At 40.8% G+C, this 57,671-nt stretch carries 49 protein-coding genes, 3 tRNA genes and 1 pseudogene (1 of these 53 running past the window's edge); 13 read left to right on the top strand and 40 right to left on the bottom strand.

Features of this window, described 5'->3' with window-relative positions:
- The 6 genes from Q0779_RS02965 to fabV all read left to right on the top strand — a co-directional run.
- Nucleotides 1-1,293, top strand: the 3' portion of a protein-coding gene (locus Q0779_RS02965) for an ABC transporter substrate-binding protein (protein ID WP_298769364.1). 345 nt of this gene lie to the left of the window's left edge; 1,293 of the gene's 1,638 nt are visible here — the last part of the coding sequence; the start codon falls outside the window, past its left edge; the stop codon is at nt 1,291-1,293.
- The gene (locus tag Q0779_RS02960) at nt 1,293-2,324 is read left to right on the top strand and encodes an ABC transporter permease subunit (protein ID WP_298769363.1); all 1,032 of its coding nucleotides are present in this window, start codon (nt 1,293-1,295) and stop codon (nt 2,322-2,324) included. The genes Q0779_RS02965 and Q0779_RS02960 overlap by 1 nt, the downstream gene beginning before the upstream one ends.
- Nucleotides 2,311-3,201, top strand: a complete 891-nt coding sequence (locus tag Q0779_RS02955; RefSeq protein ID WP_298769362.1) for an ABC transporter permease subunit — start codon at nt 2,311-2,313, stop codon at nt 3,199-3,201. The genes Q0779_RS02960 and Q0779_RS02955 overlap by 14 nt, the downstream gene beginning before the upstream one ends.
- Before the next feature lie 3 nt (nt 3,202-3,204).
- The gene (locus tag Q0779_RS02950) at nt 3,205-4,230 is read left to right on the top strand and encodes an oligopeptide/dipeptide ABC transporter ATP-binding protein (RefSeq protein WP_298769360.1); all 1,026 of its coding nucleotides are present in this window, start codon (nt 3,205-3,207) and stop codon (nt 4,228-4,230) included.
- The gene (locus Q0779_RS02945; protein WP_298769358.1) at nt 4,227-5,009 is read left to right on the top strand and encodes an ATP-binding cassette domain-containing protein; all 783 of its coding nucleotides are present in this window, start codon (nt 4,227-4,229) and stop codon (nt 5,007-5,009) included. The genes Q0779_RS02950 and Q0779_RS02945 overlap by 4 nt, the downstream gene beginning before the upstream one ends.
- 103 nt (nt 5,010-5,112) lie before the next feature.
- On the top strand, nt 5,113-6,315 hold the full coding sequence (fabV, locus tag Q0779_RS02940; RefSeq protein ID WP_298769356.1) for an enoyl-ACP reductase FabV: 1,203 nt from the start codon (nt 5,113-5,115) through the stop codon (nt 6,313-6,315).
- Nucleotides 6,316-6,397: 82 nt separating this feature from the next.
- On the opposite strand, the gene Q0779_RS02935 is transcribed toward fabV, so the two are convergent.
- From Q0779_RS02935 to Q0779_RS02900, 8 genes are all read right to left on the bottom strand, one after another.
- A complete protein-coding gene (locus Q0779_RS02935; protein ID WP_298769354.1) occupies nt 6,398-6,835 on the bottom strand; it encodes a hypothetical protein in 438 nt (145 codons plus the stop codon).
- Nucleotides 6,836-6,928: 93 nt separating this feature from the next.
- Nucleotides 6,929-7,849: a hypothetical protein gene (locus Q0779_RS02930; protein ID WP_298769352.1), complete on the bottom strand. Its 921-nt coding sequence runs from the start codon at nt 7,847-7,849 to the stop codon at nt 6,929-6,931.
- Between the two features lie 78 nt (nt 7,850-7,927).
- Nucleotides 7,928-8,758 carry a hypothetical protein gene (locus Q0779_RS02925; protein ID WP_298769350.1) on the bottom strand — a complete coding sequence of 277 codons (831 nt, stop codon included), beginning with the start codon at nt 8,756-8,758 and terminating at the stop codon, nt 7,928-7,930.
- A 19-nt stretch (nt 8,759-8,777) separates the two neighbouring features.
- Nucleotides 8,778-9,755, bottom strand: a complete 978-nt coding sequence (locus Q0779_RS02920; protein ID WP_298769348.1) for a hypothetical protein — start codon at nt 9,753-9,755, stop codon at nt 8,778-8,780.
- Nucleotides 9,756-9,910: 155 nt separating this feature from the next.
- Complete coding sequence (locus tag Q0779_RS02915) at nt 9,911-10,183, bottom strand: RebB family R body protein (protein ID WP_298769347.1); 273 nt, start codon at nt 10,181-10,183, stop codon at nt 9,911-9,913.
- Between the two features lie 223 nt (nt 10,184-10,406).
- Nucleotides 10,407-11,048, bottom strand: coding sequence for a glycoside hydrolase domain-containing protein (locus tag Q0779_RS02910; RefSeq protein WP_298769345.1), 642 nt, complete (start codon nt 11,046-11,048; stop codon nt 10,407-10,409).
- A 357-nt stretch (nt 11,049-11,405) separates the two neighbouring features.
- On the bottom strand, nt 11,406-12,155 hold the full coding sequence (locus Q0779_RS02905; RefSeq protein WP_298769343.1) for a hypothetical protein: 750 nt from the start codon (nt 12,153-12,155) through the stop codon (nt 11,406-11,408).
- Between the two features lie 390 nt (nt 12,156-12,545).
- Nucleotides 12,546-14,303 carry an ATP-binding protein gene (locus Q0779_RS02900; protein ID WP_298769341.1) on the bottom strand — a complete coding sequence of 586 codons (1,758 nt, stop codon included), beginning with the start codon at nt 14,301-14,303 and terminating at the stop codon, nt 12,546-12,548.
- Nucleotides 14,304-14,564: 261 nt separating this feature from the next.
- Between Q0779_RS02900 and Q0779_RS02895 the strand changes: the two genes are divergently transcribed.
- Entirely contained in the window at nt 14,565-15,422 is an 858-nt protein-coding gene (locus Q0779_RS02895) for a glycosyl hydrolase family 18 protein (protein WP_298769339.1), read from the top strand.
- A gap of 37 nt (nt 15,423-15,459) precedes the next feature.
- On the opposite strand, the pseudogene Q0779_RS02890 reads toward Q0779_RS02895, so the two are convergent.
- From Q0779_RS02890 to Q0779_RS02770, 25 genes and pseudogenes are all read right to left on the bottom strand, one after another.
- Nucleotides 15,460-15,655: pseudogene (locus tag Q0779_RS02890) on the bottom strand (hypothetical protein); the annotation flags it as partial.
- A gap of 178 nt (nt 15,656-15,833) precedes the next feature.
- Entirely contained in the window at nt 15,834-16,901 is a 1,068-nt protein-coding gene (locus Q0779_RS02885) for a transposase (RefSeq protein ID WP_298769337.1), read from the bottom strand.
- A 154-nt stretch (nt 16,902-17,055) separates the two neighbouring features.
- Entirely contained in the window at nt 17,056-17,922 is an 867-nt protein-coding gene (locus tag Q0779_RS02880) for a hypothetical protein (protein WP_298769334.1), read from the bottom strand.
- Nucleotides 17,923-18,405: 483 nt separating this feature from the next.
- Nucleotides 18,406-18,942 (bottom strand): DUF4157 domain-containing protein, encoded by a 537-nt coding sequence (locus Q0779_RS02875; RefSeq protein WP_298769332.1) that lies wholly within the window; start codon nt 18,940-18,942, stop codon nt 18,406-18,408.
- A gap of 314 nt (nt 18,943-19,256) precedes the next feature.
- Nucleotides 19,257-19,565: a hypothetical protein gene (locus Q0779_RS02870; protein ID WP_298769330.1), complete on the bottom strand. Its 309-nt coding sequence runs from the start codon at nt 19,563-19,565 to the stop codon at nt 19,257-19,259.
- 111 nt (nt 19,566-19,676) lie between these two features.
- Complete coding sequence (locus Q0779_RS02865; RefSeq protein WP_298769328.1) at nt 19,677-21,293, bottom strand: hypothetical protein; 1,617 nt, start codon at nt 21,291-21,293, stop codon at nt 19,677-19,679.
- Nucleotides 21,294-21,301: 8 nt separating this feature from the next.
- The gene (locus Q0779_RS02860; RefSeq protein ID WP_298769326.1) at nt 21,302-21,898 is read right to left on the bottom strand and encodes a hypothetical protein; all 597 of its coding nucleotides are present in this window, start codon (nt 21,896-21,898) and stop codon (nt 21,302-21,304) included.
- Nucleotides 21,895-22,998 (bottom strand): hypothetical protein, encoded by a 1,104-nt coding sequence (locus tag Q0779_RS02855; RefSeq protein WP_298769324.1) that lies wholly within the window; start codon nt 22,996-22,998, stop codon nt 21,895-21,897. The genes Q0779_RS02860 and Q0779_RS02855 overlap by 4 nt, the downstream gene beginning before the upstream one ends.
- A gap of 69 nt (nt 22,999-23,067) precedes the next feature.
- Nucleotides 23,068-23,436 carry a hypothetical protein gene (locus Q0779_RS02850; protein ID WP_298769322.1) on the bottom strand — a complete coding sequence of 123 codons (369 nt, stop codon included), beginning with the start codon at nt 23,434-23,436 and terminating at the stop codon, nt 23,068-23,070.
- A 30-nt stretch (nt 23,437-23,466) separates the two neighbouring features.
- The gene (locus Q0779_RS02845; protein ID WP_298769321.1) at nt 23,467-23,973 is read right to left on the bottom strand and encodes a RebB family R body protein; all 507 of its coding nucleotides are present in this window, start codon (nt 23,971-23,973) and stop codon (nt 23,467-23,469) included.
- A gap of 52 nt (nt 23,974-24,025) precedes the next feature.
- Nucleotides 24,026-24,250 carry a RebB family R body protein gene (locus Q0779_RS02840; RefSeq protein ID WP_298769320.1) on the bottom strand — a complete coding sequence of 75 codons (225 nt, stop codon included), beginning with the start codon at nt 24,248-24,250 and terminating at the stop codon, nt 24,026-24,028.
- A gap of 83 nt (nt 24,251-24,333) precedes the next feature.
- Complete coding sequence (locus tag Q0779_RS02835) at nt 24,334-24,600, bottom strand: RebB family R body protein (protein WP_298769318.1); 267 nt, start codon at nt 24,598-24,600, stop codon at nt 24,334-24,336.
- 94 nt (nt 24,601-24,694) lie between these two features.
- Complete coding sequence (locus Q0779_RS02830) at nt 24,695-24,961, bottom strand: RebB family R body protein (RefSeq protein WP_298769316.1); 267 nt, start codon at nt 24,959-24,961, stop codon at nt 24,695-24,697.
- 62 nt (nt 24,962-25,023) lie between these two features.
- A complete protein-coding gene (locus Q0779_RS02825; protein ID WP_298769315.1) occupies nt 25,024-25,317 on the bottom strand; it encodes a RebB family R body protein in 294 nt (97 codons plus the stop codon).
- A 197-nt stretch (nt 25,318-25,514) separates the two neighbouring features.
- Complete coding sequence (locus Q0779_RS02820; protein ID WP_298769313.1) at nt 25,515-26,753, bottom strand: helix-turn-helix domain-containing protein; 1,239 nt, start codon at nt 26,751-26,753, stop codon at nt 25,515-25,517.
- A gap of 156 nt (nt 26,754-26,909) precedes the next feature.
- Nucleotides 26,910-28,220 carry a helix-turn-helix domain-containing protein gene (locus tag Q0779_RS02815; RefSeq protein WP_298769311.1) on the bottom strand — a complete coding sequence of 437 codons (1,311 nt, stop codon included), beginning with the start codon at nt 28,218-28,220 and terminating at the stop codon, nt 26,910-26,912.
- Nucleotides 28,221-28,834: 614 nt separating this feature from the next.
- The gene (locus tag Q0779_RS02810; RefSeq protein WP_298769309.1) at nt 28,835-30,703 is read right to left on the bottom strand and encodes a SurA N-terminal domain-containing protein; all 1,869 of its coding nucleotides are present in this window, start codon (nt 30,701-30,703) and stop codon (nt 28,835-28,837) included.
- 233 nt (nt 30,704-30,936) lie between these two features.
- Nucleotides 30,937-31,209 carry a nucleoid-associated protein HU-beta gene (gene hupB / locus Q0779_RS02805; RefSeq protein WP_298769307.1) on the bottom strand — a complete coding sequence of 91 codons (273 nt, stop codon included), beginning with the start codon at nt 31,207-31,209 and terminating at the stop codon, nt 30,937-30,939.
- A gap of 257 nt (nt 31,210-31,466) precedes the next feature.
- The gene (gene lon, locus Q0779_RS02800) at nt 31,467-33,824 is read right to left on the bottom strand and encodes an endopeptidase La (RefSeq protein WP_298769305.1); all 2,358 of its coding nucleotides are present in this window, start codon (nt 33,822-33,824) and stop codon (nt 31,467-31,469) included.
- A 147-nt stretch (nt 33,825-33,971) separates the two neighbouring features.
- Nucleotides 33,972-35,249 (bottom strand): ATP-dependent protease ATP-binding subunit ClpX, encoded by a 1,278-nt coding sequence (gene clpX / locus Q0779_RS02795; RefSeq protein ID WP_298769303.1) that lies wholly within the window; start codon nt 35,247-35,249, stop codon nt 33,972-33,974.
- Between the two features lie 83 nt (nt 35,250-35,332).
- Nucleotides 35,333-35,944, bottom strand: coding sequence for an ATP-dependent Clp endopeptidase proteolytic subunit ClpP (gene clpP, locus Q0779_RS02790; RefSeq protein ID WP_298769301.1), 612 nt, complete (start codon nt 35,942-35,944; stop codon nt 35,333-35,335).
- Between the two features lie 91 nt (nt 35,945-36,035).
- A complete protein-coding gene (tig, locus tag Q0779_RS02785) occupies nt 36,036-37,340 on the bottom strand; it encodes a trigger factor (protein ID WP_298769300.1) in 1,305 nt (434 codons plus the stop codon).
- A gap of 387 nt (nt 37,341-37,727) precedes the next feature.
- Nucleotides 37,728-37,803, bottom strand: a tRNA-His gene (locus Q0779_RS02780).
- An 8-nt stretch (nt 37,804-37,811) separates the two neighbouring features.
- Nucleotides 37,812-37,888: transfer RNA gene (locus tag Q0779_RS02775), tRNA-Arg, on the bottom strand.
- Between the two features lie 71 nt (nt 37,889-37,959).
- Nucleotides 37,960-38,036: transfer RNA gene (locus Q0779_RS02770), tRNA-Pro, on the bottom strand.
- Between the two features lie 387 nt (nt 38,037-38,423).
- Here Q0779_RS02770 and folD point away from each other — a divergent pair.
- Complete coding sequence (folD, locus tag Q0779_RS02765) at nt 38,424-39,278, top strand: bifunctional methylenetetrahydrofolate dehydrogenase/methenyltetrahydrofolate cyclohydrolase FolD (RefSeq protein ID WP_298769299.1); 855 nt, start codon at nt 38,424-38,426, stop codon at nt 39,276-39,278.
- A 107-nt stretch (nt 39,279-39,385) separates the two neighbouring features.
- On the opposite strand, the gene cysS is transcribed toward folD, so the two are convergent.
- Nucleotides 39,386-40,765, bottom strand: a complete 1,380-nt coding sequence (cysS, locus tag Q0779_RS02760) for a cysteine--tRNA ligase (protein WP_298769297.1) — start codon at nt 40,763-40,765, stop codon at nt 39,386-39,388.
- A gap of 239 nt (nt 40,766-41,004) precedes the next feature.
- Here cysS and Q0779_RS02755 point away from each other — a divergent pair, with 239 nt between their 5' ends.
- From Q0779_RS02755 to acpA, 3 genes are all read left to right on the top strand, one after another.
- Nucleotides 41,005-41,496 carry a peptidylprolyl isomerase gene (locus Q0779_RS02755; protein ID WP_298769295.1) on the top strand — a complete coding sequence of 164 codons (492 nt, stop codon included), beginning with the start codon at nt 41,005-41,007 and terminating at the stop codon, nt 41,494-41,496.
- Nucleotides 41,497-41,509: 13 nt separating this feature from the next.
- Nucleotides 41,510-42,226: a UDP-2,3-diacylglucosamine diphosphatase gene (locus Q0779_RS02750; RefSeq protein WP_298769293.1), complete on the top strand. Its 717-nt coding sequence runs from the start codon at nt 41,510-41,512 to the stop codon at nt 42,224-42,226.
- Between the two features lie 488 nt (nt 42,227-42,714).
- On the top strand, nt 42,715-44,412 hold the full coding sequence (acpA, locus tag Q0779_RS02745) for an acid phosphatase (protein WP_298769291.1): 1,698 nt from the start codon (nt 42,715-42,717) through the stop codon (nt 44,410-44,412).
- A 116-nt stretch (nt 44,413-44,528) separates the two neighbouring features.
- On the opposite strand, the gene Q0779_RS02740 is transcribed toward acpA, so the two are convergent.
- Nucleotides 44,529-45,368, bottom strand: coding sequence for a tRNA isopentenyl-2-thiomethyl-A-37 hydroxylase MiaE (locus tag Q0779_RS02740; protein WP_298769289.1), 840 nt, complete (start codon nt 45,366-45,368; stop codon nt 44,529-44,531).
- Nucleotides 45,369-45,726: 358 nt separating this feature from the next.
- Between Q0779_RS02740 and Q0779_RS02735 the strand changes: the two genes are divergently transcribed.
- The gene (locus Q0779_RS02735) at nt 45,727-46,323 is read left to right on the top strand and encodes a Yip1 family protein (RefSeq protein ID WP_298769287.1); all 597 of its coding nucleotides are present in this window, start codon (nt 45,727-45,729) and stop codon (nt 46,321-46,323) included.
- A gap of 100 nt (nt 46,324-46,423) precedes the next feature.
- On the opposite strand, the gene glnS is transcribed toward Q0779_RS02735, so the two are convergent.
- From glnS to Q0779_RS02720, 3 genes are all read right to left on the bottom strand, one after another.
- Nucleotides 46,424-48,094, bottom strand: coding sequence for a glutamine--tRNA ligase (glnS, locus tag Q0779_RS02730; protein ID WP_298769285.1), 1,671 nt, complete (start codon nt 48,092-48,094; stop codon nt 46,424-46,426).
- Nucleotides 48,095-48,260: 166 nt separating this feature from the next.
- Nucleotides 48,261-50,567 (bottom strand): Fe(2+) transporter permease subunit FeoB, encoded by a 2,307-nt coding sequence (gene feoB, locus Q0779_RS02725; protein WP_298769283.1) that lies wholly within the window; start codon nt 50,565-50,567, stop codon nt 48,261-48,263.
- Entirely contained in the window at nt 50,560-50,799 is a 240-nt protein-coding gene (locus Q0779_RS02720; RefSeq protein WP_298769281.1) for a FeoA family protein, read from the bottom strand. The genes feoB and Q0779_RS02720 overlap by 8 nt, the downstream gene beginning before the upstream one ends.
- Before the next feature lie 395 nt (nt 50,800-51,194).
- Between Q0779_RS02720 and panP the strand changes: the two genes are divergently transcribed.
- On the top strand, nt 51,195-52,847 hold the full coding sequence (panP, locus tag Q0779_RS02715) for a pyridoxal-dependent aspartate 1-decarboxylase PanP (RefSeq protein ID WP_298769279.1): 1,653 nt from the start codon (nt 51,195-51,197) through the stop codon (nt 52,845-52,847).
- Nucleotides 52,848-53,132: 285 nt separating this feature from the next.
- Here panP and Q0779_RS02710 read toward each other — a convergent pair whose 3' ends face one another.
- Nucleotides 53,133-55,748: a TonB-dependent receptor gene (locus tag Q0779_RS02710; RefSeq protein WP_298769277.1), complete on the bottom strand. Its 2,616-nt coding sequence runs from the start codon at nt 55,746-55,748 to the stop codon at nt 53,133-53,135.
- Between the two features lie 1,200 nt (nt 55,749-56,948).
- Nucleotides 56,949-57,380, bottom strand: a complete 432-nt coding sequence (gene ndk / locus Q0779_RS02705) for a nucleoside-diphosphate kinase (protein ID WP_298769275.1) — start codon at nt 57,378-57,380, stop codon at nt 56,949-56,951.
- Nucleotides 57,381-57,671: the final 291 nt, after the last annotated feature.

The following is a 57,671-nucleotide window of genomic DNA, read 5'->3' as shown; positions in this document are numbered from 1 at the left end:
CGCCCATTCAATGCCGATGATGTACTCTTTTCTTTTAACCGTATTCTCAATAAACAACACCCCTTTCATTCAGTGTCCATCACTGGCTATCCTTTTTTTGAAAGTTTAGCCTTTTCTCAGCGTGTTAAAAAGATTGTCAAACTTAACAATAATGAAGTTGCATTTCACCTCTATCAAGCCGATGCCCCTTTTCTATCGACACTCTCTTCAGCCCACAGTATTATTTTATCAAAAGAATATGCTGAACACTTAATGTCAACGAATGTGCCTTTACGAAACATTGATTGGCGCCCAGTAGGTACAGGCGCCTTTGTTTTTGTTGAATATTTACCGAACGAATATATTCGTTATCGACGAAATGAAAATTACTGGGATACCCCCCCAGTATTTAACCAGTTAATCTTTAATATTTTTACCAATAATGTTCAGCGTTTGTCACATTTTATCACTCAAGATTGCGAAATTTCCGCACTGCCTAAAATCAGTGATATTAACTACCTTAAAAATAATGACAAAGTATATATAGACGTTCAAAATGGACATAATTTAGCCTATCTAGCGTTTAATATGGAAAAACCACCACTGGATAATATCCATGTCAGGCAAGCCATTTCTTTTGCGATTAACCGAAGAAACTTATTACACTCTGTGTATAGAAATACAGCCCAGCAAGCCAATACCATATTACCCCCTTCTTCATGGGCTTTTTCAAAACACAGTAACAATATCCACTATAACCCTAGTAAAGCAAAAACCTTATTAAAAAATGCAGGAATAGAAACCTTATCTCTCAATATGTGGGTGCAGTACTCCGCTCGAGTCTACAATACTGATGCTGAAAAAATGGCTGAACTTATACAATCTGATTTAAATCATATTGGTATCAAAATCAAAATTATCCCTTTTACTTGGGTGAACTTCGAACATAAAAATATTCGTAGCTATGACTTGATATTAACGGGCTGGAATTCTGCCAATACCGATCCTAATGATTTTTTCTATCCACTATTTAGCTGTGCCGGCATAGCACCAAGCAATAACCTATCTCGCTGGTGTTTCCCCAAACTGGATACCCTTCTTGATAAGGCCCGCACCATACAAAACAAAGCAAAAAGAAAAAATTTATATCAACAAATTGAAAACATTCTTGCCGAAAATTACCCTATTCTGCCCATTGCTCATGCAAAGGAAATCACATTACTCGATAAATCATTATCATCATTTCAAATTAATCCTTATAATGGCATCGCTTTCGAGAATATTCATATAAAAGCCTTTAAGGAAAAACAATAATGGGTCGATATTTACTTCGCCGCTTTAACCTTTTTATCGCTACCTCCATTATTTTAATCGCAGTCCTTTTTATCGCCACTGAACTTTTCCCTGCAAATAAACCTTATATTCTTAGCGGGATACCTCACCCTACTATTTCAGAATCACTGAAAATCAGCGATGAATTCAAGTTAGACGAAAGTCAACCTGAACAGTTTTTGGCCTATTTATGGCAAAAGATTAACGGTAATATGGGTGTGTCTGCGACCTCTCAACAACCGATTAATGAAGAATTAAAAAGAGTCTTACCCGCCTCCTACGAGTTAGCGATAACGGCTGGATTTTTAGCCTTCTTTTTTGGTTTTCCTATCGGAATGCTAGTGTCTTTAAGTAAAAGTAAAATGAGCCAACATACTATCATGGCCTTTATTCTAGCAGGGTATTCAAATCCCGTTATTTGGCTTGGCCCCCTCATCGCCCTTGGCTTTGGCATAAAGCTTGGCTGGTTGCCCACCTCAGGACAAATCAACTTACTTTATAATATCAAACCCGTCACAGGTTTCATGCTAATAGACACCTTACTCTCAGATTCACCTCATCGTCTGTCTGCTTTTTACAGTGCCGTCCGCCATATTATTTTACCTGCGGTAACCTTAGCTATCTTGCCGTTTACCGCGATCGTCCGCATCACTCGTGCCGCCATGATGAATATCATGAACCAATCTTTTATTCAGGCAGCAGAAGCCAGAGGTTTACACACACGTAGCATTGTATTACGCCATGCTCTGCCCAATGCCTTCATACCCGTATTAAAAAATTTAGGCTTGATGTTAGGCAGTTTCACTGGTTACGGCATTCTTGTGGAAATGGTCTTTGCTTGGCCTGGGGTCGGTTTTTGGTTAATCTCAGGAATAGAGCAACGTGATTACACTGTCATACAAGGAGGTATCTTGGCTGTATCTTTAAACATTATATTTTTAAGCATTATGATTGATATTATTCATACTGCTTATAATCCATTGAGCAAAAAGGAAATATATGCCTCAAATTAGAACCTACCAAGAGGATACCATCCCTTCTCCGAGGCAAAGGTTATGGCAAAATTTCTCAAGCAACCCTTTTTCACTTGTCGGTTTATGGCTTGTTATTGGTTTCATCATTATTGCTATTTGGGGCCCATGGCTAGCCCCATATCCTGCCCAACAACAAGATCCTTTAGCAATATTACTTCCTCCGTCTTGGGAAGTATCAGGTACTGTTGAACATTTTTTAGGGACAGATGACTTAGGGCGAGATATTTTTAGCCTTATTTTACATGGTGCTTCTCTCACTTTTGGAATGGCGCTGATGGTCGTTGCTGCATCATTAAGTATTGGTTTTTTAATAGGCTCTTTATCTGGCATGATGAAAGGATTAAAATCAAGTATTTTAAGTCACCTTCTTGATGTTTTGCTTTCTATCCCCTCGTTATTAATGGCCATTTTAGTAGTCGCAATTAAAGGGCCGGGCCTAGAAAATGTTTTCTGGGCTGTGGGAATAGCACTGACTCCTTTATTTGTCCGCTCCATTCATCAAGCTGTCCATGAAGAAAGACAAAAAGAATATGTCATCGCAGCTAAACTTGATGGGGCAAACACATTACAAGTTTTTTGGTATGTGATCATGCCAAATGTGTGGGAAAAACTCATCATTCAAACGACCTTAGCTATTTCAACTGCTATTTTAGAAATCGCAGCGATGGGCTTTTTAAATCTGGGGGCTCAGGCACCCAGTCCTGAATGGGGCTCTCTGCTTTCACAAGGCTATGATGATTTATTAACCGCCTCTTGGACAATGGCAACCCCAGGATTTGCTATTCTCATCAGTGTATTTGCCATCAACCTGGTTGGTGATGGCCTACGATCGGCCCTTGTGCCCATTAGACATTAAATTATGCCTTTACTCGATATTAGAAATCTCACCATTGAACTCGATACGCCCTACGGCCGCGTCAATGCCATTGATAGAGTCAGTTTAAGCATTAACTCTGGAGAGTTACATGGTCTTGTCGGTGAATCTGGCTCTGGCCGAAGCTTATTAGCTAGAGCGATATTAGGGATCCCTGGACAAAACTGGCATATACGAGCCGACCGTATGATGTGGGATGGACGAAATCTATTAGAAATGCCTTTAAAACAAAGGCGTAACCTGATGGGAAGTGATATCGCCATGATTTTCCAAGATCCTTCCAGCTGCCTTGATCCCATTCGAACGGTTGGCAGCCAGATGATTGAAGCTATGCCCACAGATAAAAAAACGCCAATATGGAAACAGCGCGCTCAGAAAAAAGATACCGCAGTAAAATGGTTACACCGAGTGGGCATTAAACATGCTGATAGTATTATCTCTCGCTATGCTTGGGAGCTTTCTGAAGGTGAATGCCAAAAGATTATGATCGCCATGGCCGTTGCCAATAAGCCTCGTTTACTCATCGCTGATGAGCCAACAGATTCAATGGAATTGAGTACACAAGCACAAATATTCAGATTACTGAGTAAACTTAATCAAAACCAAAATGTCTCTATTTTGCTCATTAGTCATGAGCTAGATACCATCGCTAATTGGTGTCATAAGCTCACTGTCCTGTATTGCGGACAAGTGATGGAATCAGGCATAACAACCCAAGTACTCGACAAACCTTACCATCATTATACCAAAGCCCTTTTGGACAATATTCCTAATTATTCAGGCACGATTGAACATAAATCGTTGATGAAAACGTTAGCAGGATCGTCACCTGCCCTGCAGCATTTACCCATAGGGTGTCGCTTAGGACCACGTTGCCCTGAAGCACAGAAAAAATGCGTTAACCCCCCTTCGATGACTCAGAAAAAAAATCGATCCTTTGCTTGTCATTTTCCCTATAATAGTGAACAAAATAAGATCATCGACAGCAAAGATCCGAGTAATAATCAATGACACCCATTTTACAGGTCAATCATTTAAGTAAAAGCTATTTTGCGGGCTATAAAGGCTTTAAACGCCAATACATTCAAGCATTATCGCCTATTTCTTTTTCCTTAAATAAAGGAGAAACATTGGCAATTGTGGGCAATACGGGCTCAGGAAAAAGCACGCTCGCTCGCTTGCTGGTCGGTGCAGAAACACCGACACAAGGAGATATTCTTTTTGAAGGGCAGCACTTAAAAGATCACGATCTAAAGCATCGATGCCGACTCATTCGAATGATATTTCAAGATCCGAATAAGTCATTAAACCCTAGGATCACCATAGGCGCACTCTTAGAAGAGCCCCTTCGATTTAATACACGTCTCAATAAAAAACAAAGACAATTTCAAGTGTCTGAAAAGTTAATGAAGGTAGGACTGTTACCTGAACACAGTAACTTTTATCCTCACATGATCTCAGAAGGACAAAAACAACGTGTCGCCATGGCAAGAGCTTTAATGCTAAACCCTAAACTCATCATTGCCGATGAAGCCTTAAGCGATCTCGATTTATCCGTTAGGGCCCAAATACTCAACCTACTCATTCAACTACAAAAAGACATTGGCCTTTCGTATATTTTCGTCTCACATAATTTAAACATTGTTCGTCATTTTAGTGACAAGGTCATGGTACTCCAAAAAGGTGAACTCATTGAAAAAGCAAAAACAGAACAACTCTTTACGTCACCTCAACATGAATACACTCAACGCCTTATTCAAGAGCAAGCTTTATATTCCCGTAAAAAGTAAACTGATCCAACCACTGACAAAATCACTGTTTTTTACTAAAAAAAAGTGTCATTTTCCGTCGGTTTATTTATCCTAGCGTTAATTTTTCAAGAGAAATATAAACATGATCATTAAACCTAAAATTCGCGGTTTTATTTGTACAACAACTCACCCAGTGGGTTGTGAAGCCAATGTATTAGAACAAATTAACTTCGTCAAATCCCAAGGCGTTAATACTAATGCACCTAAAAAGGTATTAGTCATTGGTTCTTCAAGTGGTTATGGCCTCGCTTCTCGCATTACTTCAGCCTTTAGCAACCAAGCAGCCACCTTAGGCGTCTTTTTCGAAAAGCCAGGAACAGAGAAAAAAACAGGGACAGCAGGTTGGTATAATTCTGCCGCCTTTGATAAATTTGCTAAAGCAGATGGCTTGTATTCAAAAAGCATCAACTGCGATGCATTTAGTCATGAAGCAAAAGCAAAAACCATTGAGCTTATCAAACAGGATTTAGGTCAAGTTGATATGGTGGTCTACTCATTGGCATCACCTGTGCGCAAAATGCCAGACAGCGGTGAGGTGATCCGCTCAGTCTTAAAGCCTATTGGTGATACTTATACCACAACAGCTGTCGATACCAATAAAGATGAGATCATCCAAACCAGTGTTGAAGCCGCTAATGAGCAAGAAATTGCTGATACCGTTAAAGTCATGGGTGGAGAAGACTGGGAGTTGTGGATAAAAGCCCTCAGTGAAGCCAATGTCTTAGCACCAACATGTAAAACAGTGGCCTACAGCTATATCGGCACAGAAATCACTTGGCCAATATACTGGCACGGTGCATTAGGTGAAGCGAAAAAAGATCTCGATAGAGCTGCCCACGCCCTCAATGATCAATTGTCTCAAACCGGTGGCAGTGCCAATGTCGCCGTATTAAAAAGTGTTGTGACCCAAGCCAGCTCTGCCATTCCAGTCATGCCATTATACATTGCTATGGTCTTTAAGAAGATGAGAGAAGAAGGCATTGATGAAGGCTGTATTGAGCAAATCAACCGTATGTTTACCGAGCGCTTATACCGCAAAGATGGTCAAGCACCAAAGGTTGATGATAACAACCGATTACGCCTTGATGATTGGGAAATGCGTGATGATATTCAAGCGCACTGTCAATCACTATGGTCACAAATAACCACTGAAAACTTAAGTGAACTCACTGATTACCGAGAGTACAAAGAAGAGTTCTTAAAGCTATTTGGTTTTGGTATTGACGGCATCGATTATGAACAAGACGTTAACCCTAACGTTGAATTTGATGTTATCCCGCTATAATTGTTTTTAATGGAACAATGATTTCATAATAAAAATAGCGACTTAAACGTCGCTATTTTTATGTAAAGCTAACTCTTTCCAACTAAACGCCATTCGATGACATCTGCGTTTCTATTACGTTAATCAAATTATCCGCATCATGAGTGCCGAGACTGATATGAGTACCATCTTTTAACATCAACTGAACGGCTGTTAAGCCTGAGACATTATATAAGCATCCCGTTGATTGTAATCGGATCCCAAACCCACAATACCACTTATTGCGGACTTTTTTGATAGAGGCTATATCCTTTAATAACAGCTTTTTTCGCCAAAAATAAGGACCAAAAAACCAACTAATGTGAGCATTGGACACTTTAATGGTTAATGTTGAAAACAATATACTGATTGCTATCATCACAGCATAGATCCACCCAGGTATGCCCTGCTCTTCAATGTGATCAGCCACCAATATAAAACCTAACGCCAGTCCCATGATAATGAGTATGGTAATACCTAATTGTGTTCGTTGATATGTCATTGCAATCCCTGCCGTTTTTTATTCCCAGCTATTCTCAGCTATTCTCAGCTATTCTCAAGTATCCATTATGTGTTAATCAGTTAAACGCCACAATTAAGTGTGAGACAGAAAGCGTTGCCACTTTACCAATAAAAAAGGATACTCTCCTGTGACATCAACCGCACTGTACCAACTTTGTTTTGCGCCAGTATTGATCCCTTGATAATCAAAAATCACCTTAGCAACCCAACGCTCACCACTCAAACTCGTCCTCACTCTCACATTGACTAATTGATAACCACTAGGGTTAGGGCCGCCAGGCGTCGATTTATAACAAAAATCATAGGATTTCAAATAAACCTCGGCATTATGATAAAGAACAAAATTTAATGCGCGATCATTATCAGTATTACCATCATTGGCATTCATGGATAGTATTTCATCCACCAGCTCAGTAAATTCTTTATTACCACTTTTCAGCAAACTGGCTACATCCGTTAATGCTTTTAAATTAGCAGGAATTAAATGACTCACCTCAATCACACCACTCTCTAATCGGCTACCCACTAAAATAACTTTTTCTTGTTTAGTGGTTAAGCTCAGTGCGGCGATGAGTTGTGTCAGCTTTTCATGGGAACTCGGCACTAAAGTATAAGTTTCATTCCCTTCAACATTATCAAGGATCCAGTGCATCTCTCTGGCAATATTTCGATTATTAGCCGAGCTCAATCCCTGTAACAATAAAGCAGGTAATTGCTTATTACGATTAAGGCGTTGCAGGCCAACCTCATCATTCACTTTTCCTAATTGACTTTCAGTCAGGCTCGAACTTTGTTCAAACGCCTTTTCAAGACTCAAGCTCGGAAATTGCGCCGTAATAAAACCAACAACATAAATATAAGCATGATTGGGGCTCAATTGAACCGGTTCATCACAAGATCCACAGGCTTTACCTTGCTTTGTTTTTGCTAATACTGCTAATTTCTGAGCTAAATTATTTTCATCCGTGACATCTCGAGTAAAAAGACTATTCATTATGATATATCCCTGATATAAAATACCTATTGGCCGTTATCTCATTAAGCTAATAACGATATCAATACACGACTCATGCTAACTCTTTGGTAAATAGTGCCTAAGCGGAAAAGCAATGAAAGGGTACTTATTGGTGACATCAATACCACAAACATAAAAGATCTCTAATCCATTAAGATAATAAGTCAAAATGATTTCAACAACGACTCGCCCGACCTCTTGATAATCCAGCTGATAATGTAATGCGCGCAGCTCATGCTCGCCAAGGCTTGCATCATCTTCCAAATTTTTATAATTAAACACGAGAAAATTAACCGCTCTACTCACATCAGAGACACCGTCATTGGTTTTAAGTGATAACTTATCGTGATTTTGAGGCAAAATAGGACTGATATGATCACAAATCACCATAGGTAAACTTAAATCATGACAATAATGAGGCGGCGATACAGGCCCTAACCCGCCAGTGATGGCCAATTGATCCTCTTTACATGTCGGCGATAATGCCTGAATAAACGCATCTAACTCTAATTGAAACCTCGGCACCACCAAATACGTATCCACATGATGAATACTCAGCACCCAACACACTTGCTCAGCAATATACAAATAAGGTCTAAAAGCTAATTCAGTTTTATTATCTGGTATCTCAACGTAATTAAAGACGCCATAATAATCATCCTCTTTTAATTTTAATTCAGTCGCCGCCGCATCAAAGGCTTTTTGCAAATCTAAGCGGGGAAAAAAAGGCCGCAACTGGCCTAATACATACACTAAGCGGCTAGTATCACAATTACACTCCCCATTACTGCAATCACACGCCCGCTGTAACACATTAACAACGCTTGTGGATGACGGCCTCACATTTAACTCTTGTGTCCCTTTCGTTGGCATCATGGCTAATTCCATTGGATCACTCCTCTTTTAATTAAACGGTCTCAGGCTCGACAGGCATAAACACATGCAAAGGAGAGTTAATAAAAGGATAAACCCCTGTGACATTGACACTGCAATAATAGAATTTAAACAACTCTGAAGCATCATTTTTAAATTTAAAAATAATATCAACAATCACTTGATTTGACATCACATCTGAATACTGCGGCTGAATATCCACTAGAAAATACGCTGCTCCATTGGTAACGGGATCTAACTTCTGCTGCAAACTATGGGCTAATAAATAAATAGCAGGGTAACGAAAAGCCATATAATTCACCGCACGCTGAAAATCCGTGTCGCCATGATTGGGAGCTAATGCTAATTGTTTTATCACCCCTTGAATAGCTTGTGTACTGACACTGGCTTCAGGAATAAGCCCTTGTTGTAATTCATCCATGGTCTGATGATACAGCTGCTCACATAATACACTGGGCAAACTGGTTTCGTTATTATCATACCGTTTTTTCGGCCCCAAATAGCCAATGACATTCGTGTATACCGTTTGTAAACTTGACTCTTGTGGTTTTATCGCATCAATCAATTGTAAAACTTCCGTTTGCGATACAGGCATGAGCACATAAGCATCCACGCCATGGATCCGTAACACCCACTGACACTGCTCTGCGATATACAAATATGGCCTCTGTTTTGTCGATGTATCTTGATAACTAAACACTCGATAATAATCATCACCACTCACTTTTAACGTCTGTGCGGCGAATAAATAGGTTTTCTCTAACCCTTTATTGGGAAAGACAGGCCGTAATTGACCGATAGCATAGATAAACGTTTCCTTCACGCTGATTGTCGGTTCCTGAGGTTTTTCATCCACAACTATCATTTCCTCTTGAGGTACCTGCTGGATGACATCACTATCGCTGGCGTTATCTATCCCTTCACTTTCTTCACTCGATACAGGTTTTTCTGTCGCAACAACATCCTTTGTCAGCTGATTGTTTGTCTCCACTGTGATCACCTTATTGACTTTTAATGACAATACGTAAAGTGCTCAACTAAGCACAACATGCAGTAATAGAAGGACCAGCACCGATGACGGTATTCTTGTTAACAACAAGTTGTTATCCATCTCTTAAACATAACCCAGTCCTTTGTCATTAACGCTTAGCTCGTGCCCAAAATCGTTTTCGTCGCAACGCCTGTGGTTGCCGTATCAATGGAATATAAGGTTGTCACTCCCATTGTCGTTGCCGCTTGTGCTGTTACACCCATCTGCTGCTGGGCTGAAGTCGCATTATGCGCCGCATTCGCTAACGCTTGTGAGGTCGCTTGAAACAAATTCCCCATCGCCATTGCGGGCGCATCCCCCAACACTTTGACATTCGCTTGGGTCACTGAGTCTGTAATTTGATTATTCACCGAAGTTGGAAAGGCCATAGTGGCTCCTTATCATATTGAAGGTTCATATTGATAACAGGTTAGCAATGTCATTCATTGCTAACACTGATAAGGAGTATAAGGGGTAAGCACTCAAAAATGATTGGTCAAACTTAGGAGACTAAATGGTAAAAGTAAGCAAATATCATTATTTAAAGCAACATGATAATAAGGCGATTCACGCGTAAAAAGAATACGTAAAACCGCCTAATCGTCACTCTCTTCATGATGAATAATAGGCCCAGCGAATTTTACATACCCCACTATTTTCACCAATACTGATACTGTGCAAAGGACTACTACCCCCAGACACACATGACACAGACTGAAGCACATTACCGCCTGAAATGGGCGCTTCAGGCTGACAAGAACACGGGGGAGTGTTGCCATAATAATAACCCACAGAATAACCCGCCTTTGTTATATTAGTACACCAAGTGGTTGTGTATGTTGATTGGTCCTCTTGTTTCTCAATATTGGTATTCACGGCATTAATATCCAACCAAACGGTGATCCCTAAAGGCAAACCAATATCGTTGAGCTGAGTGACAACGGTAGTTGCATCTGTTGTTGCATCAGTGGTTACTTTTTTTGGGTCAGAGATTGCTGTAACGCTGGAAAATAATGGCATCAGCGCCAAACCGCTCCCCCCACGCGATATTGGAGTCATAATACTGAACGCTTCTGAATTAGTAAGGTAGGTTACATCGGTAGACTCCTTACCAGTTTTCCCGACCTCCCGCAGACAAAACACATAATCATCATGTTGATATGTGTCTGCCATTAAAGGGTTAACCAAACTCTCCGACACAAAACCTTTCGCCTCTGCAGTTGCTTGTTCAGTGCTCGCCATTAAATTTGCCATTGTATTTAATCCTTTTTCACTTTCAATAAACCATCCCTATCGACTATCAGTAATTATTACCAATAACGTATAGTAACCCATTGATAAAATAGTATAAAAAACCATACAGATTAACTATAGATAAGGTCAAAAATGCCAACTTGGTATTTTTAACCAAAAAATAGGTAAAACTTATGCAATAAAAAAGACCCATATAAGATGGGCCAAAATAAAGATTAGCTAACATACATATTCCGAATAGACAGAAAAAATTAAATACAGATAAAATTAAATAGTATTATTTAAATCGACTTCACTCGAAATGGTTTTATATTATTACGTATATTAAAAATGCGAATAATTACGTCATTGCCATCTCTAATCAATATTTAATTTGTCTTTTATTTCGCTCAAAGCCTTAGCTGGTAAATTAGGATAATCCCAAATAAACAATCCACCAATATCATGTGATATCACTTGGTCAATAAAATAAGCTAAATTTTCATCGGTTAAACCTTCTGGAGTTAACGCTAAAATAACCTGCTTTTTAGGTACACCTAAGTTAATGGTTCGCTCAATTGCAGGGCCTACATTAGCGGTAATGTCAGTCATTGGCCACATGGCAGAAGCATAACACATTAAAATAAACCGATCGCAGCATTTTGCTGCGGCAATCTGTTTCACTGCATTGTTAATTTCCGTTCCTGAGTTTCCAGCAGGATTATTATAATCCCAACCAGCTAAAAACGTATAACTCGACTGCTTAGTATCACTTGTTTTTAATTGCGACATGGTATTAATAATTTGAGGTATATTCATCTGACACTCATCATCAAAATCCACCCCTGCCCACTTATTCTCTGTTGTTGCACTCACAATCTTATCAACATCCGTAGCACTACTTGGCATAGCATTAGGCGAACAAAGACCCCCGCCATAAGTCCACATCACTTTCCCTGTTGGCACCTTGGGCGCCTCGACAGTCGCCGGGCTCCATCCAGGGGATTGGGCTGTTCCCGCCGTTAACCCTACTAAATTAGTGATCATTCCGTACATGGTATAAGTAAAACCCTGTGGCGCAGATGTTGCGACATCTTGACTCCAGCCACCAATGATATATTTCGTCATCTTCATTCCTTAAACGTTCAATTTGATTAAAAGGCGTTATGTGTATTTCACCTCCTCCTTCACACCTGCATTGATTGCCTTTGAGATCAGTAATATCCTCATGGGTAATATCGGCAAAATGACAAGGTAAAAGTGAAGATAAGGTTAAGAATAACGACTCAATCTAAAAGGAATATTGGTATAATGACGCAACTTATCGGTATATCTCAGCAATTAAATACCCCCACTCAGGGTCAACGACAGAATAAAGAAGCAGTTGAATTCGCCGAGTAATATCATACCAACCTCTGCATAAAGCCATTAATGAAACATAAAAGATCACATCTTATGGGATAATGAGAATAATTAAGGAAGCATTAAATACCTCCTCCCTCTCAGGATCACCAGAGATCACCAGCGAGATGCTGAAAATGGAAGTGTTTCACGGCGGATCCCAGCCATTAAATCTGCTTGAGTAATGTCATAACGCCCTCTGGATAACGCCATTAACGACACATAGCGGATCACATTCATAATACTGGCAGCCGATAGTGAGTGTTCAGTGGCAATACGCTGTAAATCAATATCTGCAGCCAAATGCGATTGTGAAGAAAATCCTTGTTGCCACACACGTAAACGCTGATCGATATTTGGCAAAGGAAAATGAATAATAGACTCAAAGCGACGGAAAAAAGCCTCATCCATATTCTCTTTGTAATTAGAGCCTAATAAGACTAATCCATTAAACGCCTCCATTCGCTGTAATAAATACGCCACGTTTTGATTGGCAAACTGATCATTAGCATTACTGGCTTGCATGCGTTTGCCAAATAGGGCATCGGCCTCATCAAAAAATAAAATCCAATATTTATTCTCTGCCATGGAAAAGACTTTCTCCAGGTTCTTCTCGGTTTCACCAATATATTTAGACACTGTCATGGATAAATCAATTTTATAGACGCTGCGCCCTAACCGCTTACCTAATAATCCCGCGGTAAGTGTTTTGCCTGTCCCTGGCGCGCCATGAAATAAGGCGCGATAACCCGGCCGTATTTTCCCACCTAAGCCCCAGTCATTCATCAATTGAGTCCCATATTCAGCCCACGCCTGTATTTCATCTAGTTGCGTCATTACAGAGGAAGGTAGTACTAAATCAGACCAGTCAAGCTCAGCCTCGACACGCTTAGCGGGAAAATCCACACTCAACTCTGGCTGATAATCTAATCCTGTGGTAAACAAGGCCAGCAACTCAGGTATCAAGGCTAATGGCGCTTTCATCACAGGTAAAGGCGATGCCACTAACGGCCAACTTTCTTCAGCCTTATGCTTGAAATCCCAACTCGGCGCTTGGTTGACACCCAGATGCTTTAGCTCAAGACGCTTTAGCTCGAGATAGGCCTGCACCTCAAATCGCTGTATTATATCGTCAGCGCCCACTAAAAAAGCCAAGGTTTCCCCGCTGGCATATAACCCTTCGTTGTGTTCTACCAGACCAAATTCCGTATAAGGTTTATGGGTTTGCTCATTGTGAATTAAAAACACATCCAATAACTGCGGCTTGACTTCCGCCGCCAAGGCTAACGCCAACATCAATCGCCCTACAAATTCAGGAGAGTGATGCTCAATGAACCGCCCATAGGCAGACTGAGAGCGTGACACATTTGGTAACGGAATATGCTGCACACTCTCATACACGGCAGCGTGATCGACCATTGAAGGCCCCTCGTTGTTAGCTTCCGTTTCAGGGGTAAAATACTGCTTAAAACGCCAATCAATCACTCGCTCACACCAAGTCAGCTCCCTCGTTAAATCACGCGCATTAGCGGTAAATGTCGATGCGGGTGAGTGAACAGTGTTGTGCTCAGTGTTTGGTTCAGCTTCGGGCCCAGATCCCCTATTCTCGTCAAATGATGTCTTCTGAGCGTTAGCACTCGCGCTATGTCGATGGAGCGGTATCACAGGTTCCACATTTGCTTCCACCAGCGACGTATCCTGAGGATCAGTCAGTGTCTGTGCCTGCGCCTGCGCCTGCGCCTGAGAGTGAGAGTGAGAGTGAGTATGACAATGTTCCAGAGTATTAGCTTGAGAATGAGGCTGAGTATTTGGCTGAAGAATGGTTTGTGGCTCGACACTCCTCTTAGTCATGGTGATCATCTTGTCATTTAACATGGTTTCCTCCACGCTCATTATTAATGGCAATGGCGCGCCCATACGAAGTGGTTTAAACGAGGATAACCTGTTAACGAATCAATCGACTTGGTAAAAATGAGGAAAAGTTAAAAATGAGAAATATGAGCTAAAAATATCATACTCAAATAAATAACATGTAATAAGCTGTAATAATATTGTCCCCCCTTTTTATTATACTCAATAATCATTTGAGCATACGGCTCTAACAGGTGACTGCATCAATTTAAAAAGGAATTTACCATGACTCAATCTAAAGCTTGGCCTCAAAAAACCATGGTTGGATACGTGACCGCTTATGGTTCGACGACACCACCAAACGTAACCAATATCATGATTTCAAACGCCATAGCGCAAGGTTATACAGTGTTCGTTTATGCCTTTGGCAACATATCATCGACAAATACGGTTACAGGCCCAAACAGTATATCTGCTAGCGATTTAAAAACACAAATAGACAATATTCACCAAAACAATGGCATCGCGCTTATTTCTTTTGGTGGACAAAATAATACCTTCCTCCCTAATATTAACGATCCACAAACTGCAGGTATCAATTCTGCTCAATTTTGTACGCAAAATGGATTTGATGGAATCGATCTTGATTTAGAAAGTGTTGCTGTTGACGATACCTACCTTGTCAGTTACATAAACGCTTTACGCGCACAAAGTAGTGATCTCTTTATCACCGCCGCCCCTCAAATAGGCGGAGGATATGGCGGATCAGCGGCATTAGCACCCGCTTTATTTAGCACTAGCTTTCTAAATGATGCCAAATTTGATGCACTGTTCATTCAAGAATACAATCAATTTAAAGGTGCGGTATTTGATGGATTACAAGATACCGATGTCGGTTTCATTAGCGCTAGTTTTCTGCCATTAACAAAGATTATTCCAACCGACACAAAAATCGTGGTCGGAGAACCCGCTAACACAAATGCAGGTACGGGATTATCTAATCCCGCAGATATCGTCAGTGATATACAAAATGGCGGTATTGTTCTTAATAATCCTCAATATGGCGGTGTCATGGTCTGGGCCATGAATTATGATTCAGCCCAAGGATGGACATTCGTCAATGGCGTTAAGCCCGTTATCTAATAAGATTACCGCAGCAAACCTAAGAATACCCAATCCCATAGTGTTGCTGCATCTTACTTTCAGCGATGATGTCCATTAATACAAAATATCGTTAATAATGCTTTCGCTCTGTCCACTAGCCAGCACCGTCTTTGCTCATAGCTTTACCCCGTACTCTTCGTTTATAAAGTGTACCTTCACCACAGCTCTTCATTTCATAAACAGAAGGCGCGGCGAACACAGCGATTTATCACATGATAGTAAGGGTGATTTCAGCATCTATCAGAATGCGTCTTGGCAGAGGTCATTTGCTTGGTCCGTAGGATCAACTACTCGATACCTAAAGCTTACTTCGACGTACCAGAAAAGTAAAAGACTTGGCTGTCCTCACTATTTTTCAAGGATGTTATTGCGTTTATGAAATACAAATGATTAATTCGGGTGTAAGGCCTCACTCTGCGCTTTTCCCTTACACCATTTTCCACTACTGTGCTTCGCTTTAAAGGCACACATTGCGTCCCAGCGTCCACTAACGCCACCATATTGCCGACGAAACTCTTTAGCAGATAACATCCAAGCGTCAGACGCTATGCCCAGTTCACTTAATAACTTGGGCCGATTTTCATCGATCGCGCCTCTTTTATCAGGCCTGAGAGCTCTCCCCGTCCAATCAATAAGCTCAAGGTAATCACTGAAATGAAAAGGAATTCCCGGTTGTTTTTCCAGAGAAATCGCACCGTCAAAGTGCAGTAAAGGTTTAGGTAATATTGGCTCGTTCGAAGGGAGTGCAGCACCTGTAAAAGTTTGGTCTACAGAAGCTCGATTATTTAAAATAGGTGTTTGCTGTGAGTGTGCTGCGCTAGATAACACACTTATACGCTCCTGAATTGAAGTAAAATCTGACCCTTGTAACGAATCAGTCATTGCTGCACGAATAGGGTTCAGATCAACATACATCATGCAAGCTAACAACGCTTGCTCATCCAACAAGGCCTGACTTTTAAAACGCCCCTCCCAAAACGCGCCCTTACAATTATCTTCACGGTTAGCCTTGCGCGCTATCCCTTCATTCAGGCAACGCATAAACCAGCTAACACTAGACAAACGCTCCTGCCATTTAGCCACTAAACTATCAAGCAGACTGGTTTCGCCTTCAGATAATGCATCACCTTTTAGGTATTTATCCGCCACTTGCTGGCCATGAAACAACTGCAACCAGCGTGTAATAACCTCCTTAGGCTTAAGCCTTTTAGCTGCATCAAGGTCAATTTTCAGCACCAAATGGTAATGATTATTCATCACTGCATAAGCACATACATCAATACAAAAGATAGTTGATAATGCTTTCACTCTATCAACTATCCAGCCCCGTCGATGCTCATAGCTTTGCCCCGTAACGGCATCTTCACCACATAGAAAGGCGCGGCGAACACAGCGATTTATCACATGATAGTAAGGCGTCGTCTCAGCATCTATCAGAATCCGTCTGGCGGAGGTCATTTACTTGCTCCAAATGATCAACTACTCGATACCTAAAGCTTAGTTTAACAACCCAGAAAAGCAAAAGCGTTGCCTGTCCTTACTATTTTATTATTTTATTATTTTATTAGTCAGACGATAAGATGTAGTGTTGTTCTGTTTGTTTAAACATCTCTTATTGATAGTCTCCGAACGAACCATCAGAGTCATTGTTTAAGAGATCCTCACTTGAACTGAGACGCAAATTTTTGATGTTATTATCATCTAATTGCTCTCCTATCGATTCATAATTAGAGTTCTCTTTCTCTTCTTCACTTTCTGAATAACCAAAATGATCAGGTTGTTGGTCTGGATGATGTACGTGCATCATGTTAAGATAGTACTGACCTCTTTTAAGGTCGTCCAAGTATTTACCTTTATCATTTTCATCCATATTGGAATAGGCCACTTCCATTTGTTTCATCGCATTTTGTAAATCAACTGTACTATATGTTCCCTGCTTATCGTGCTGTGAATATGCCCACTTCACTTCTTCAAAATATGCCTCAAATTCCATGACATGTCTCTGCTCTTCTATTGCTGCCCTAGGGTCATTAAGGCATTGCTCTACATGTTTGTACTCGTGTACCAATGTACTAATTAACTTCTCGTAGTTCCCTGTGGCTTTTATATTGTCGATGTCCAGCTGAAAAAGAGTCACAACTGGCTCTTCTAAAATATTAGACCATCCAGTTGTCGCAACATCGTGTCCCCCTCCATCTCCGTCATCATATTCCGTCGAAATATTTACATATTTCTTATTCCCCAATTTTTCTTTATCGATAATATGGTAAATAGCAGTATAATAAAGACCTTCATCAATATAAAACTTCACCATATCCATCTGCTCCTTAGACATCAATTGTAACCCAGTATGAAATTTTGGTTCATTACGGTTATCCACAATCCCAAAACATTGCTTCCTATCGTTTCTCTTCTGAACTACTGAATTAGCAACCACGCTACCTTTATGCTCTTTCGGCTTTTCTATTTGTGCATACATATCTCAAACCTTTTTTAATTGGATTTTAACGATTGTTATAAGCAAATTGCTCCTGCATTTGCTACATACAGGGCATCCATGCCCTAATAGGCTCTTTTAATTGCCTATAAAGCAGGCGGTATAAGACCACTGGTGGTCTTTATTACAACTATGTTTTTATCACTCTTTATTTAAGGAGTGGCTCAATAACACCACTCTTAGTAAATGAAGGGTGGGTGTGATTAGGCCGGTGCGTCACTATTTCATAGTGGTATCTAATGTTTATTGAATATAGCTCAGCCGCTTACACGTGCGTTTGTTATCAGCAGAGACACTTTTATTTACAACATAACAACTCAGTAAACATCACCGAAGTGCATCTTTATCAGTCATCTGGTCGTTATCACGACTCTCTCGTTCACCGCTTTATTTATCAAAACCCTTAACTGCACCACAGCCCATACAAGTCATGGATGTTCTCCCATGATCTGTGTTTCTTTTTCATCAACACCTCCCCGCTTTCAGCGCCTGATTGCCCAGCTCTGTGGCCTCGTGCTCGAGTTTAGGATCGTCATTGACCGCAATGCCATTAACCTCGGTGGTTGCCTGTACTCGGCCCTGTGCTTGTTGCACTATGTGACCTAGCTCGTGGGGTAAGTGCGCGTCTTGCCCTGGAGCTAAATAAATATTCTGCCCCTGTGCATAGGCATGGGCTTGCACCTTGGCCGGTTTATCTGAGTGATAATGCACTCGCACCCGCTGCAAGCTCACCCCTGTTAAGGCCTCCATGCCGCGCTGCAAACACGGCGGCAAAGGTTGAGGCGCTTGAGGCTGCGTTTTATTCTGGTATTGGTTTAGATTTTGGTTTTGTGCCTGTTGCAGAGGAAAGCGTCGCTGCTTGAGTTGCTTAAGCTGCGATAGGGGCGCAGTGGCTTGGTGCTGCCCGCCACTTTTTAGGCTACGACGATGAAAGGTGGATCTTGTACAACATAAATGTGATAAAACCGAGCGTTCGCTGCGCTCAGCGCTCATTGCATACATTATCGCCTCCTTAACCTAGTCAGTCATAAAAGAGTGATGAAAATGAGTCATGAAAAAGTGATGTTTTTATTTCATGCCCTCTATCATGATCATAATCTACTATTAACCTCCTCACTTGGTCAAAGTAACGAATAAATTGGAAAAACTTAGCATTGTTCATGATCCGTTTGACCAAAAATACGCTATCGCGCAGCTTAACGTCTATTAAGCCCAACCAGCAACGACTAGCGTATTAACAGTATGATCAGCCTTCGACTATCTTAAGGATTGTGATTGATGTCCTCTCTTACTTTATGTGCTGTTTATCGCAAATGTTAATCCGTATAATTCGTGGCGGCCACCGCCTGAGTCGCCTGCTGCTCTGCAGCCTCGGGTGATAATGACTCCGATCCTCCCGGCTCAAAAACAACCGGTCCTCCCGAGGATTGTTGGGCCGTCATGGCATCGGCATTGATCACCGCATTCGTTGCCAATTGCTCAGCTTGCTCAGGTGTCGCAGGAGTAACGCCGGTTGCTTGCTCAGCGGTTGCGTTATCAGCGGTCGTCACCGCATCCGTCGCATACGCTTCCTGTATGTTGACTTCATCTTGTACTTGTTGCTGTTGTCCCGATTGTTGACTCATATGATGGTATCCTTATTGTCTGTGGTGCGTGATTGTTCATCAGTATTAAAGACTATTGACTAATGCTATCTATTAATGGCTCTCTATTAATGACTCTCTATTAATGACGGCTTAATGAGTGATAAGGGCCGAAAAATCCCCCGCAACCCAAAGCTGGTTATTGGCAAATAAATTAACTAACTCTAATGGCCGAGAGGCGGCCAACTCACTAAAGGAGGTTTCCCAAATATTGCGATGTGAGTGCACCTTGATAATGCACTGGCTGTCCTTATGCCAATTAATGGGTAAGAAAACGCATTTCTCTTTTGCCTGCAAACCATAAATACCATCCTTGCCCGATAAAAAAACCAACTGCCTTTTTGCCGTTTCATTTATCGCGGACTCACTCACAAAGTAACGTAAACAAGAACGAAACCAAGGTGGAAAAGAGAATATGGGCTGTAGTGGGTCTGACTTGATGGATATGCTTTGCGTTCCCACGGCGTGCTGTGTTGGCTTCTGAAAGCCTGAGGTTGTAGCACTTGCTGTGGCGGATAAAAACTGAGTTTTTAATTCCCGAATATGCGTTTGCTGTAAACAAACGATACCCGCTTGTAAAAAAGTGGAATGCTCAGACGATGAAGCTTGCTTAAGTTCTTGCTTAAGTTCTTGCTTAAGTGCACGGGATAAGGCCCAAGTATTAAATGCATCCACTCCCAAACTGCGATACGCGATTGCGCGCATATCGCTCACCTCATAAGGCACATCTCTGCCCTGCACAGACAGTCCATCAAATAATAATCGGTATTGATTCAATGCCTCAATGCGGGCTAATACCAATGCGCGGCGATTTAACCCCAAGGTATCAATCATAACCTGCCCTCTTGGTCGCTCATTAGCGTGTAACCTATTAAGCCAGTCATGATAGGCTTGAGATAATGCGCGAGAGCAGTTAGATGCTGTATCACCTGTATGGGTATCAGGGATCATGTCAGGCTCGCTCCACAGTAAGCACTCCACTTCGCGTTCGGTCAGTTGAAATTGACTTTGATAAAACTGTTTAACACCATCATAAGCATAGGCCTTGGCCGAAACAGGATTAAAACGAATATACGCTCTGGGCTCCTCATCATAAGGGTTAATCAATAAGGCGTCTTCCTCCAATACGCTGCATTCTGGAAAACGCGCGCCCCTGACAGGAAAGAGCCCGGCTTTATAATGCTCATCACAGGCTCGGCAGGTATAAACCAAATTATCTTGTTGGTAGCCTAAAGCGAAATAAGGAGAAGGTTCAGTGACATGCGAAGACAATGGCTTATCCCGATCCTGATACGTGTTATCAATGAGCGTTACCGGCCTAAAATGGCTCACCCCCCCCGCTTCTGTGGCCCCGAGAAAACTTTCACAATAGGCACAACAGCCCTGGCTCAGCTGCTTTAAATGCAACAACAACGTGTCACACGCATATAACGCTGGGTCAAATGCCGCATAAGTAAACCCGATGTTCAGCTTATCTTTTACCTTGGTATTAGGCGTATTATTCCGTTGAGTCATCACCACCAAATTATTGGTTAAATCATCGGCATAGCCTTCTTTTTTCAATAACAAACGATCGCTCATCGTTAACGTATGATACTGAGGGGTGACTTGTAGACGATCAAACAGTGATTGCATTTGCTCAACAGCAGCGGCTTGCTTAACCTTTAAATCTGGACTCAAATCAATAACGGAAAAACGAAGTGAAATCATAATCAAGCTTATCCTTGGCTTAACGCTGGTACCTTAGCGGAGACTTTCCCCTGATGTGTAGACTGTGCATCAGGGGCATTGACGGCGTCTGCCACAGGCGTAACTTGCCCCTGTTCAGCTGTAGCTGGGTTAATTTGTGCAATCACTCTTTGCTCATAAGCCTGTTGCTGGGCCAATAAGTTATCCCCCATGGCTGAAATAGCCTGCTGCATGGCCTCTTCCGCCGCCTTGGCTGACGCTTGCACTGCCTGCTGTTGCTGGCTCTGACTGTGTTCAAAACCGTCTTGTCTCTGTTGTTCATCTTGTTGCTCTTGGCTAGGCTCTTGTTGCCCTAAGACTGATGTTTGAGACGATGGCGCCTGGGATGAATGCCCCTCAGATGTTGTCAATAAATAGTGATGGTTATCCGCTAATACTTGTCTTGACGCTTCTACCAAAGCTGAAGACTGCTGCAAAGAGGCATCAATAGTTTGTCTTGCGGACTGCAACATTTTATCGATATCAGATAAAATATGGGTGAGTTCCCCTCCCACCGCGGCATTAGAAAGTTCGCCCATACTCTGCTTTTGCGCTGGCAGCAATTTAGATTTTATTCGTTTTCTCATTGTAGCGTCCTTTGCGTCAGTGTCTGAGGCGTTGATCCTTTTAATGGTTCAGCCACAGGAGCGTCAATCAATTCAGGTCGATCGCTAAATACACTCAAGCAGCCCACACGATTAACATTTAATATCAACGTCTGCTTAGCCGTTTCAAATACATAGTGCCGATACATGCCCGCTTGATTAATATAAGAATCAACGGCCAAATGATTTTTTAAGGTATCTTGTAATTGTTTTATATATTCCTCAGCTTTTATTGGTATATCCTCTCCTTTAACAAACTCAATATTGAGCACAGTATTGAGTAAACCTGCTGATAAGGTTGAGAACCCCAGAGAATGGCCCGCATCGTTCCATTGTATGATGGCATCATTCAATGTTCGTTTATCCAATTCAAATGTGACTAAAGGACAATCAAGATGCTGGATCACCACTGGCATTAACTGTTCCATCAAGACATTAACGTCTAACCCTGAAGTGAGTTTTTTATGATACCAGGCTAAGTAAAAACAATAATAATCTGCTAGCTCAGATAAGTTTTGCGCCTGTGTTTTAGCCCAATTAATGGCGTCTGATTTAATTTTATTTGAGACAGTAAACTGCTGTTCACAGTACAATATCACTTGATAAAAGGTTATTTTCTCATCCAGCGTACCCGTATAAATAAGACAATAATCCCCCATCTTTTGTTGCCTAAAAAACTGAGTTAACTTAGCAAAAAAGGCATTATCAACTAGCTTGTACTTTATTTTTAAGCGATCCATGACAAGAGAGTCTTGCTCCTTTGATTGCCTATGCTCTTTGTTAGAGTCACTTTCTGATAAATAAGATAAATCCCTTAAATCATTCGCAGTAAATTCAAGCAGTTTTTGAACACTCACCACTAGGTTAACCTTAGACAAATTCAGTAATTCAGTCTCTCTGAGCCCTTCATTTAGCGCTTCAATCAATTCATCAAACGACATAAAATTTAAGCTGTTATCTTCATCAGTTAATGCCTCTTCAAACCACTCAACACCGTACGGGATCAATGAAACCAAGGTTTGAATATTATCGGGCAACTCATCAAGTGCAGATACCTTTACCTGATTGATTAATATTGTCATGCTTGCCTCTCTTGGCTTAATGTCGACTAAAAGCCCCCTTTAATCGATAATGATACAAACAAGCGTCACTTATTCTCCCGTCGGAAAATCCGATAATAAGGCGCCCGCTCCTTTTCCCACGGCAGTAAAATTGATTGTTCCATCAGCAACTATTTTTTGAGCTTCAGCAATAATACCACTATAAGTTTTCACTTCTCCCGTTGCGAGCATTTGTGCCATCGCCACCCCCATAGCCGTTGTTGCCATGGTATTAATATTTCTCAAATTGTCAGTGGCATCTTGTATCGCAATCGCCGATGATTGCGACACCGATTGATAGGCTTTCCCTGCGCCTGATGCTTTAACCACTTCACCGCTTAATGTTGCTTTTTGCAATGCCTCTAATGTACTCACCACTTGTGGATTCACATTTGCGACATCCGTTGCTAGATCCGCCATGTCACTCTCCCTTACAATTAGTCTAATTAATTATGATTTCTTCTTCGTACTGACAGCCTTAAGCGTGTCGGTAATATCTTGCTTAAGTAAGCCTAGTGCCCCGTCAAGCAAAGTTTTTTCTATCTTTGTGGGTGTTAATGCCTTTTCTGCTGCACTTAACGCATTGTCTAACGCTAATGTAGCCGTTGCGATTGTTGCATTGGCATTATTTTTTTTATACAACTCATATAAAGCATAAGCTGCTAATGTTATTGCCAGTTTTTGCTCCGCAAGCGCAAGTTGCAATAGGGCACTTTTACTGTTTTTCTCAGCGGAAGGCACCTCTGTTTTCAACATTTTAGCGCAACTTGCTGTGATGGCTGCAGAGCTCGATGTTTGTGCATTTTGCTGCGCCGTTATCGCATTAAACATCGACATTCCCAATGTTTCAGCCCCAGCAATATCTAACATGCCCATTGATTGCGGTACCGCTCCACCAGTCAACAGCGTATTTAATTGTGTCACTGCATCTGTTACTTGATCATTCACTGCGCTCATAATCTCTCCTTTACTCTCTTTTCTTATTTATTGATAAAATATTTATCACTCATTACCCCACCTTTTTTGTCGCTTTTGCCGCTCCTACCGCAATCATTAAACTGCAACATTGAGTCACACTGGCTATTTGAACTTGCTGGGCATTATGTTGATTAACCGTCGCATTTTCCATTAATAGCCCAATTGAATTGGCCATCATGACGAAGGTACTCGCCATGGCAAAGGGCGGGGCTAATCCAATATTTTCACCATTAGATAAACCAACCATTGGCAACATAAGCTCTCTCACTCATAAAAATAACAAGACAGGAATAAACAGCATTGATACCACTCAGTTCAATACTGCTTTTCACTTAATGGTTATTGATAAATTCTCCTCGTACCCACAGCCGTTGCTGCAGTATCAATACTGAATAAACTATTCACACCTTGAGTCAGTGCCGCCTGCGCAGTAACACCATTGTTTTGTTGATTACTGGTTGCATTATGTGCCGCATTCGATAACGCCTGACTCGTGGCAATCATAAAGTTACCCGTTGCCACTGCCGGTGCATCACCCAGCACTTTTGTATTAACCTGTGATACGGAATCCGTAATTTGACTATTTACCGCTGTTGGAAATGCCATAATATGTTCCTTGTAATAAAAGTTTGAACGTAATCATAGAGATTACCTGTATGTATACTTCGATTGCCTCAAAAACCTTGGGACTTAGTCGCTATTATCCCAGTATTTTTTTTGTGGCAACCGCGGTAGACCCTGTATCGAGTGAATAAAGTAAATTCACTCCCATCGTCGTCACAGCTTGCGCCGTTATATTCGTTTGTTGTTGCGCTGTCGTCGCATTATGAGCCGCATTAGCCAAAGCTTGTGAGGTGGCTTGAAACAAATTGCCCATCGCCACCGATGGCGCATCGCCTAACACTTGAACATTGGCTTGTGTCACCGAATCTGTTATTTGACTGTTTACCGCCGTTGGAAATGCCATATCAGTATCCTGTTATTACTGAGAATAAGTTGAATGCATTTATGAGATAAATGAGTCACCACTTAACCTAATCCTGCAACCGCCGTACTCGGTGTTAATATGGCTTTGGTGGCCACTCCCGTTGTTGCCGTATCAATGGAATAAAGTGTGGTCACCCCCATCGTCGTCGCAGCTTGTGCTGTTACTCCCATTTGTTGCTGCGCCGCAGTCGCATTATGGGCTGCATTTGATAATGCTTGAGATGTTGCCTGAAACAAGTTACCCATAGACATTGCAGGCGCATCACCTAGCACTTTGACATTAGCTTGAGTGACTGAATCGGTTATTTGATCGTTAACTGCTGTAGGAAATGCCATAATTAGACCTTTATTTGTTGGTTATTAGAGAGTATGTTATCCATCGTTTGAAATATGAATACCCAACGGTTATTTCAAACACTAACCACAGTCTAGGGAGCTTCACCGAAAAGTGATTGGTAGGAATAGCGGATCGAATTGGTAAAAATACGCAAAATACCCCACCCATTGCAGATGAGGTTTAATACACTTAGAGACTATAAATGAAATCTATCTCGAAACACGCCTGGACTCATTCCCACCGTTTTTTTAAATTTTCTCACAAAAAAACTTAAATCAGAGAAGCCCACATCATTACACACTTGGGTGACTTGTTTATGAGGTTGATTTTTCAATAAACTCATCGCCTCAGCAATACGTAATAACAGTAATGTTTGCTTAAAGGTCATGCCAAGATAACGTTTAAATAAAAAAGAAAGATGTGAAGGACTCACATAAGCCTTAGAGGCAAGCTCACTCATCATCAACGGCTTTTGATAATTATCATAAAGGTATACCAGACCTTTATCTAACGCAGTATGATGACCCATTCCATAATGCAAACTTTCAACACCTTTAGTAAGAATATGATCTTCCAGCTTGATAGCTTGAGCTCTATGATGATTGAAATGCACCACATTTTGATAAGGCTCGGCCAGTACTTCATCTAAATGGCTAGGCTTCATTGCAGGCATGATTTTCTGCTTATCGGCAGTGTTTGATTTTCCCCACTCCATGGCCGGAAATAAATTCAGTAATGTTTGCTCTGTGATGTGCTGATGGCTATCCCATACTGCTAATTTATCCAAACAACGCTTTAATTGTTTCACATTACCCGGCCAAGCATAATGCTTAAACAGTCGCCACGCACATACACTAAAGGTTAACTTCGCAATGGCAGGCTCTTGTGCTTGATAATGTTTGATCAGTGTTTCAATATCATCGGCTCTCTCGCACAAGCGAGGCAAAGACACAGTCAAGCAATGATATTGTAGCCAACTCATAAATTGATCTTCCATTTCCGGTATCGCATTATTTAGCGTCTTTGGCATACGGGTGGAAGCAATTAAACGTACTTCTTGATTTAAAGTGCCATTATCAGCATAAGAAAGCCAATAGCTTTTTATTTGGCTCACATCAGCCTTACTTAACAACTCGACATTGCGTAAAAATAACGTACCCCCGTCAGCTTGAGACCAAGTTTCATCCATGCATTTAACGAGATCTTGCCCCTGCCAACGTTGACAACACACACTCACAAAAGGTTGACCCTGTTTAGGACTCAAGTCATGTAACATTCTAGCGGAAATCCCTTTGCCCGTTCCCCTTTCTCCATGGATCAGCACAGGTAACATACTCGATGACAACACACTCAACTTAGATTTCAAAGATTTTATCGCCAGACTATCGCCAATCCAAGGTCTGTTTGGACTCGGTACTTTCAATTGTATTTGCATATTATTCCCTTATTTATCCCTTTTATGTGGCAATGAAGTAAGGAAAACTATGTCTAATAAGCAGTCATTAATTCTGTATCACTTTAAAAAACATACTCTTACTAAGGAACAAAATAAAAGATTAAAAATACCTATATCGGCTCAGTTACGGCTCAGTTACTTAGAAGCCTCACATGAAACAAATAAAGCCTTTTCTAACAATGGCATGTAATTCATTATGACTTCCCAAATTAATGGGTGGCTAAAACAATATTCATTAGCAACCTGCTTGATTAAACCACTACAAGCAAGTGTATGTAATTGCCCCAGTTTATTGGTGATAAATTCTTTCGATATATAAATATGGATGTTATCTACATTCATTTCTTTTCTATAAAAAGCAGAGAGTTTCAACGTGTAAAATAAATCGGGAGTAAAGGAGTAAATCGTTTTTTGAACCATTTGATATAATTTTTCTGGAACACAAACCTCAGGTTGTATTGATAATAAAAGCTCTTCTAATATACCAGGGTGCCCTTGCGCTCGGTCTAATGCGCTTTTTTTTCTATCTTGATATTTGACATGACATAACTCTTGTCTTGATAAAAAAATATTTGCCAAAGAGACTGAATGCTCAGGATGTAAAGGCCTCAGTTTAATCTTGTGACTATACTCTAACCACTGCGGAGAATGCGTAAATTGCGCGACATCTCTCATCCCTAATAACAAAAGCAAAGGATAATGTTGGCATTCACGACTGAGTATTTTAATAAAATGAATATAATCGTCATCAGCACACTGTAAATCATCAATTGAAATTACCGTAATATGATTATCAATACAGCGAGCAATTAAACACTTAATCATTATTTTCTCTAATTCATTCTTTAATTTTTTACTCAATGAATTTAAAGCCATTTTTTCGGTCTCTTTCAATTTAGCCCCAGCTAAAGACAATATAAAAAAGAAAGATAACTGACTGATTGCACATTTTTTTGCTTTGTCTCGTAAAAAACTGTCGTTTGTATTGACTGGGCCCCCCAACAATAACCGAATTAAATGTTGTAATGGATTGAGTTCAAATATGCCTTTTTTAGAAGTGCTATAAACATATTTAGTTTTAATGTCTTGTGTTTGAGCCAAAAAGGTATGAATGAGAGATGTTTTTCCAATCCCAAACATACCCGTTATGCACACAGTGGCCGCTTGGTTAGAATGAATCACTTTCGTGTATAAAAGGGATATTTGTTCTAACTCCCAATCTCGACCAATACAAGGCTGAAAATAATGCGCCTGAGAACGCGTATATGTCCATAGTGATAGAGGGGGGGTATTCAGTAAATAATCGACACTCACCTTAAAAAAACTCGCAAGGTTAACGAGAGTCCGATAGAGAATATTCTTTTCAGCTTCTGCTCGCTTTATGGAAGAAACAGAAACGGGTAGACGCTGCTTGCTACAAGCTTCTGCTAACCTCTCTTGACTCAAGCCTTTTTTTTCTCAAAGATCTTAAGGTATGCGCATTTAAAGCAATGCGGCTGTGATAGGTTTTATTCATTGGAGATATCCTTTCTTATTATCAGATGTCATTCTTATAATACCAATTAACCTAACGCCAGTAAGGCGTAACCACGATTAAGATTCATAACAAAATCACACTTACTTTAATCTATAAGTAAGAAACATAAATATAATGTAAGTTATACCTACACCTTATATACTAAAAAAAAATATACTCTAAAAGCAATAGCTTTATTCTGTATTTTGCTAATTTTCAAATAACCTATATTACCTTTGTGTTAATCAAATCACTGACATTAATTAAACCTGAAACAAAAATGACAAAAATCATCTAAAGAGAAATGAAGTCAATTCAGAGTACTGGGATCTGATCATTCAGCATTATCATTTTATCCCACTTAACAATGCTTCCCTCTACAATTTAATCGAATAAAAAAGAGATCCCCCATCAATCAAACCCATTGATCCCTTTGTCGACATAAAAAATGCCAATCATTCAAAATGATTGGCATTTTTATTTAACCTTTCACCGCTAACAAATTTAACAAGCCAAAGAAAAGCCTGTTATCAATCAACCGTGATTAATTTTTCTCAACTGCAGGATAAGTCACTTCACCCTGTGATTTTAATAAAGCAATAATGGCACGATAATCCGCTTCGCTATATTGAGACGCTAATTTTTCTTTCAACGCTTTCAATTGAGCTTCATCTGCAGGTTTTGCTGCATTAATTTTATCTAGAATAACAACAGCATAACCTGAGCCTAAAGCAACAGTATCCACAGATTCGGTGTCAGAGTGTGGCATTTGGAATGCTTTTTTAACAATGGCATTATCCACATCAGGATCATTACGCGTCACATCCGTCTTCGTCGTAAACTCTGCCTTACTGTCTTTATTTTGAACCGCCGTCATCACTTCTTGCGCTTTCGCGCGAGCAGCTTCATTGGCTTGCTCTTGTTTTAACTGCGCAATAATACTGTCTTTCACATCGTTAAAAGGCAGAGGGCCCGCAGGTATATGGGTTTTAGCACGCAGCACTACCACGTGGTTAGGTTCAACCTCTAGCACATCACTGTTCATGCCATCTGTTAAGACATTCGATGAGAAAATGGCTTTAACGATTTGTGGTTGGTTAAATAACGCAGGCACATTATTACGTGTAAAGCTTGCCGTAGTTTCAACCTTTTCACCCACCGCTTTGGCTGCTTCAGATAAGGTATCAGGGACTTCATAACTCGTATCGGCAAGCTTTTGCTGTAATTCATAGAATTTATCAACAGCTTGTTTTTCTTTTAACTGCGCTATAATTTTGGCTTTGACATCGCTAAACGGCACTTCTTGTCCCCCTTCGACATCGAGCAATTTCACGATTTGAAAACCAAAATCAGTAGATAATACTTTAGAATATTGGCCTTTTTTCAAGCTGAAAAGTGCTTTATCAAAAGCAGGCTGCATCACGCCTTCCTCAAACCAATCAAGTTTTCCCCCTTGATCACGGCTAAAGGTATCATCTGAATCTTTCTTTGCTAATTCGCTAAAATCGGCGCCAGCTTGTAACTGCTTATAAATAGACTCAGCTTTGGCTTTGCTCGCCGTTTCATCATCACCCTTCTCTATTAAAATATGCGCAGCAAGACGTTTTTCAGGTGTACGATATTGTGATTTATTATCATCATAATAGGTTTTCGCCTCTTCATCTGTCACTGTGATCCCTTTCGCCATTTGTTTAGCGTCAAGTTCAACATATTCTAAGCTGACTGATTCAGGACGAATAAATTGCGCTGAATTGTCATCAAAAAAGGTCTTAGCTTGCTCATCCGTCACTTTTGCGTCAGCTAGAAATGGCTGAGACTTCACAATAAGATAACGTAAATTACGAGTTTGATCTTGCAGCTCTGCCACGTAATTAGTTTCATTCGGCAAGACAAATTCAGAGGTGATCAATGCACGAACTAGCTGAGTTCGTGTCATATCAGTGCGCATCATATCCCTGAATGTTTGTGCTTGATAACCTAATTGACGCAAAATCGCTTGATAGCGATCATTATCAAACTTTCCATCAGTTTGAAAAGCAGGCTCATTTAAGATGGCATTTTTAATTTGCTCATCTGATACCCTAAGCCCCAAAGAGGCTGCCGATTGATCGAGCAGTTTATCTGCAACCAATCGTTCAAGTACATTCTGTTTAACACTTTGCATATAGCTATCATTAGCCGCTAATGTATCAAACATAGTGCCTAATTGTTGCTGTAATCGAGCACGCTCATTTTGGTAAGCTTGTTCTAAGGCAGGTTGGGTAATCTTCTCACCATTTACAGTCGCTGCTGGTTCTTCAGTCGAAGAACTCAAGTAGCTGCTAATCCCCGTAAATGCAAAAGAAAGTATCACCAGCACTAAGATGCTTTTTGCAATCACGCCCTGTGAACCTTCACGGATCTTTTCTAACATCAGACTTCTCGCTTGTTGCGATTAATAAAAAAAAGGCGCATCAATCTAAGAATGCGCCTTTTATGTTTAAGTTAGAGGATTTAATACCAAGTTTGATATTTGCTATTTCATCACTCTGAGATGATCAACCACACTGCGATCACCCTTTCTATTCGTAAAAGCACTGTCAACACAGTGCTTATCTTGCTACGAAAGTACGAAAGCCTCATAAAAGGCTAACTATCAACCTATAATTAGTTAACAGCGTCTTTCAAAGCTTTACCTGCTTTAAAAGCGGGAATATTCGCAGCAGCAATAGTGATCTCTTTGCCCGTTTGTGGGTTACGGCCAGTGCGCTCTGCACGTTGACGTACTTCGAAAGTACCAAAACCAACAAGAGAAATCTTATCACCTTCTTTTAGACCATCAGTCACAGCACCAATGAAAGAGTCTAATGCACGGCCAGCCGCAGCTTTAGAAATATCAGCACCAGAAGCAATTTTCTCGATTAGTTCAGATTTGTTCATGTCATCCCCTTGATTGTAATTGTTGCGCCGCAACCAAATCCTTGTCTAGAGCGGTCCGCGGAGGCTTTTATAACAAGCTTAGAACTAAAGTTCAAGTCTTATAAGAAAACCTAATAAATATAAATAAGATACCGCTTAAATCCAGTGAAACCAAGGGCTGGCTTCACTGATTCAGCACCGACCTAGGCTACCACAGGTCGAGGCATTGTTAAGCCTCTTTTTTGCATTTTTTTATTGCGTAGCTAATTTTTAAGCAATTATCCGACATTTGTGACCACATCAAAGCCTTCAATGGGTCTTTCAAGAGATAATTTCAGCACTTCATCCACCCATCTAACAGGATGAATTTCAAGATCGGCAATCACATTAGCAGGAATTTCCTCTAAATCACGCTCATTTTCTTTCGGAATAAGCACACGCTTAGTGCCGCCTCGATGAGCCGCTAAGAGCTTCTCTTTCAAGCCACCGATAGGCAACACTTCACCACGCAGGGTTATTTCACCTGTCATCGCTACATCAGCACGAACAGGATTACCCGTTAAACTAGACACTAAAGCCGTGCACATTGCGGCGCCCGCAGACGGTCCATCTTTAGGTGTCGCGCCTTCTGGCACATGAACATGAATATCACGTTTCTCATAAAAATCAGGATTGATACCTAATTGCTCAGCACGTGCACGTACAACCGTCATTGCCGCTTGAATAGACTCTTGCATGACATCACCTAACGAGCCGGTATAGCTCAGCTTGCCTTTGCCTGCAACAGACGTTGCTTCAATGGTCAATAGGTCGCCACCCACTTCAGTCCAAGCCAGTCCAGTCACTTGCCCAATTTGGTTATTTGACTCTGCTTTACCGTAATCGTGACGTTGCACGCCTAAGAAAGATTTTAAATTATCTTGGTTAACGTCAACCTTTTTAATGCTCTTATCGAGTAAAATTTGCTTAACCACCTTACGACAAATTTTAGACAATTCTCTTTCTAGTGAACGCACGCCCGCTTCACGGGTGTAATAACGAATAATGCCAATAATGGCGCTATCATCGACACTGACCTCAGACGCTTTCAGCCCATTGCGCTCAATTTGTTTCGGCAATAAATGTTGCTTGGCAATATTAAGCTTCTCATCTTCGGTATAACCCGCAAGACGAATAACTTCCATTCTATCAAGCAAAGGACCGGGGATATTCATCGAGTTAGATGTGGCTACAAACATGACATCAGACAGATCATAATCCACCTCAAGGTAGTGATCGCTAAAGCTAGTGTTTTGTTCAGGATCAAGCACTTCAAGCAGTGCTGAAGCCGGATCGCCACGCATGTCCGAACTCATTTTATCTATTTCATCGAGCAAGAATAAGGGGTTTTTCACACCCACTTTAGACATCTTTTGAATGACTTTACCTGGCATAGAGCCAATATAAGTACGGCGATGGCCACGGATCTCAGCTTCATCACGCACGCCACCTAAGGCGACACGCACATATTTTCGCCCTGTCGCTTTCGCAATTGACTGACCTAAAGAGGTTTTACCCACACCTGGTGGGCCCACTAGGCATAAAATAGGCCCTTTGAGCTGTTTCACTCGGCTTTGTACCGCGAGATACTCTAAAATACGCTCTTTGACTTTTTCGAGTCCAAAATGATCCGTATCTAACACGTCTTGGGCTTTGGCTAAGTCACGTTTAATTTTAGAGCGTTTCACCCAAGGGACAGAAATCATCCAATCGACATAGCTACGCACAACCGTCGCTTCAGCCGACATAGGTGACATCATTTTAAGCTTATTGAGCTCTGATGTGGCCTTTTCTTGGGCCTCAGTGGGCATTTTAGCTTCTTCGATTTTACGCGCTAAGGATTCAAATTCATCATGAGACTCATCAATATCGCCCAGTTCTTTTTGAATGGCTTTCATTTGCTCATTCAAATAGTACTCACGCTGACTCTTCTCCATTTGCTTTTTCACCCGAGAGCGAATGCGTTTTTCAACCTGTAATAAGTCAATCTCCGCTTCCATCATCGCCATCAAATATTCAAGACGCTCGCCAACATCAATCATTTCTAGCACTGATTGCTTGTCTTCTAATTTGAGCGGCATATGAGCAGCCATGGTATCGGCCAATCTCGCGGCTTCATCGATACCTGATAATGAGGTTAATACTTCTGGCGGAATTTTCTTATTGAGTTTGATGTAACCTTCGAACTGATTGACTGCGGAGCGAACAAGCACTTCTTCTTCTTTATCTTCAAGCGGTGCCGACTCTAAATATTGCGCCGTGGCAACAAAAATATCATTCTCATCCGAATAACGCTCTATTCTGGCTCTTTGCCCACCTTCAACAAGGACTTTAACTGTCCCGTCAGGTAGCTTGAGTAACTGCAGAATAGACGCAACAGTGCCCACATCAAAAATATCATCACCAGTAGGATCATCCAACTCAGCATCACGCTGAGCCACTAAAATGATCCGTTTATCTTGTTCCATCGCAGCTTCTAAACAGCGAATGGATTTTTCTCGTCCGACGAATAACGGAATTACCATATGGGGGTACACCACTACATCCCTCAGTGGTAACACGGGTAGTTCGATTCGCGCTTCACGCTCTAGTGTCATAGCTCGATTCCGTTTCATAAATTATTACTGAGTATATTGGGATAAAACCTTTGGTTTCAATGGAAGATAAAAAATTAAATGAAAATGGCATAAAAAAAGGAGTCTGATTGACTCCTTTTTTATATAGAATAGCACTTATCTTAAAAATTACTCTGCAGCAGCGGTTTTCGAATCACTATTTTGATAAATTAAAATAGGCTCAGATTCACCTTTTACTACTGACTCATCGATAACCACTTTCGCCACATCTTCTGTTGACGGTAAGTCATACATGATATCAAGTAGAATGCCTTCCACAATTGAACGTAAGCCCCGTGCACCGGTTTTACGGGTCATGGCTTTTAAAGCAATTTCTTTTAATGCATCTTCACGAAATTCGAGTTCAACCTCTTCCATTTCAAATAAAGCGGCAAACTGCTTCGTTAATGCATTTTTAGGCTCAGATAAAATCTTTATTAGCGCATATTCATCCAGTTCAGCTAGTGTCGCCAATACCGGTAAACGGCCAATAAATTCAGGGATCAAACCATACTTCACTAAATCTTCTGGTTCAACTTGTAATAAAGTATCAGAGATAGTGGCTTTATCATCTTCACCTTTGACTTGCGCACCAAATCCAATGCCTGTTCCTGTATGTGCTCTTTGCTCAATGACTTTTTCAAGTCCAGCAAAAGCGCCACCACAGATAAATAAGATTTTTGATGTATCAACTTGCAAAAACTCTTGCTGTGGATGCTTACGTCCTCCTTGCGGTGGTACGGCAGCAATCGTCCCTTCAATCAGTTTTAATAAGGCTTGTTGTACCCCTTCACCGGAAACATCACGGGTAATTGAAGGGTTATCAGATTTGCGACTGACTTTATCAATCTCATCAATATAGACAATGCCACGCTCTGCCTTTTCTACATCATAGTCACACTTCTGCAAAAGCTTCTGAATGATGTTCTCTACATCTTCCCCCACATAACCCGCTTCGGTTAATGTGGTGGCATCTGCCATCGTAAAAGGCACATTCAAAAAGCGAGCTAAGGTTTCAGCCAATAGCGTTTTACCACTACCTGTTGGGCCAAGGAGTAAGATATTACTCTTGCCCAGCTCAACATCATCTTTTGAACCACTATTCTTTAGGCGTTTATAATGATTATAAACCGCTACCGATAAGACTTTTTTTGCCTTATCTTGACCGATAACATAATCATCTAAATGCGCCCTTAACTCATGAGGTGTTGGCAGCTTGTCTTGCTCTTCCTTAGGTGAGATTTCTTTAATCTCTTCTCTGATAATATCGTTACAGAGCTCAACACACTCATCACAAACATATACAGAAGGCCCAGCAATCAATTTTCTGACTTCATGCTGGCTCTTTCCACAAAAAGAGCAGTACAGTAGCTTACCACTGTCACCGTTATCTTTGTTGTCGCCCATTACTCTACCTCTTTTTGCAGTTACTTTACTGCCTGAATCATTTCATTGCATTAAACTCAGCATAGCTCAGCCTAAAACAAAAATCAGCCTCGAGTTGTTAATATTGAGTCAACCAGTCCATATTCAACTGCTTCAGCTGCACTCATAAAGTTATCTCGATCCGTATCACGCTCAATCACTTCCATCGGCTGACCTGTATGTTCAGCCAGCATAGTATTAAGTTTACTTTTTATCCCTAAAATTTCCTGTGCGTGAATCGCAATATCGGACGCTTGTCCTTGGAAACCGCCTAATGGCTGATGGATCATCACACGAGAATTAGGTAAACAATGACGCTTCCCTTTCGCCCCACCTGCCAGTAAAAATGATCCCATACTTGCCGCTTGACCGATACAAACGGTGCTCACATTTGGCTTAATAAACTGCATAGTATCATATATCGCCATGCCAGCGGTAACCGACCCACCAGGCGAGTTAATATAAAGAAAAATATCCTTATCTGGGCTCTCTGACTCCAAAAACAGTAATTGAGCCACAATAAGGTTAGCCATATGTTCTTCAACTTGGCCCACTAAGAATATGATACGCTCTTTTAATAAGCGAGAATAGATATCATAAGAACGTTCACCTTTAGCCGTTTGTTCAACAACCATAGGCACGAGTGCATTAAGTACTGTTTCTGGCGCTTGGTTCATGTTTTACCTTCCCTAAATAAAAATGGCTCGCATGAGCGAACCTCATACGAGCCATTATAAATGACGAACAGCCGTTTAAGTCAAGCTAAGCTTAACCGCGAGCAGTAGCCTTGTTCATAAATTCTTCGAAATTGACTTCTTTCTCTGTCAATGTAGCAGATTTTAACAAAGCTTCAACCGCTTGTTCTTCTAAAGCAACGTTACGCATGTTCTGCATAAGCTCTTTATTATTGTTGTAGTAGTTAACCACTTCACTTGGATCTTCATAGGCTGAAGCCATAGAAGCAATCAAAGCTTCAACACGATCGTCTTCCGCTTTTAGCTCATTTGTCTTAATGACTTCACCTAATAATAAGCCCACTTTTACACGACGCTCAGCTTGTTCGGTGAACAAATCAGCTGGTAATTCAGGCATGTTTGCCGCTTGATCGCCAAAACGTTGCATTGCTTGCTCACGTAAGACTTTCACCTCACCGTCGATTAATGCTTTAGGCAGTTCAATATCATTCTTTTCTAGAAGACCATTAAGGACTTGCTCTTTCACATTCGCTTTTAACGCTTGCTCAAGTTCACGGCCCATATTTTTACTGATCTCAGCACGTAACGCGTCGATTCCGCCTTCAGTAATACCGAACAATGTAGCAAACTCATCGTTCACTTCTGGTAGATCGGCACCTTGTACTTCATTGACTGTAATGACGAATTTTGCCGCTTTCCCTTTTAGGTTTTCAGCGTGGTAATCTTCTGGGAAAGTCACATCGATTTCAAATTCATCACCCGCTTTATGTCCTTCAACACCGGCTTCGAAACCTGGGATCATACGACCGCTGCCAAGTTCTAGCTCAAAATCTTCAGCTTTGCCGCCTTCAAACTCTTCACCGTCAATAGACCCTGTGAAGTTGATTTTCGCTTTATCGCCAGTTGCGGCTTCACGCTCTACTGCTTCAAATTTAGCATGTTGCTTACGCAATGTTTCGATCATCGCATCAATATCAGCAGTCGTCACTTCAGCTTTTGGCTGCTCAACGGTGATTGCATCAAGATCTTTTAATTCGACTTCTGGGTAAATTTCAAACGTAGCGATGAATTCAAAATTCTCACCTTCACTGTTACCCGGCGTTAAAGTCGGTGCGCCTGCAGGGTTTAATTTTTCAGCCATGATAGCTTCAACGAAATTACGTTGCATCACTTCACCCGTCACATCTTGACGAATGGCTTTACCATAACGTTGCTTGATAACACTGACAGGGACTTTGCCTGGACGGAAACCTGGAATACGTGCTTTTTTCGCTTCACTCTTCAAATTGTTTGAAATAAGCGTTTCAATCTGCTCAGCAGGAACAGAAATCGTTAAGCGACGCTCTAGGCCTTGAGTGGTTTCAACAGAAACTTGCATTTTATTACCTCGAAATATGTCTAACGTCCTTTAAACAGTCGAAAAATTCAACCATTCTAATATTCGTTTCTTGATCCGTTAATCTAACGAGTTTACCCGTAAAGACTGGCGTCTAGCACTGGTCACTTATTCATTGATAGATATCAAGACGCGATATTATATACTCAAAACCTTTGGAAATACAAAATTCAACAGTAAATGGAAAACATTTAATAACCAGAACTGAAATACAGCGTATTTTTTGTCAAAAAACAGACAGTGTAACGCGTTTGCTCTGAATGTGTTTAGATGGGAAAAGACAGGTATATTTGTTTAAATCACTTTAATTTTAGACACAAAAAAGCGATCTATTAGAGATCGCTTTTTTGTATTCTAACACTGAATAAGTGGGGTGACTGATGGGGCTCGAACCCACGACAACCGGAATCACAATCCGGGGCTCTACCAACTGAGCTACAATCACCACAAAAATGGTACGCCCGGCAGGATTCGAACCTGCGGCCATCCGCTTAGAAGGCGGATGCTCTATCCAACTGAGCTACGGGCGCTTTGTTGTAAATACTATTTACAATCAAATATTTTAATCATTATTCGCGAATAAATGCAAATAATAAAAATGTGGTCGGTGATAGAGGATTCGAACCTCTGACCCTCTGGTCCCAAACCAGATGCGCTACCGGGCTGCGCTAATCACCGAATATGCATAAACAAAAACCATCTGTACGACTTGTTTGCTGAGAACGGAGCGCATCTTATCCCCTCACCTAAAGTCCGTCAACGGTTTTTTCCATTAGAAAGGTTCACTTGATTATTTTAACAACTATCCAGCCTCTTTTTAATCAGTTAGGTGATAGAATAAACACCCCACGCCATTGTCGTTGCATAACCCCTATATAGCCAAGTGCAATTCGCACCTTCATTTCACTTGGCTATCAACATTAGGGGCGCGAAATCTTTCGTGGTTGGATTATATTCGTCATAAACTTAATTAATCTGACGCTATAATCAATGACACAAGCAGCACCTGCTGCTACTATAACGCCGTTTCCATTATTGCGGCCTATAAAGGATATCTAACCCCCAATGACTGCCCAAATTATCGACGGTAAAGCCATCGCCCAATCTATTCGAACTCAGCTTAAAGATAAAGTCACTGCCCGTAAAAAAGCAGGCCAGCGGATCCCTGGTTTAGCCGTTATTCTCGTTGGCGCGGATCCAGCCTCGCAAGTCTACGTCGACAATAAGCGACGAGCCTGTGAAGAAGTAGGATTCATTTCTCGCTCTTATGATTTACCCAGTGATACCAGTGAAGCTGATTTACTCGCTTTAATCGATAAGTGTAATGATGATGCCAGTATCGATGGTATTTTAGTGCAGCTCCCCCTTCCTGAACATGTTGAAGAGTCCAAAGTCATTGAGCGTATCCGTCCCGATAAAGATGTAGATGGTTTCCACCCTTATAATGTCGGCCGTTTAGCACAGCGTATTCCAGTGCTGCGCTCTTGCACGCCTATGGGCATTATGACGCTGATAAAATCGACTGGCATCGATACCTTTGGACTGGACGCCGTCATTGTAGGAGCCTCTAACATTGTCGGGCGTCCAATGACTCTTGAACTGTTACTGGCAGGTTGTACCACAACAACTTGTCATCGCTTTACTCGTCATTTAGAGGAAAAAGTCAAGCAAGCCGATTTAGTCATTGTGGCTGTCGGTAAGCCGGGCTTTATTCCTGGCAGCTGGATAAAACCTGGCGCCATTGTTATTGATGTTGGCATTAATCGCACCGATGAGGGCAAACTGGTTGGTGATGTTGCCTTTGATAGCGCACAAGAAAATGCAGCTTGGATCACGCCAGTTCCAGGTGGTGTCGGTCCAATGACCATTGCCAGCCTGCTCGATAACACCTTATATGCCGCGGAAGAATATCACGATTAATCGTGATCCAATAACCATTCGTGGTTAACCTGCTTAAAAGAGCTGCTAATAAAAATGCCTGCATCATTGCAGGCATTTTTATTAGTCGGCGAGCGTAAAATCAAACATTATTTTTTACGCCAAGTCGTTCCTTCAGGACCATCTTCTAACACTACCCCTAAGGCATTCAATCCATCACGAGCCACATCGGCTGCCGCCCAATCTTTTGCCGCGCGCGCTTCATTACGCTGCGCAATAAACGCTTCAATTTGGGCCACCTCATCATCAGAGCCTTCACCTTTAAAGTAAGAATCTACATCTTGCTTTAATAGACCTAATACATCCGTTAAACGCTTCAAACTGACACCAAGAGCAGACGCTGCCGCTAAGTCGACTTCTTTTAAGCGATTAATCTCACGCACCAGATCAAACAATACCGCATACGCTTCTGGTGTATTAAAATCATCATTCATCGCCAGGTTGAATTTAGCAACAAAATGAGCATCATCAGCGGCCTCAACGGTTAAATCTAACCCTTTAAGTGCCGTATATAAACGGGCTAATGCGGCTTTAGATTGTTTTAAGTTATCTTCTGAATAATTAAGTTGACTGCGATAATGACCAGACAATAAGAAATAACGCACCGTTTCTGCATCATAATGAGACAATACATCTCGAATGGTGAAAAAGTTATTGAGTGATTTGGACATTTTTTCTTTATCAACCATCACCATGCCTGAATGCATCCAATAGTTCACATACGGTGTATCATGGGCGCAGCAAGATTGCGCAATTTCATTTTCATGGTGAGGAAATTGCAGATCTGAGCCACCACCATGAATATCAAAATGTTTTCCTAGATGCTTACTGTTCATTGCAGAACATTCAATATGCCAACCAGGGCGACCCGCTCCCCAAGGCGAATCCCACGTGGGCTCACTGGGTTTGGACATTTTCCACAACACAAAATCCATGGGATCACGTTTCGTCTCGTCCACTTCAACACGTGCGCCAGCTTGTAACTGACTCAGATCCTGTCCAGATAAACGGCCATATTCTTTAAAAGAAGCCACACTGAATAATACATCGCCATTAGTCGCAACATAAGCATGATCTTTACTAATTAATGTTTCTACCATTTCGATAATTTCAGCAATATGCAATGTCGCTCTAGGCTCGAAATCAGGGCGTTGCATATTTAATGCATCAAAATCACTGTGCATTTCTGTAATGAGCCGCTCAGTGAGTGATTCACAGCTCTCATTATTTTCATTGGCGCGTTTGATAATTTTATCATCGACATCAGTAATATTACGCAAATAATTCACGTCAAAACCTGCATAACGCAAATAACGTACCATCATGTCAAAGGCTACAAATGTTCGACCATGTCCGATATGACAGAGATCATAAATAGTGATCCCACACACATACATACCAATCTTTCCAGGTACAATTGGCTTAAATTCCTCTTTTTGGCGGGTCAGACTATTGTATAGCTTCAACATTGCTTTTCTCTTCACGATCCAGATAGGGTTTAAAGGAGTCAGTCTACCATCGCCTAGAAAGGGCTTCCAGCTTGTTTTCACACACAAAGAACAAAAAATGCGATCACAAGCAGTAAACTTGTATTATTCGCTTCTCTTTATTTCATTCAAGACTTTATGCGTTAAAGCAATTAGGTTAGAATCACACGACTATTTACCCTTATTTATCTGCGCATTTTGTGCAAACATAGAGAAAAATCATGATCACACTTCACACAAACCACGGTGATATTCAGCTAAATTTGAACGGTGAAAAAGCACCTGCTACTGTTGAGAACTTTCTCAATTACGCCAAAGATGGCTTTTACGACGGTACGATTTTCCATCGTGTTATCGATGGCTTCATGATCCAAGGTGGGGGCTTTACTGAAGACATGAGCCAAAAACGCTGTAATGAAACCATTAAAAACGAAGCCAATAATGGCTTATCAAACGTTATCGGCAGTATTGCCATGGCAAGAACCTCTGATCCACATTCTGCGACTGCACAATTTTTCATTAACATTAGCGACAATACTTTCCTTGATTTTAAAGCAGAAAATGCACAAGGTTGGGGTTATTGTGTCTTTGGCGAAGTGAAAGCGGGAATGGACGTAGTTAATAAAATTAAAGGCGTCAGCACAGGGAATAAAGGCATGCATCAAGATGTACCTTTAGAAGCCGTCATTATCGAAAAAGTCAGTATTGCCTAAGCATAAAATATTAATGCATACTTTCTTTGTGGGTGATTTGCATTTAAGTGCGGATCGCCCTGATATTACAAACGCTTTTATTCAATTTCTTGATAATCTCACAAGCGATACTGATGCACTCTATATTCTCGGCGATCTTTTTGATGTCTGGGTCGGGGATGATTTAGCCGAACCTTTTGCACTCAATATCGCCGATAAGCTCAAAACCATTTCCGCCACACTCCCCATTTATTTTATTCATGGTAATCGTGATTTTCTTATCGGTAAACGCTATGCCAAACGCAGTGGCATGATTTTACTTCCTGAAATCACGCCACTCACGCTTTACGATAACAAGTATGTGCTTTTACACGGTGACAGTCTTTGTACATTAGACAAGGCTTACCAGCGTTTTCGAACCTTTAGAAATTGGTCATGGGCCAAATGGATCTATAATCATTTACCCAAAAAAACACGCCATAATATTGCTCTCAATATTCGTAAAAATAGCCAACATGTGAATCAAAGTAAAAATCAGGCAATTATGGACGTAGAGCCTAGTGCGGTTGATGCCTTATTACTTAACACACAAAGCCAATTTATAATCCACGGACATACACACAGACCCAATATACATATGCTAAAGCAAAATAAACGACGGATTGTCGTAGGCGACTGGTACGATCAAGGGAGTGTATTAAAATTATCAAGTGAAGGCGCAGAGTTACAAGTATTACCCTTTATAGATTAATTTTTTATTACCTTTCGGTTCATCAATACGCTTTTCTAACGCGTATTGATGCCATTTAATGCCTGCCCAATATGAAAACTATCGTCCTTTGATATTGCCAATTGGGTAATTACATTGATAACTTAATCGTCTTTTTGTCATCTAAAAATGCTTTTCGTAATAATTAAGTATCGATATCTAAAATTAAAAGTAACGATATCGTATTATAAATGTAGGTCTATTGATAAGGTCACAAAATAAATAATAAAGCCTTGATATATTATTCTCCTGTTCTATGAACTGAGAATTAAATACATAAACACCTGATATAAATGCAATAATTAAAATTCAATTTATTGGTTTTCAATAAATCTGCTGACAAGTATTAAATACTATTCATTAATACTGACAGCTTCATTATTTGTTCTGTATTTTATCTTTCCATCTTATCTGGCATGCTCATTTTACTGCGTAAATTTATTCTCTTTTATATCCAGTAAGGGCAATGCATGACTGATCCTAAAAATCCCTCCTCTAATAAAACATCCAATAGTATCAGCCGCCGACGTTTCTTAACCGGTGTTGCGGCAATCGGCGCAGGGGCATCCTTAAGTGCTTATGCCAGTAATAAAGATAGTAATAAAGATAATAAACAAGCACTCACACCTTCATCTCGAACCACAGCTGAACTCAATAACGCATTACAAAAGAATGTTAAAAATATCGTCGTTATTTATGCCGAAAACCGCAGCTTTAATAATCTATTTAGTGATTTCCCAGGCCTTGAGAAACCATTATCATCTCTGAAACCTGAAGAATATCAACAAAAAGACAGAAACGGCAATATTTTAGACACACTTCCTGAAATATGGGGAGGCTGTGTGCAGCTCGGTCCACAAAATATCAATGGCGTAGATTACCCTACCGATGTTCAATACCAAACCCATTTACCAAATGCCCCTTTTGCCTTAAAAGGGCCTAATGGAGAAGATTTACCTTTTGGCCTTGTCACCAGAGATCTCTGGCATGTCTTTTATCAAAATCAAATGCAAATCAATGGCGGTAAAAATGATCATTTTGTCGCTTGGGCTGATTCAGGCGCCTTAACAATGGGTCATTATGGGCAAAGTCGTTACTCTCTTAGGCTCTGGAATGTCGCCAAAGAATTTGTATTATGTGATAACTTCTTTCAAGGTGCATTTGGTGGATCCTTTCTCAACCATCAGTATTTAATCAGCGCAACAGTCCCTTTTTATCCCAATGTGCACAGTTCGCCAGCTAAAACCCAAATAGCCACACTTCAGACCCATGATTCACACGACACGCGATTAAAACCATTAGACAGCTCACCGGCAAGTGCCATGGATGGGCCACCACAGTTTGGTCCCAGCGCCTTGACACCTGACGGTTATGCCGTCAATACCATGTCGCCGCCTTATTGGCCCAGTTGGAGCCGCGATCCAAAGCGTCCCGACTATGCTGACTGGGAGCAGCCCAATACGCTAGTGCCACAAACCCATGAGCACATCGGTGACAAACTATCGAAAAAGAACATTGATTGGGCTTGGTATGCTGGCGCATGGTCAGCCACTATTGATGAATATCAAGACTCAACAGGGATCCCTAAAATACCTAATTTTCAATATCACCATCAACCTTTTAATTACTTCAAAGCTCAAGGGCCTGAACATCCTATTGAACGCAGTAAACGTTTACGTGATGCAGGACTGGGCAATGACTCCAGTACTAACAAGTTTTTTCAAGATGTCGAGGCGGGGAAATTGCCGCCAGTGACCTTCTATAAACCACAAGGTAACCTTAATATGCATGCAGGTTACGCCGAAATAGAATCCGGTGATAGGCATATTGATAGAACACTTAAAGTACTACAAGAAAGCCCTCAGTGGGACAATATGGTCGTCATTGTCACAACTGATGAAAATGGCGGTTGGTGGGATCATGTCGCGCCACCTAAAGGAGACAGATGGGGACCGGGTTCTCGTATTGCTGCGCTCGTGGTTTCTCCTTTCTCACGTCACGGTGGCGTCGATCATACTCAATATGATACCGCATCTATATTACGACTCATTACTCGTGTATTTGATTTAGAAACATTAGAGGGTATCAAACAAAGAGAGAAAGAAATGATAGCCCGAGATCAAATCCCTTTTGGCGATTTGACCAATACCCTCACTTTTCCCCGTTAGCACGCGAAAAAGGGCTTTACTCTAAAGCCCTATATTATCTTCAATTATGCCAAATCAACCATCGACGAATAAACTCAAAGAAGTAGCGCATATTGGTGTGCACTGCTTCACATCATTTACCCCATAAGCTGTGTTGGAAGCCCACTGTGAAACTTAAAATCAGGATCAGGGCTCGAAATCAATTCAGCTTCTACTGTTGCAAACAAGGCGATACGAGATGGAATATCCTCTTTAACAGAGGGCTTTACCTTCTTTGAGTTGTTTGTGTTCACCTTCGTTGACGTGGTTTCGGCAATATTTTCAGCTAAAGTTAAATAATCTTGATAATGACGCGCTTCAGAGCGCAAAAGGGACACATAAAACTTATTCAATTCATCATCTAAATATGGGGCTAACATGGCAAAACGTTCACAGGATCGCGCCTCAATAAAGGCCCCTGCAATCAACTTATCCACTAATGCAGCCGGTTCAAAGGTGCGAATATGTTTCATCATGCCCTTTGCGTAACGACCTGCATTCATATTTTGATATTCAATGCCCCTAGCATGCATTAATGCTAACACCTGCTCAAAATGATGAAACTCTTCTTTAATTAAACGTACCATTTTGGCAATTAAATCTGGCGCAGTGGCAAAATTAGCCTTAGGCGTCAGTTCTCCTATGGCCTCATTTTTTTGAGTTCGTCCCGCTAAAAACTCACCAATATCCCTCTCTTTTTGATAAACAAAGTCTTCATAAGGCTTCGCCCAAGCCAATAATAACTGGCCGCTATCGGCATCAACCGCATATTTTCTCAACAGAAACATAGCAGTTTGAGCCGCTTTGAGCTCACAATTACAGTGATCAATCAGCAACTGAGACAGGTTTTCAGGTAAAGCCGCTTTTTGGATCCATGCTTCAGGCGTGCTGCAGCTTAAAAACCCCATGATTGGAGAAAGTAAAGATTGAGTCGACACGGTTAAAAAATCTCAAGAATGTAATGCAACATAGGTGCGATTTTACCAGTAAATACACATCTTCCCTATGACTTAATCAGGTTTATTGATTTTATTTTATTGGAAACACTAAGTAGCACTAACGCAATAATAAGCCTTATAAAAGCCTACTTTTAATATGGGTACTTACCCCAATTTATATGAATACGCCGTGACTTCGCCCATCTCAATACTTGACATCGATCACATTTTGTTTAATTAATAATCATAGAGCTGTAACAAGTTCGTCTATGTCCAAGGCCTTATCCAGTAATGTAACACCCCTTAGATATCGCAGTTTGACGAGCATCCTTAACATGCTAGACAGAAGGTGAGCATCATGATTTTAAATCATTTAATGGGGCTATATACGCATCCAAAAGAAGAATGGCACGCAATAGAAAAAAACCATGAGTCATTTAAAAGTAGCCTGAGTCATATCTTGCTCATCGCGCTTATTCCCGTTATTTGTAGTTATATTGCCACCACACACATCGGCTGGGATCTTGGGATCGGTCAGCGACATTTTTTTACCGTTCGCAGTGCCTTTTTTATTAGTTTATCCATGTATTTTGGCTTACTTGCTGGCGTATTTATTCTCGCTTATATTATTTTTTGGATGGCCAAAACCTTTGATGCAACGCCCACGTATACTCAATCTTTAGAGCTAGCCGCCTATACTGCTACCCCCATTTTTATGGTAGGCTTCGCCAGTTTATTCCCCGTGCTTTGGTTTATTATGATCGTAGGCCTCATCGGGCTGAGTTATTCTATGTATTTGTTATTTACAGGCGTTCCTATCATCATGAATATTCATGAAGATAAGAGTATTGTATACACTTTATCCGTACTCACTGCAGGCTTTATACTGCTAAGTGCGTTAATGGGAAGCAGTGCGATTTTATGGAGTTGGGGGCTATCGCCTGTCTATCAATAACAAATGCAGGCTTTTGCAGGAATGAAAAGCCTTTGGACATAAAAAAACCGACAACCCATATGCATACTACGCTGTCGGTTTTTTATCTTATTGACTGAAATTATGCAAAAGAATCTCTTAACGGTACCGTTAAGTTAAACACTAAATGCTCAGGATTCGAATCTTTGTTATCAGCACAGAAATAACCTTCACGTTCAAATTGATAGGCTTTTTCGGCAACCGCATCGATTAAGTTTGCCTCAACCACACCTTGCTTGATAACCAGTGAATGGGGGTTAAGCACTTCTTCAATATTATCGCTGGTAGCAGGATTTGGATCGATAAATAATCTGTCATATAATCGAAACTCTGCTTTTTGAGCCGTACTGGCTTCAACCCAGTGGATCACCCCTTTAACTTTTCGGCCATCACTTGGGTTTTTGCCTAATGTATCTGCATCATAAGTACAATAAATGGTGGTAATATTACCTTCATCGTCTTTATCACAACGCTCAGCTTTAATCACATAAGCATTACGTAAGCGCACTTCTTTCCCTTGCACTAAACGCTTATATTTTTTATTGGCTTCTTCACGAAAATCATCGGCATCGATAAAAATTTCACGGCTAAAGGCTAAGGATCTTTTGCCCATTGCTTCAATATTCGGATGCACAGGCGCCATGATCGCTTCGACTTTATCTTCAGGATAATTCTCGATGATAATTTTAATAGGATTAATCACAGCCATTGCGCGGGGTGCATGTTCATTGAGCTCTTCACGAATACAGGCATCAAGCATAGCCACTTCAACCATGTTTTCTTGTTTCGTCACACCAATACGCTGACAAAACTCACGGATAGACGCAGCCGTATAACCTCGACGACGCAACCCTGCAATTGTCGGCATACGTGCATCATCCCAACCTGTAACCACATTATTCACGACAAGATCATTAAGTTTTCGCTTAGACATTAACGTGTATTCAAGATTTAATCGTGAAAACTCATATTGGCGAGTCCGATTATCAATGTTGAAATCATCTAAATGATCTAATACCCAATCATACAAGCGTCGGTTATCTTGAAACTCTAATGTGCATAATGAATGGGTGATATTTTCAATCGCATCTGAAATACAATGGGTGAAATCATACATGGGATAAATACACCACTTATCCCCTGTTTGATGATGGTGGGCAAAACGCACCCGATAAATAATGGGATCGCGCATACACATAAAAGGCGAGGCCATATCAATTTTCGCCCTCAGCGCACACTCACCTTCTTTGAATTCACCCAGGCGCATTTTTTCAAATAAGGCTAAGTTTTCTTCAACACTGGTATCACGATAAGGACTGTTTTTACCCGGTGCTTTTAACGTCCCTCTGTACTCACGTGTTTCTTCACTGTTAAGAAAACACACATAGGCTAAATTTTTCTTAATAAGCTCTAACGCATATTGGTGCAGCTTATCAAAATAATTTGATGAGTAACGGATCTCTCCTGCCCATTGAAAACCAAGCCATTGCACATCTTCCTGAATAGAATGCACATAATCGATATCTTCTTTTTCAGGGTTAGTATCATCAAAACGTAAATTACATTGACCTTGATAATCCTGTGCAATACCAAAGTTGAGGCAAATTGATTTAGCATGACCAATATGCAAAAAGCCATTTGGCTCTGGCGGAAAACGGGTATGCACTTGTGTGTGCTTACCCGTTTCAAGATCTTCATCAATGATATTACGAATGAAGTTACTCGGACGTACTTCGGTGTCCACTTGACTCATGGAATTCCTCTCAAGGACAGGGTTAAAAGTTAAAAAAGCATGATCCTACAGATCACCTCGAGATACAACGATCCACACTGAAAAATAACGATTATCGTAAAAAATAATCGATTCTAATGTAAAAAGCAGCGAATGAACGCTGCTTTTTCTCTCACTTTGGCAAAAATTACTCGGTGATCACTTTCACATTTGGAATAATGCTCTGTGTCTTGCGGCCCTTTCGCTTTAACCAAAAATAAAATATCACTAAGGCACCAATGAAGAAGCCGCTCCACAATATTGACTGCAGCGGATGTTGCGCTAAAGTCGCCATTTGATAAAACACAGTCGCAGTGCCATAAGCAAGACCAAATGTCCAAGTCGCTGCAAACAGTGCCCAACGAGGACCAAACTCATTCACCATCGCTCCCATCGCTGCCACACAAGGTGTGTACAGCAAAATAAACAGTAAATAAGCAAACGCCGCAATTAACGTTGGAAAACCCGACTTTAACGCAATAAAGGTATGGGTGCTTACCGATTGCTCTTGCGCGGCCGAATTAACCGATGACACATCTCCTACAGACAGCGATAAGGGATCGTCTAATGAAATACCAAATAGGTTAGCAGGAATAGTGGCCAATGCTTCTTTAAAAGACTCGAATAAAGGCGTTAAGCGCTCATTACTGTCTCCTCCAGAATATAAACTGTTTAATGTTCCCACCACCGCTTCTTTAGCAAAAAGCCCAGTAATAATTCCTACCGTTGCGGGCCAATTATCTTTCTCTATCCCCATAGGTGAAAAGAAAGGCGTCACATTTTGACTCACGACACTCAACACTGACTCAGCACTATCTTGATGACCAAAGCTGCCATCTGTACCAATTGAATTAACAAAATTCAACAAGGTCACCACAATAACAATGGTTTTACCCGCCCCTTTAATAAAGCTTTTCGTGCGCTTGCCAGTTCGATTCATAACCGTTCTAAATTTGGGCCTTTCATAGCTTGGCAGCTCCATGACAACGGCACTGCTGGAACCAGGTAACACCGTCGATCGCAGTAACAATCCGGTGCCTATTGCGGCAATAATGCCAATAATATATAAACCGAAAACTAAATTTTGCCCCGTATGCGGAAAAAACGCCGCGGCAAATAAGGCATAAACGGGCAGGCGCGCACCACAGGACATAAAAGGTGTCATTAAACCTGTCACTATTCGCTCACGTTCACTGCCTAACGTCCGCGTAGACATAATCGCAGGAACAGAGCAGCCAAAACCCACAATCATAGGCACGAATGCTCTACCCGGCAAACCAATGCGGCGCATGAGGCCATCAACAACAAAAGCCGCTCTTGCCATATAGCCTGAGCCTTCCAATATGGATAGCATTAAAAATAAAGCTGCAATCACTGGAATAAAGGTGGCCACTGTCTGAATACCTTGGCCCATGCCTCCCGCTAAAATCGTCACTAACCATGCTGGTGAGCCTATCCCCTCAAGTAATGCGCCAAAATGATCAACAAATAATGCTCCAGCACTGATGTCAAAAAAGTCAATAAACGCACTTCCGACATTAATACTGACCATAAACAGTAAGTACATGACCAATAAAAAAATAGGAATTCCTAGAAAAGGATGAAGCACGACTTTATCTAATTTGTCCGTAAGCGTTTCATGTTGTTCACTTGTCACTGAGCGAGTAAACACTTGCTCAACAAAATTAAATCGCGTTGTTGCAAGAAAAATTTCAATATCTTCATCAGATACTGCTAAGACATCCCCAGCTTTTTCATCTTTCTTATTAATAGACTCAGGATTCGACGCACTGCCACAATTGTTTTGTCTTGTAGATTGGCTCGCCAACTTGGCTAATGCATCCCCTCGAGTCAACGCAGGTGTTTCTGTTAGGATCTGACTGATCTGCGCTTCCAATGCATGACCATAATCAAGTATTAAGGGCGATTTTGAGACTTGCCCTTTTAATAAGGCCACCACTTGGGATTTGACTTTGATAATATCTTTTTCATCTCGAGAACAAACAGCAACTACAGGGCAGCCTAAGGCAGTACTCATCTGCTCGACATTAATATCGATTCCCCGTGCCAGTGCAACATCAATTTTATTGAGTACAACAACTAAAGGGATCCCCAATTCGCGTAATTGCACAGTTAAATAAAGGTGTCGCTCGATATTGGTTGCATCCACAAGGTTAATGATGCCATCCATCTTTTCATTGGCTAAATAAACTTGTGCAATTTGTTCATCCAAAGAGCAGTCACAAGAATTTCCAGCTGGGAGTAAATCGTAAATCCCAGGTAAGTCAGTTAAATACACATCGGTGTTTTCTAAAGTAAAAAGACCCGTCTTCTTTTCAACGGTCACACCAGACCAATTACCGACCTGCTGATTCGCCCCCGTTAATGCATTAAATAATGTCGATTTTCCCGCATTAGGGTTACCAACAGTGACACAATGAAATTCTTTAGTCATGGGCTTTTTCAACCTCAATGATATCGGCCAGATCTTGCCTCATGCATAATTTACTCCCTCGTAAATTCAGCTCAAGGCCCGTTCCCATAGGCGCACGACGGATCAAGGAAAAACGAGTATTGGGTGTGATCCCCATCGAAAGTAACTTTCGTTTTACCGTTAACGGCAAAGATATCTGCCCAACAATAGAGATAATGGCATTATCTCCTGGTTTTAATTCACTTAACTTCATTTACCTATATCCCTTTGAGAAGTACGCGAGAGATAGAGCCTTCATCGCGAAATGGGAAGCAAGAATGGACTTGCTCAACCTCAATCATTTATCAACATAACCACCTATCAATTGCCCGCTATTATCTGCTTTATTGAGCTTAAAAACAAATTAAATAGTAATCATTATCAATTACAATATCCGCCTGTATTAAAAGTATGCACACAAGCACAAACCTTGTGAGATGAAGACCTGAGGCAAAAAATAAACCCCATAAACATAATCAATTCATTTGCCTTCATTTATCACTTGATGCACTCTACGCCATACAGTAAAGTGAGCTCCCCATTTTAACGGGCATAACATCCTCGTTAATGCCGTTAACCCAGTTTGATAGGTAAGAGATAGTAAGCGTCATGACATTCAAACGTGCCACAGCATCAGAAGATGCCCTTTTACGCATTTTTACGTTGCCAGAAGCCCCTGATTCGACACTGAGCGTGATAGAACAAAACCTATCTCGTGATTTAATGGGCTTTTTAAAGGACAGTATTGTTGCAATTGAAAAGCCTCTCACTGAGATTGAACGTGATTTTCAACAATACCACATTCCTGAGATGCCTCAGTTTGTCTCTGATTATACAGATGACATCATGAAAAATTTGGTGGCGCATTCTGTCCATACCTCTTCGCCCAGTTTTATTGGCCACATGACCTCCGCCTTACCTTATTTTGTCTTACCTTTATCGAAAATGATGGTAGGACTGAATCAAAATTTGGTTAAAATAGAAACATCAAAAGCCTTTACCCCTCTTGAGCGGCAAGTGCTTGGCATGATGCATCACCTTGTTTATCAAAAAAATGGTGATTTTTATCAACACTGGATGCACAGTGCAAATGATTCTCTCGGGGCTTTTTGCTCAGGGGGAACCGTTGCCAATATTACCGCTTTGTGGACTGCTCGAAATCAGCTATTAAAAGCCGATGGCGATTACAAAGGTATTGCTGCCCAAGGCCTGATGAAAGGGTTACGTCATTATGGTTTTGAAGATTTAGCCATTTTAGTCTCTGAACGTGGACATTATTCTTTAGGCAAAACGGCTGATTTATTAGGTATTGGCCGAGAGAATATCATTCAAGTGCCTGTTGATAACAATAATAAAGTCGACGTAAAAAAAATGCGCACAATGGCCCATAAACTTCATTCATCCAATATTAAAGTGATGGCCATTGTGGGTGTCGCGGGCACCACTGAAACCGGCAATATTGATCCCCTTAATGAACTGGCAGATCTTGCAGCAGATCTCAATTGTCATTTTCATGTGGATGCCGCCTGGGGAGGGGCTTCTTTACTATCAAATCGATATCGCCACTTACTCAGCGGAATTGAACGTGCAGACTCTGTCACCATTGACGCCCATAAACAATTATACGTCCCCATGGGCGCTGGCATGGTGCTCTTTAAAGATCCCACCTTTGCTAATGCCATAAAACACCATGCTGAATATATTTTACGTCAAGGTTCAAAAGATTTAGGCAGCCAAACACTGGAAGGATCACGGCCGGGTATGGCTATGCTTGTGCATGCCTGTTTACAAATTATTGGTCGAGATGGCTACGAAATATTGATTAATAACAGTCTAGAAAAGGCACGTTATTTTGCAGATCTTATCCATCAACAAGATGATTTTGAACTCGTCAGCGAGCCTGAACTGTGTTTATTAACCTATCGCTATGTGCCAGAACAAGTGCAACAGACGATAGAGAAAGCTCGAGAGATGAATGATATAAGCACTTTAACAAACATTAATCAGCTGCTTGATGGACTGACTCAATGGATCCAAAAACAGCAACGAGAGCAAGGGACCTCTTTCGTTTCTCGTACTCGAATTCAAGCAGAACCTTTAATGAATGGCCCTTCTATTGTCTTTCGGGTCGTGTTGGCCAACCCATTAACCACTCATGACATCCTAAACGATGTATTAGCTGAGCAAATCAGTATTGCGCAGCAAGACACACAGTTTTTACCTGAGCTGTTAACACTCACTAATAGCCATACTGAACAATAACAAAAACGGAGCAGGTTTCAGCCTAGTACTGGTACCTGTAATCCCTATCTGTAATACTCACCGCTCAATCCCGCTTTTTATCCTACTAAGCTTGTCATCTTCACTTTCGCACACAGAAACTGAAGAGAATAGTCAATTTCATCTTCTTAAAACAAATACCCTAGATTGTCACTCCCGTCTTTTTTGCATAAAAAAACACCGCGATATTCACGGTGTTTTATTCAACTTAATCTTAATCAATAATAGTTTTTATTCCAAAACACTAAAACCATTATTCCTCATCAATTACATTTTCAAGCTAGCTTGAACATAGAAACGACGACCTAAAGTATCATAAGTATAAGGGTCTGTATTTGAATCATTATTACCTGAATAATATGGAGGCGCTTTATCGAACAAGTTATTAATGCCCGCAGAGAAAGTCAAGTTCTCGGTCATGAAATATGACGCTGAGATATCATGATAAACAACCATATCAACTGAAGGTGCATAACAGGCTGATGTGTCATCCTTACAATCAAAGCTGTCCATGCCCGCAATGAAACGTGCTTGATAATTCGCACTCCAATTATCCGCCATCACACTCAAATCAAGGTTCGTTTTATACTTGGAATAGCTACCAATACCTGAAGTGATAAAGCCTGCATAATCTACAGTGCCTTCCGTTGTGGTCACTTCATAGTCTAACAAAATAGTACTATCAGCAGCCGCTCTCCAATCTAACCCTAACATTTCAAAGTTATAAGCCACATTCAAGTCAATACCTGATGTTTCTTCAGAACCAATATTTTGTAATTGGTTATTAAAGGTAATACGACCTGTATTATCCATTGAAATTTGAGCAGACTGACAGAGTGCAGAACTCGTATTTGTTGCATTACCAGAACTGTCTAAACAAGAATCAACAATATACTGAGCATTAACTTCCGCAATGGCATTATCGATTTTAATATTATAATAATCGGCCGTTACGGATAAACCATCAAACCAACTAGGAGAATAGACAAAACCTGCAGTAAGTGTTTTTGCTTCTTCCGGTGTTAAATTTTCATTACCACCGACAGTCACTTGTGCTTGATCTTGCGCACCAGGGAAGGTGACTTGATCAAAAGAAGTAGATTGACCAGAATACAACTCATCGACCGTAGGCGCTCTAAAGGCTGTTGAAGCAACACTTCGCAGCATTAAGTCTTCTGTCACGCCCCACGTTAAACCTAACTTCCAAGTGCTGTCACTACCAAAGGTGCTGTAATCAAACGCACGTATCGCCGCACTAACTTCAACATTTTCAGCTAAGAACATATCAGAGAGTACAGGAATAATAAATTCAGCATACGCTTCTGTCACATCGTACTCACCGCTAGTGGGATCCACTTTTGGATCGTTTGCTAAGCCTTGAGCCGTTAATGAATCAGGGATAAACCATGCTTTTTCCGTTCTTTGCTCAAGACCTGCTGCAAAGCCAACCATACCCGCTGGCATTTCAAATAACTCACCACCTATGTTAGCAGACAGAATAAACATTTCACTGCCACCAGAGTTAATCTCAGTGTAAGTGTAACCTTGCATGTTATCAGCCGACCATGCAGTTTGGTCTAATGGGTTAAAAGTCCCATCTGCAATATCATCATTAACAGAACCCATATTAATCAGATTCGCTAGGCGATCGACAGAGTCATTACGACCATAATTTACCGCAACATCCCAGCTCCACGCGTCCCCAAATTCACCTTCAAGGCCCGTAACAATACGAACGGTATCGACGACTTGGCTAAACTCACGATTGCCGACATCTGACATTCGACGGTAATAGGTAACCGAATCATCATAATTAATCCCGCTGCTAATCAAACTGTCACCCATAGCTTCCGTGTAGGTAAAATCAGTCCAAATAGGTTGAGGCGCCATTTGTTGCTCAGACCAACGCTTAGAGTACATCGCCTCACCAAATAAATTCAGCGTGTCAGTTAACTCATAGTTAGCTAATGCTGTCATATTTAAACGTTGCATTGGGGTATAAAGATAGCTTTCTGAATTGTAATTATATCTATCACTATCAGAAAAATCATGCCAAGTGCCATCGGCATTACCTTGTAAAGACTCATTATTTGGTCCGTATACATGCCCATAAGGAGTCAATACACTTCCCGCGCAGTAGAGCGATATATTGCCATCAGCATCGGTTTCTTCTGCATAAGGACACGCTGAGAAATCACGATCTGCCATACTGGCTTCACCGCGATCCATATATTGAATACCCATAACCGCATTACCACGGTCAAAGTTACCACCAACCGTAAGATCGATACTACTTGTGATTGCATCACCTTCGGTTGAGGCGCCGCTTTGGGCATTTAATTCAAAACCTTCAAAATCATCTTTTAAAATGATGTTAACCACACCAGCAATTGCATCGGAACCGTAAACCGCTGATGCGCCATCTTTAAGCACTTCAATGCGCTTAATCATCGAAACAGGAATAGTGTTTAAGTCAACGGTTGAAGCAGCCCCTGTGCCAGAGTTAACCATACGACGGCTATTCACTAATACTAAGGTACGTTGTGAACCTAAACCCCGTAAGTTAATAGAGGCATTACCTTGTGAGCCATTATTAATACCAGGATTAGTCATGGCTCCGCCTGTGGCAGTCATGGTTTGTAGCACAGAGTCAATTGATGTTGCACCCGATGCTTTAATCGCACTGGCATCAATAACAGTAACTGGGCTCGCCGTTTCCATATCGGTACGTTTAATACGTGAGCCTGTTACAGAAATACGTTCGACTTTCTCTTCAATTGTTGTCTCTTCTGCGAAAGTTTGCCCAGATAAAACAACACTAGTGGCAGCCATAGCCAAACAGCTACGACGGACTGCTTTCGCAGCTAAAGTTAATGAATGCATATATTCTCCCTGACATTCCAACTTGAAATATCAAAATATTATTATTTGTTGTTTATTATTTTATTATTGAAACTAACGTTAATTATTTTCGAACTAAATACTGTTAAATATACGACTTCATGTCAACACTAATTACATTAAAATAACCTAAAAGCGTTTTTATGAACAAATAAAACTCGATACAAATAATAACAAATAACGCAAACCCAATAAAAACACAAGGTTATAAAAAACAGCATTAAATATATAAATAAATTATATTGAATTTTTACAACAACCCATTTTGATACTAAATTATAAACAATTAGTTAGTAGTTAATTTATAGGTTAAATAAAGTTTAAAAAATAACAATTATTAAAACAAAGTATCAGTAATTGATACAATGTATGTTCAAAAATAAGGATATCGCTATAGGCTGCACCCCACCACAACTAAGATATACACTGGGATTGAGTGGTCAAAATAACATCAGATGTTAAATTAATAGATCACGGGAATGATATCTTTATATTATTAATATAATGATTAAAGCAATCCGCCACGGCAAACAGCATTTGTATTACTTAACCTGAAAAAGAAACATAGCCTGTCAGCTAAATGGATTGCTTTATACTATAAAACATAAAACGACTAGGTATTCAATAAACTGAAATAAAAGACTTTATATATGAATCACTCAGCCATTTAATCAACCACAATCACATTAAAAAGGTATGATGGTTAATCGAATTTAAAATAACCTTATTTCATATATATGAAAATAAAAAGCAAAACAGGAAGAATAGATTTATATAGAAGTAAATAACATTAAATTTAAAATAACGGCGACTCTCATCTTAAAAATGTGGAGGTGGCAGACATTAGTATCAATATTTAACATTAAAATGAAATAATACAATATTCAGTATGGATGAATGAGCATTTTTCAAATGATCTTATTTATAATCTAATGACGGCCTAAAACAAAAGTGAGACGTTGTTGAAGTCAATCATGGTATTTCAACTGAAAAGTCTATGTAGACTGAACTCGAGACAATAATAGAAAACAACAAAAAACTATTATAATCAAAAGGTTAATATGAGCTCAATTGTTTTTGCCATTAAATTTGGCTTTAATGCCGATATTTTTGTTATATCAATCAATAGACATAAAAAAAGAAGCCCTCAGGCTTCCTTTTATTTTATGGTTACACTTAATCTTAACGAGTGCGTGGGCAAAGCTCTTCAGCACTGAAGAAATAAGCAATTTCACGCTCAGCTGAACTCAATGAATCTGAACCATGAGCCGCATTCTCATCGATACTTTGAGCAAAATCAGCACGAATTGTGCCTTCAGCTGCTTCAGCTGGGTTAGTCGCACCTAAAATATCACGGTGAGCAAGAACGGCATTTTCACCTTCTAACACTTGAACCATAATAGGGCCTGAAGTCATGAAAGCCACTAATGCGCCAAAGAAAGGACGCTCACTGTGCTCAGCGTAAAAACCTTCAGCTTGCTCTTGAGATAAATGGACCATTTTAGCAGCAACAATTTTTAAACCAGCAGTTTCAAAACGGTTGTAGATAGCGCCAATATTATTTTTGGCAACAGCATCAGGCTTTACAATTGAAAAAGTACGTTCGATAGCCATGAAAAGCATCCTTTTTTATAAACATGTATTAAAATTCGCGCGGATTATACGAAATTTAATGCATGATTCATACCCTTGTATGAGGATCTCACACAGATATACCCGTGAGACTTGAAGATACGTGTTTTCAGAGCCTGTAAAAGTGCCTAATTCAAGGCGTACTCTTTTAAAAAAACAAAGGGGCAAGAATGCTTATTGCCTTTTAAGGTGATACTGTTCCGTCCTGAGGTAAGTTGACACTTTGGAGACTTATCTATGAAAACCTCAAAAGCAATGGGCGTTAAACGCACA

This window comes from uncultured Shewanella sp., from assembly GCF_947491715.1.
Classification (GTDB): Bacteria; Pseudomonadota; Gammaproteobacteria; order Enterobacterales; family Shewanellaceae; genus Shewanella.
The sequence above is the reverse complement of the archived record's forward strand: the minus strand, read 5'-3'. Positions and strand labels throughout refer to the sequence as shown.

Excerpts from the sequence above, each read along its gene's own strand:
- feoB (WP_298769283.1), bottom strand. The coding sequence starts at position 50,567 with ATGACTAAAGAATTTCATTGTGTCACTGTTGGTAACCCTAATGCGGGA.
- Q0779_RS02820 (WP_298769313.1), bottom strand. The coding sequence starts at position 26,753 with ATGCAAATACAATTGAAAGTACCGAGTCCAAACAGACCTTGGATTGGC.
- Q0779_RS02935 (WP_298769354.1), bottom strand. The coding sequence starts at position 6,835 with ATGACATATCAACGAACACAATTAGGTATTACCATACTCATTATCATG.
- Q0779_RS02925 (WP_298769350.1), bottom strand. The coding sequence starts at position 8,758 with ATGGAATTAGCCATGATGCCAACGAAAGGGACACAAGAGTTAAATGTG.
- Q0779_RS02870 (WP_298769330.1), bottom strand. The coding sequence starts at position 19,565 with ATGAGTCAACAATCGGGACAACAGCAACAAGTACAAGATGAAGTCAAC.
- Q0779_RS02825 (WP_298769315.1), bottom strand. The coding sequence starts at position 25,317 with ATGGCATTTCCTACAGCAGTTAACGATCAAATAACCGATTCAGTCACT.
- Q0779_RS02875 (WP_298769332.1), bottom strand. The coding sequence starts at position 18,942 with ATGTATGCAATGAGCGCTGAGCGCAGCGAACGCTCGGTTTTATCACAT.
- Q0779_RS02830 (WP_298769316.1), bottom strand. The coding sequence starts at position 24,961 with ATGGCATTTCCAACGGCGGTAAACAGTCAAATAACAGATTCGGTGACA.
- Q0779_RS02840 (WP_298769320.1), bottom strand. The coding sequence starts at position 24,250 with ATGTTGCCAATGGTTGGTTTATCTAATGGTGAAAATATTGGATTAGCC.
- tig (WP_298769300.1), bottom strand. The coding sequence starts at position 37,340 with ATGCAAGTTTCTGTTGAAACCACTCAAGGCCTAGAGCGTCGCTTAACG.
- hupB (WP_298769307.1), bottom strand. The coding sequence starts at position 31,209 with ATGAACAAATCTGAACTAATCGAGAAAATTGCTTCTGGTGCTGATATT.
- Q0779_RS02850 (WP_298769322.1), bottom strand. The coding sequence starts at position 23,436 with ATGGCGGATCTAGCAACGGATGTCGCAAATGTGAATCCACAAGTGGTG.
- Q0779_RS02900 (WP_298769341.1), bottom strand. The coding sequence starts at position 14,303 with ATGTTAAATGACAAGATGATCACCATGACTAAGAGGAGTGTCGAGCCA.
- Q0779_RS02945 (WP_298769358.1), top strand. The coding sequence starts at position 4,227 with ATGACACCCATTTTACAGGTCAATCATTTAAGTAAAAGCTATTTTGCG.
- Q0779_RS02750 (WP_298769293.1), top strand. The coding sequence starts at position 41,510 with ATGCATACTTTCTTTGTGGGTGATTTGCATTTAAGTGCGGATCGCCCT.
- acpA (WP_298769291.1), top strand. The coding sequence starts at position 42,715 with ATGACTGATCCTAAAAATCCCTCCTCTAATAAAACATCCAATAGTATC.
- fabV (WP_298769356.1), top strand. The coding sequence starts at position 5,113 with ATGATCATTAAACCTAAAATTCGCGGTTTTATTTGTACAACAACTCAC.
- Q0779_RS02950 (WP_298769360.1), top strand. The coding sequence starts at position 3,205 with ATGCCTTTACTCGATATTAGAAATCTCACCATTGAACTCGATACGCCC.
- Q0779_RS02810 (WP_298769309.1), bottom strand. The coding sequence starts at position 30,703 with ATGTTAGAAAAGATCCGTGAAGGTTCACAGGGCGTGATTGCAAAAAGC.
- Q0779_RS02860 (WP_298769326.1), bottom strand. The coding sequence starts at position 21,898 with ATGAGAAAACGAATAAAATCTAAATTGCTGCCAGCGCAAAAGCAGAGT.
- Q0779_RS02885 (WP_298769337.1), bottom strand. The coding sequence starts at position 16,901 with ATGACCTCCGCCAGACGGATTCTGATAGATGCTGAGACGACGCCTTAC.
- Q0779_RS02845 (WP_298769321.1), bottom strand. The coding sequence starts at position 23,973 with ATGAGCGCAGTGAATGATCAAGTAACAGATGCAGTGACACAATTAAAT.
- cysS (WP_298769297.1), bottom strand. The coding sequence starts at position 40,765 with ATGTTGAAGCTATACAATAGTCTGACCCGCCAAAAAGAGGAATTTAAG.
- lon (WP_298769305.1), bottom strand. The coding sequence starts at position 33,824 with ATGACACTAGAGCGTGAAGCGCGAATCGAACTACCCGTGTTACCACTG.
- ndk (WP_298769275.1), bottom strand. The coding sequence starts at position 57,380 with ATGGCTATCGAACGTACTTTTTCAATTGTAAAGCCTGATGCTGTTGCC.
- Q0779_RS02865 (WP_298769328.1), bottom strand. The coding sequence starts at position 21,293 with ATGATTTCACTTCGTTTTTCCGTTATTGATTTGAGTCCAGATTTAAAG.
- Q0779_RS02720 (WP_298769281.1), bottom strand. The coding sequence starts at position 50,799 with ATGAAGTTAAGTGAATTAAAACCAGGAGATAATGCCATTATCTCTATT.
- Q0779_RS02905 (WP_298769343.1), bottom strand. The coding sequence starts at position 12,155 with ATGACGAAATATATCATTGGTGGCTGGAGTCAAGATGTCGCAACATCT.
- Q0779_RS02835 (WP_298769318.1), bottom strand. The coding sequence starts at position 24,600 with ATGGCATTTCCAACAGCGGTAAATAGTCAAATTACGGATTCCGTATCA.
- panP (WP_298769279.1), top strand. The coding sequence starts at position 51,195 with ATGACATTCAAACGTGCCACAGCATCAGAAGATGCCCTTTTACGCATT.
- Q0779_RS02735 (WP_298769287.1), top strand. The coding sequence starts at position 45,727 with ATGATTTTAAATCATTTAATGGGGCTATATACGCATCCAAAAGAAGAA.
- Q0779_RS02895 (WP_298769339.1), top strand. The coding sequence starts at position 14,565 with ATGACTCAATCTAAAGCTTGGCCTCAAAAAACCATGGTTGGATACGTG.
- folD (WP_298769299.1), top strand. The coding sequence starts at position 38,424 with ATGACTGCCCAAATTATCGACGGTAAAGCCATCGCCCAATCTATTCGA.
- Q0779_RS02955 (WP_298769362.1), top strand. The coding sequence starts at position 2,311 with ATGCCTCAAATTAGAACCTACCAAGAGGATACCATCCCTTCTCCGAGG.
- Q0779_RS02930 (WP_298769352.1), bottom strand. The coding sequence starts at position 7,849 with ATGAATAGTCTTTTTACTCGAGATGTCACGGATGAAAATAATTTAGCT.
- Q0779_RS02915 (WP_298769347.1), bottom strand. The coding sequence starts at position 10,183 with ATGGCCTTTCCAACTTCGGTGAATAATCAAATTACAGACTCAGTGACC.
- Q0779_RS02755 (WP_298769295.1), top strand. The coding sequence starts at position 41,005 with ATGATCACACTTCACACAAACCACGGTGATATTCAGCTAAATTTGAAC.
- Q0779_RS02880 (WP_298769334.1), bottom strand. The coding sequence starts at position 17,922 with ATGTATGCACAAATAGAAAAGCCGAAAGAGCATAAAGGTAGCGTGGTT.
- clpX (WP_298769303.1), bottom strand. The coding sequence starts at position 35,249 with ATGGGCGACAACAAAGATAACGGTGACAGTGGTAAGCTACTGTACTGC.
- Q0779_RS02960 (WP_298769363.1), top strand. The coding sequence starts at position 1,293 with ATGGGTCGATATTTACTTCGCCGCTTTAACCTTTTTATCGCTACCTCC.
- glnS (WP_298769285.1), bottom strand. The coding sequence starts at position 48,094 with ATGAGTCAAGTGGACACCGAAGTACGTCCGAGTAACTTCATTCGTAAT.
- Q0779_RS02710 (WP_298769277.1), bottom strand. The coding sequence starts at position 55,748 with ATGCATTCATTAACTTTAGCTGCGAAAGCAGTCCGTCGTAGCTGTTTG.
- clpP (WP_298769301.1), bottom strand. The coding sequence starts at position 35,944 with ATGAACCAAGCGCCAGAAACAGTACTTAATGCACTCGTGCCTATGGTT.
- Q0779_RS02855 (WP_298769324.1), bottom strand. The coding sequence starts at position 22,998 with ATGACAATATTAATCAATCAGGTAAAGGTATCTGCACTTGATGAGTTG.
- Q0779_RS02910 (WP_298769345.1), bottom strand. The coding sequence starts at position 11,048 with ATGGCAAATTTAATGGCGAGCACTGAACAAGCAACTGCAGAGGCGAAA.